51 protein-coding genes (2 of these 51 only partly in view) are annotated in these 56,167 nt (G+C 72.1%); 23 read left to right on the forward strand and 28 right to left on the reverse strand.

The window, feature by feature from the left end; all coding sequences use genetic code 11:
- Both ACFYWM_RS31860 and ACFYWM_RS31865 read right to left on the reverse strand, forming a co-directional pair.
- Nucleotides 1-1,105, reverse strand: partial view of a hypothetical protein gene (locus ACFYWM_RS31860; RefSeq protein ID WP_389921233.1) — the 5' portion only. The gene continues 104 nt to the left of window position 1, outside the view; 1,105 of the gene's 1,209 nt are visible here — the first part of the coding sequence; it begins with the start codon at nt 1,103-1,105; its stop codon lies beyond the left edge, outside the window.
- A gap of 209 nt (nt 1,106-1,314) precedes the next feature.
- A complete protein-coding gene (locus tag ACFYWM_RS31865) occupies nt 1,315-2,352 on the reverse strand; it encodes a methyltransferase domain-containing protein (RefSeq protein ID WP_389921235.1) in 1,038 nt (345 codons plus the stop codon).
- Nucleotides 2,353-2,763: 411 nt separating this feature from the next.
- Here ACFYWM_RS31865 and asnB point away from each other — a divergent pair, with 411 nt between their 5' ends.
- The 7 genes from asnB (at nt 2,764) to ACFYWM_RS31900 (ending at nt 11,841) form a co-directional block, all read left to right on the forward strand.
- Nucleotides 2,764-4,674, forward strand: coding sequence for an asparagine synthase (glutamine-hydrolyzing) (gene asnB / locus ACFYWM_RS31870; RefSeq protein ID WP_389921237.1), 1,911 nt, complete (start codon nt 2,764-2,766; stop codon nt 4,672-4,674).
- Nucleotides 4,659-6,059 (forward strand): lipopolysaccharide biosynthesis protein, encoded by a 1,401-nt coding sequence (locus tag ACFYWM_RS31875; protein WP_389921240.1) that lies wholly within the window; start codon nt 4,659-4,661, stop codon nt 6,057-6,059. Before asnB ends, ACFYWM_RS31875 begins: the two co-directional genes overlap by 16 nt.
- Before the next feature lie 140 nt (nt 6,060-6,199).
- Nucleotides 6,200-7,381, forward strand: a complete 1,182-nt coding sequence (locus tag ACFYWM_RS31880; RefSeq protein ID WP_389921242.1) for a glycosyltransferase — start codon at nt 6,200-6,202, stop codon at nt 7,379-7,381.
- A complete protein-coding gene (locus ACFYWM_RS31885) occupies nt 7,378-8,343 on the forward strand; it encodes an NAD-dependent epimerase/dehydratase family protein (protein WP_389921245.1) in 966 nt (321 codons plus the stop codon). The genes ACFYWM_RS31880 and ACFYWM_RS31885 overlap by 4 nt, the downstream gene beginning before the upstream one ends.
- Before the next feature lie 57 nt (nt 8,344-8,400).
- Nucleotides 8,401-9,390: an NAD-dependent epimerase/dehydratase family protein gene (locus tag ACFYWM_RS31890; RefSeq protein WP_389921247.1), complete on the forward strand. Its 990-nt coding sequence runs from the start codon at nt 8,401-8,403 to the stop codon at nt 9,388-9,390.
- On the forward strand, nt 9,387-10,430 hold the full coding sequence (locus tag ACFYWM_RS31895) for an MraY family glycosyltransferase (RefSeq protein ID WP_389921249.1): 1,044 nt from the start codon (nt 9,387-9,389) through the stop codon (nt 10,428-10,430). The genes ACFYWM_RS31890 and ACFYWM_RS31895 overlap by 4 nt, the downstream gene beginning before the upstream one ends.
- A 1-nt stretch (nt 10,431) precedes the next feature.
- Entirely contained in the window at nt 10,432-11,841 is a 1,410-nt protein-coding gene (locus ACFYWM_RS31900; RefSeq protein WP_389921252.1) for a polysaccharide biosynthesis tyrosine autokinase, read from the forward strand.
- Here the strand turns inward: ACFYWM_RS31900 and ACFYWM_RS31905 are convergent.
- The 4 genes from ACFYWM_RS31905 to ACFYWM_RS31920 form a co-directional block, all read right to left on the reverse strand.
- Complete coding sequence (locus ACFYWM_RS31905) at nt 11,819-12,409, reverse strand: hypothetical protein (RefSeq protein WP_389921255.1); 591 nt, start codon at nt 12,407-12,409, stop codon at nt 11,819-11,821. The genes ACFYWM_RS31900 and ACFYWM_RS31905 overlap by 23 nt on opposite strands.
- A gap of 234 nt (nt 12,410-12,643) precedes the next feature.
- Nucleotides 12,644-14,419 carry a DUF4012 domain-containing protein gene (locus tag ACFYWM_RS31910; RefSeq protein ID WP_389921257.1) on the reverse strand — a complete coding sequence of 592 codons (1,776 nt, stop codon included), beginning with the start codon at nt 14,417-14,419 and terminating at the stop codon, nt 12,644-12,646.
- Nucleotides 14,420-14,504: 85 nt separating this feature from the next.
- Nucleotides 14,505-15,554 (reverse strand): hypothetical protein, encoded by a 1,050-nt coding sequence (locus ACFYWM_RS31915; RefSeq protein ID WP_389921260.1) that lies wholly within the window; start codon nt 15,552-15,554, stop codon nt 14,505-14,507.
- A 269-nt stretch (nt 15,555-15,823) separates the two neighbouring features.
- Nucleotides 15,824-17,065 (reverse strand): PQQ-dependent sugar dehydrogenase, encoded by a 1,242-nt coding sequence (locus ACFYWM_RS31920; protein WP_389921262.1) that lies wholly within the window; start codon nt 17,063-17,065, stop codon nt 15,824-15,826.
- Between the two features lie 198 nt (nt 17,066-17,263).
- Here ACFYWM_RS31920 and ACFYWM_RS31925 point away from each other — a divergent pair, with 198 nt between their 5' ends.
- Nucleotides 17,264-18,016, forward strand: coding sequence for an SDR family NAD(P)-dependent oxidoreductase (locus tag ACFYWM_RS31925; protein ID WP_389921266.1), 753 nt, complete (start codon nt 17,264-17,266; stop codon nt 18,014-18,016).
- A 197-nt stretch (nt 18,017-18,213) separates the two neighbouring features.
- Here ACFYWM_RS31925 and ACFYWM_RS31930 read toward each other — a convergent pair whose 3' ends face one another.
- A complete protein-coding gene (locus ACFYWM_RS31930) occupies nt 18,214-19,434 on the reverse strand; it encodes an ABC transporter ATP-binding protein (protein WP_389921268.1) in 1,221 nt (406 codons plus the stop codon).
- A 177-nt stretch (nt 19,435-19,611) separates the two neighbouring features.
- Between ACFYWM_RS31930 and ACFYWM_RS31935 the strand changes: the two genes are divergently transcribed.
- Entirely contained in the window at nt 19,612-20,610 is a 999-nt protein-coding gene (locus ACFYWM_RS31935) for a LacI family DNA-binding transcriptional regulator (RefSeq protein WP_389921270.1), read from the forward strand.
- Here the strand turns inward: ACFYWM_RS31935 and ACFYWM_RS31940 are convergent.
- Nucleotides 20,582-21,067 carry a glutathione peroxidase gene (locus ACFYWM_RS31940; RefSeq protein ID WP_389921273.1) on the reverse strand — a complete coding sequence of 162 codons (486 nt, stop codon included), beginning with the start codon at nt 21,065-21,067 and terminating at the stop codon, nt 20,582-20,584. The genes ACFYWM_RS31935 and ACFYWM_RS31940 overlap by 29 nt on opposite strands.
- Nucleotides 21,068-21,288: 221 nt before the next feature.
- On the opposite strand from ACFYWM_RS31940, the gene ACFYWM_RS31945 reads away from it, so the two are divergent.
- Nucleotides 21,289-21,681 (forward strand): lytic transglycosylase domain-containing protein, encoded by a 393-nt coding sequence (locus tag ACFYWM_RS31945; protein ID WP_389921276.1) that lies wholly within the window; start codon nt 21,289-21,291, stop codon nt 21,679-21,681.
- Nucleotides 21,682-22,019: 338 nt separating this feature from the next.
- Nucleotides 22,020-22,514 (forward strand): transglycosylase SLT domain-containing protein, encoded by a 495-nt coding sequence (locus tag ACFYWM_RS31950; protein WP_389921278.1) that lies wholly within the window; start codon nt 22,020-22,022, stop codon nt 22,512-22,514.
- Between the two features lie 74 nt (nt 22,515-22,588).
- On the opposite strand, the gene ACFYWM_RS31955 is transcribed toward ACFYWM_RS31950, so the two are convergent.
- The 4 genes from ACFYWM_RS31955 to ACFYWM_RS31970 all read right to left on the reverse strand — a co-directional run bounded on the left by ACFYWM_RS31955 (nt 22,589) and on the right by ACFYWM_RS31970 (nt 24,559).
- Nucleotides 22,589-23,314 (reverse strand): hypothetical protein, encoded by a 726-nt coding sequence (locus tag ACFYWM_RS31955; protein ID WP_389921281.1) that lies wholly within the window; start codon nt 23,312-23,314, stop codon nt 22,589-22,591.
- A 23-nt stretch (nt 23,315-23,337) separates the two neighbouring features.
- Nucleotides 23,338-23,670 carry a DUF202 domain-containing protein gene (locus ACFYWM_RS31960; RefSeq protein ID WP_389921284.1) on the reverse strand — a complete coding sequence of 111 codons (333 nt, stop codon included), beginning with the start codon at nt 23,668-23,670 and terminating at the stop codon, nt 23,338-23,340.
- A 7-nt stretch (nt 23,671-23,677) separates the two neighbouring features.
- Nucleotides 23,678-24,019 (reverse strand): YidH family protein, encoded by a 342-nt coding sequence (locus ACFYWM_RS31965; RefSeq protein ID WP_389921285.1) that lies wholly within the window; start codon nt 24,017-24,019, stop codon nt 23,678-23,680.
- Between the two features lie 138 nt (nt 24,020-24,157).
- The gene (locus ACFYWM_RS31970; protein WP_389921288.1) at nt 24,158-24,559 is read right to left on the reverse strand and encodes a hypothetical protein; all 402 of its coding nucleotides are present in this window, start codon (nt 24,557-24,559) and stop codon (nt 24,158-24,160) included.
- Nucleotides 24,560-24,804: 245 nt separating this feature from the next.
- Here ACFYWM_RS31970 and ACFYWM_RS31975 point away from each other — a divergent pair, with 245 nt between their 5' ends.
- Nucleotides 24,805-25,062, forward strand: a complete 258-nt coding sequence (locus ACFYWM_RS31975; RefSeq protein ID WP_389921289.1) for a ubiquitin carboxyl-terminal hydrolase 14 — start codon at nt 24,805-24,807, stop codon at nt 25,060-25,062.
- On the opposite strand, the gene ACFYWM_RS31980 is transcribed toward ACFYWM_RS31975, so the two are convergent.
- Together ACFYWM_RS31980 and ACFYWM_RS31985 are read right to left on the reverse strand one after the other, a co-directional pair.
- Nucleotides 25,059-26,642: a Na+/H+ antiporter gene (locus tag ACFYWM_RS31980; protein ID WP_389921291.1), complete on the reverse strand. Its 1,584-nt coding sequence runs from the start codon at nt 26,640-26,642 to the stop codon at nt 25,059-25,061. The genes ACFYWM_RS31975 and ACFYWM_RS31980 overlap by 4 nt on opposite strands.
- Nucleotides 26,643-26,820: 178 nt before the next feature.
- Nucleotides 26,821-28,236 carry a hypothetical protein gene (locus ACFYWM_RS31985; protein WP_389921294.1) on the reverse strand — a complete coding sequence of 472 codons (1,416 nt, stop codon included), beginning with the start codon at nt 28,234-28,236 and terminating at the stop codon, nt 26,821-26,823.
- Nucleotides 28,237-28,502: 266 nt separating this feature from the next.
- Between ACFYWM_RS31985 and ACFYWM_RS31990 the strand changes: the two genes are divergently transcribed.
- Nucleotides 28,503-30,596: an ATP-dependent DNA helicase gene (locus tag ACFYWM_RS31990; protein ID WP_389921297.1), complete on the forward strand. Its 2,094-nt coding sequence runs from the start codon at nt 28,503-28,505 to the stop codon at nt 30,594-30,596.
- A gap of 9 nt (nt 30,597-30,605) precedes the next feature.
- Here ACFYWM_RS31990 and aroQ read toward each other — a convergent pair whose 3' ends face one another.
- The 5 genes from aroQ to ACFYWM_RS32015 all read right to left on the reverse strand — a co-directional run bounded on the left by aroQ (nt 30,606) and on the right by ACFYWM_RS32015 (nt 34,991).
- A complete protein-coding gene (gene aroQ, locus ACFYWM_RS31995; RefSeq protein WP_389921519.1) occupies nt 30,606-31,040 on the reverse strand; it encodes a type II 3-dehydroquinate dehydratase in 435 nt (144 codons plus the stop codon).
- 216 nt (nt 31,041-31,256) lie between these two features.
- Complete coding sequence (aroB, locus tag ACFYWM_RS32000) at nt 31,257-32,333, reverse strand: 3-dehydroquinate synthase (protein WP_389921300.1); 1,077 nt, start codon at nt 32,331-32,333, stop codon at nt 31,257-31,259.
- Nucleotides 32,330-32,833, reverse strand: a complete 504-nt coding sequence (locus ACFYWM_RS32005) for a shikimate kinase (RefSeq protein WP_389921302.1) — start codon at nt 32,831-32,833, stop codon at nt 32,330-32,332. The genes aroB and ACFYWM_RS32005 overlap by 4 nt, the downstream gene beginning before the upstream one ends.
- A 64-nt stretch (nt 32,834-32,897) precedes the next feature.
- Nucleotides 32,898-34,076, reverse strand: a complete 1,179-nt coding sequence (aroC, locus tag ACFYWM_RS32010; RefSeq protein ID WP_389921305.1) for a chorismate synthase — start codon at nt 34,074-34,076, stop codon at nt 32,898-32,900.
- A gap of 246 nt (nt 34,077-34,322) precedes the next feature.
- Nucleotides 34,323-34,991 carry a TetR/AcrR family transcriptional regulator gene (locus tag ACFYWM_RS32015; protein ID WP_389921308.1) on the reverse strand — a complete coding sequence of 223 codons (669 nt, stop codon included), beginning with the start codon at nt 34,989-34,991 and terminating at the stop codon, nt 34,323-34,325.
- 183 nt (nt 34,992-35,174) lie between these two features.
- On the opposite strand from ACFYWM_RS32015, the gene ACFYWM_RS32020 reads away from it, so the two are divergent.
- A complete protein-coding gene (locus tag ACFYWM_RS32020) occupies nt 35,175-36,059 on the forward strand; it encodes an SDR family oxidoreductase (protein WP_389921310.1) in 885 nt (294 codons plus the stop codon).
- Between the two features lie 56 nt (nt 36,060-36,115).
- On the opposite strand, the gene ACFYWM_RS32025 is transcribed toward ACFYWM_RS32020, so the two are convergent.
- A complete protein-coding gene (locus tag ACFYWM_RS32025; RefSeq protein ID WP_389921313.1) occupies nt 36,116-36,874 on the reverse strand; it encodes a prepilin peptidase in 759 nt (252 codons plus the stop codon).
- A 146-nt stretch (nt 36,875-37,020) separates the two neighbouring features.
- Here ACFYWM_RS32025 and ACFYWM_RS32030 point away from each other — a divergent pair, with 146 nt between their 5' ends.
- Together ACFYWM_RS32030 and ACFYWM_RS32035 are read left to right on the forward strand one after the other, a co-directional pair.
- Entirely contained in the window at nt 37,021-38,013 is a 993-nt protein-coding gene (locus ACFYWM_RS32030; protein WP_389921315.1) for a hypothetical protein, read from the forward strand.
- Nucleotides 37,992-39,011: a hypothetical protein gene (locus ACFYWM_RS32035; RefSeq protein ID WP_389921317.1), complete on the forward strand. Its 1,020-nt coding sequence runs from the start codon at nt 37,992-37,994 to the stop codon at nt 39,009-39,011. The genes ACFYWM_RS32030 and ACFYWM_RS32035 overlap by 22 nt, the downstream gene beginning before the upstream one ends.
- On the opposite strand, the gene ACFYWM_RS32040 is transcribed toward ACFYWM_RS32035, so the two are convergent.
- From ACFYWM_RS32040 to ACFYWM_RS32060, 5 genes are all read right to left on the reverse strand, one after another.
- Nucleotides 38,932-39,495 carry an SseB family protein gene (locus ACFYWM_RS32040; protein ID WP_389921320.1) on the reverse strand — a complete coding sequence of 188 codons (564 nt, stop codon included), beginning with the start codon at nt 39,493-39,495 and terminating at the stop codon, nt 38,932-38,934. The genes ACFYWM_RS32035 and ACFYWM_RS32040 overlap by 80 nt on opposite strands.
- A gap of 170 nt (nt 39,496-39,665) precedes the next feature.
- A complete protein-coding gene (locus ACFYWM_RS32045) occupies nt 39,666-40,757 on the reverse strand; it encodes a ring-opening amidohydrolase (protein WP_389921323.1) in 1,092 nt (363 codons plus the stop codon).
- A gap of 27 nt (nt 40,758-40,784) precedes the next feature.
- Nucleotides 40,785-41,693: a carbamate kinase gene (locus ACFYWM_RS32050; RefSeq protein WP_389921326.1), complete on the reverse strand. Its 909-nt coding sequence runs from the start codon at nt 41,691-41,693 to the stop codon at nt 40,785-40,787.
- Nucleotides 41,694-41,861: 168 nt separating this feature from the next.
- On the reverse strand, nt 41,862-42,590 hold the full coding sequence (locus ACFYWM_RS32055) for a thioesterase II family protein (protein WP_389921329.1): 729 nt from the start codon (nt 42,588-42,590) through the stop codon (nt 41,862-41,864).
- A gap of 256 nt (nt 42,591-42,846) precedes the next feature.
- Nucleotides 42,847-43,407 carry a TetR family transcriptional regulator gene (locus ACFYWM_RS32060; RefSeq protein WP_389921331.1) on the reverse strand — a complete coding sequence of 187 codons (561 nt, stop codon included), beginning with the start codon at nt 43,405-43,407 and terminating at the stop codon, nt 42,847-42,849.
- An 81-nt stretch (nt 43,408-43,488) separates the two neighbouring features.
- Here ACFYWM_RS32060 and ACFYWM_RS32065 point away from each other — a divergent pair, with 81 nt between their 5' ends.
- Nucleotides 43,489-45,264: an MDR family MFS transporter gene (locus tag ACFYWM_RS32065; RefSeq protein WP_389921334.1), complete on the forward strand. Its 1,776-nt coding sequence runs from the start codon at nt 43,489-43,491 to the stop codon at nt 45,262-45,264.
- 163 nt (nt 45,265-45,427) lie between these two features.
- Here the strand turns inward: ACFYWM_RS32065 and ACFYWM_RS32070 are convergent, their stop codons facing one another.
- From ACFYWM_RS32070 to ACFYWM_RS32080, 3 genes are all read right to left on the reverse strand, one after another.
- Entirely contained in the window at nt 45,428-45,931 is a 504-nt protein-coding gene (locus ACFYWM_RS32070; RefSeq protein ID WP_389921337.1) for an RICIN domain-containing protein, read from the reverse strand.
- Between the two features lie 213 nt (nt 45,932-46,144).
- Nucleotides 46,145-47,095, reverse strand: a complete 951-nt coding sequence (locus ACFYWM_RS32075; RefSeq protein ID WP_389921522.1) for a bifunctional 5,10-methylenetetrahydrofolate dehydrogenase/5,10-methenyltetrahydrofolate cyclohydrolase — start codon at nt 47,093-47,095, stop codon at nt 46,145-46,147.
- A 232-nt stretch (nt 47,096-47,327) separates the two neighbouring features.
- Nucleotides 47,328-48,518: a pyridoxal phosphate-dependent aminotransferase gene (locus ACFYWM_RS32080; RefSeq protein WP_389921342.1), complete on the reverse strand. Its 1,191-nt coding sequence runs from the start codon at nt 48,516-48,518 to the stop codon at nt 47,328-47,330.
- A 476-nt stretch (nt 48,519-48,994) separates the two neighbouring features.
- Between ACFYWM_RS32080 and ACFYWM_RS32085 the strand changes: the two genes are divergently transcribed.
- The 6 genes from ACFYWM_RS32085 to ACFYWM_RS32110 all read left to right on the forward strand — a co-directional run.
- Nucleotides 48,995-51,064, forward strand: a complete 2,070-nt coding sequence (locus ACFYWM_RS32085; protein WP_389921346.1) for a VWA domain-containing protein — start codon at nt 48,995-48,997, stop codon at nt 51,062-51,064.
- A gap of 48 nt (nt 51,065-51,112) precedes the next feature.
- Nucleotides 51,113-52,555, forward strand: a complete 1,443-nt coding sequence (locus ACFYWM_RS32090; protein WP_389921349.1) for an extracellular solute-binding protein — start codon at nt 51,113-51,115, stop codon at nt 52,553-52,555.
- A gap of 105 nt (nt 52,556-52,660) precedes the next feature.
- Nucleotides 52,661-53,896, forward strand: coding sequence for an MFS transporter (locus ACFYWM_RS32095; protein ID WP_389921354.1), 1,236 nt, complete (start codon nt 52,661-52,663; stop codon nt 53,894-53,896).
- Nucleotides 53,886-54,656 (forward strand): MerR family transcriptional regulator, encoded by a 771-nt coding sequence (locus ACFYWM_RS32100; protein ID WP_389921358.1) that lies wholly within the window; start codon nt 53,886-53,888, stop codon nt 54,654-54,656. The genes ACFYWM_RS32095 and ACFYWM_RS32100 overlap by 11 nt, the downstream gene beginning before the upstream one ends.
- Before the next feature lie 366 nt (nt 54,657-55,022).
- On the forward strand, nt 55,023-55,913 hold the full coding sequence (locus tag ACFYWM_RS32105) for a DUF418 domain-containing protein (RefSeq protein WP_389921360.1): 891 nt from the start codon (nt 55,023-55,025) through the stop codon (nt 55,911-55,913).
- Nucleotides 55,910-56,167 carry the start of a carbon-nitrogen hydrolase family protein gene (locus ACFYWM_RS32110; RefSeq protein ID WP_389921361.1) on the forward strand. The gene runs 537 nt beyond the window's last position, so 258 of the gene's 795 nt are visible here — the first part of the coding sequence; the start codon lies at nt 55,910-55,912; its stop codon lies beyond the right edge, outside the window. Before ACFYWM_RS32105 ends, ACFYWM_RS32110 begins: the two co-directional genes overlap by 4 nt.

A 56,167-nucleotide genomic window follows, 5' to 3' on the forward strand; every position in this document is an offset into this window, starting at 1 on the left:
TCCACGCGACCGCGGCCAGCACGCTGACGACCAGCATGATCGGCATCCGCTGGCGGAAGATCAGGCCGATGTTCGACATCGTCGTCGCGTAGGCGATCGTGCCCGGGACGACGAACAGCACGAGGGCGAACAGCAGCGCCCGGTTGTGCCTCCACAGTCGGTGAGCCCCGCGCAGCGCGCTGTAGAGCAGGTAGTACCACAGAAGCGTGTCCACCTTTCCCAGCTGCAGCGCCATGCTGCCCGGCGTCCAGGGGAACGGGGCCAGGAGCGTGTAGAACAGTTTCGGCACGAGCGCGCCCCACGCGTCGCCGCCGTCCTCGAACAGCACGCCGGAGCCGCCCTCCGCGCCTGACCTGCGGACCATCTCCGACTGGCCCTGGTCCAGCTGCTCCTGCAGCGCCGTGAAGGACGCCCCGCCGTCCGCCTGCGCGATGAGCACCAGGACGGGGATCAGCACCAGGGTCGACACGACCAGGGAGTGGACGGAGAGCTTGCGCCTCACCGGGGAGAGCCCGAACACCAGGGGCAGCGCGCACATGAGCACCATGTACGGCCTCACGTGCCAGAGCGCCCACAGCAGCGGGATCACGGCGACCAGCTTCCGCACGTCGAAGCGCCGCACGTTGGAGACCACGAGCCACAGGCAGGCCACGACGAGGAACGCGTTGATGCCGTCCTTGAACGTGTCGGACGTGTGGAGCAGGAGGGCGGGCAGGAAGGCGACCACGACCAGCAGCCGGAACGCCGCCCGCTCCTCGGCCCCCACGATCCGCGCGAACCTGTACATGACGATGCACAGCCCGCCGGTCAGGGTGGCCAGGACCGCCGTGCAGGCCAGCGTGGCCGGTCCGTCGCACAGATAGACGACGATTCCGAAGAGGTTGCACGGCACCTCCATGGAGTAGATGGAGGGGATCTGGTCGGAGGTGACGAACTGGAAACCCTCGTGCCTCCAGTACGCGGCGACCTCCAGCGCCCTGGCCAGATAGACGCGGTTGTCACCGCCGTACTCGATGAGGCGGGGCTGCATCACCAGGACGTGCACGACCAGGCGGGCGGTGAAGGCGAGGAGCAGCACCGGGATCACCCGGTTCGCCTGTTCCATCCCCAAACTGGCATAGGTAAGAAAAACCAGAAATATCGCCATCAAGAAGATGAGAAAATACTCCATGAATGAGATCACCTTAGAAACGCATCGAGGTCATGCGCCTTGGGCACGCCACCCGGCCGGCGTGCCGGCGAAACCCCCGGGAGGAATCCGCCGGACACACCCGCGTGGGCGCCGTGGGAGCCCGAGGCCTCCCGGCCGGCCGATCATTTGACGCCGCGGATCACGTACATCCCGCGCCGTCTCACGATCGAGACGTCGCTCAGGGCCAGCTCCTCCGTCCAGCGCCTGATCCGCCGCCGGGGCTGGGGTTTCTCGTACCGCGCCGCCAGCCAGTCGAACGTGTCCAGCACCGACCAGTTCCGCATCGTCTCCTCGTCCCCTAGGCCGAGATGCCGGTGGTTGGCCACCGGCACCAGCCGCGCGAGCCCCTGTCCCACGCCCGGGACGGCGCTGAGCGCCATGGACAGCGGCAGCAGGCGCGGCACCGCCCTCTCGACGAGGGTGTAGAGCCTCTCGGGAGGCATCCGCCTGGTGAAGGGGCGGATCAGCTGCCGCAGGTGGGGATAGGCGATCACCGCCGCGTAGACGTCGACGCAGAAACCGCCTCCCGGTCTCAGGTAGCGGAACAGGGTCTTGAACGTCCGTTCCACGTCCGGGGTGTGCTGGATGACCCCGAGGCAGAGCAGGAAGTCGAACGACTCCTCGGGGAACGGCAGCTCGTAGACGCTCGCCTGGACGAGTCTCAGATTGGGGAAACGGCCGTTCGAGGCGGCGTTGGCGTGGACCGCGCTGGAGATGTCGAAGGAGGTCACGAGGGCGCCCGTCTCGCACAGCACCTCGGTGAAGCGTCCCGCTCCGCTGCCGCATTCGAGCACGCTCCGGCCCCGCAGCCCGTCCGCGGACCAGCCGCTTCCCGTCATCAGCCGGTCGCGTGAGATCGGCATGCCGACGTACGAGTCGAGTTGCGTCAGCCGGTGCCGGTTCCACTGGAACCCGAATCCCCCGGCGTAGTTGTCCCGGGGGACGAACCGCGGGATCCCGTCGTCGACGGGATAACCCGCCCCGCACCCGGCACAGCGCAGCCCGCCCCCGTACGGCGGCTCGGCCTCCTCGCGGAGTGGACCACCGCCAAGCGGCTCGGCCTCCTCGCGGAGTGGACCACCGCACCGGGGACAGCACAAGGCGGGGTGCCGGAGGACACCGGCACCCGTGTCGGCCGTCGTGTCTTCCGTAAAGGTCATCCGACCACCCGTTCGACGAGAGGGAGTGAACGGCTCCCGGTGTCCCGCCGCGGGCGTCCGCCAGGCGGGCGAGCAGGAGCGCACCGGGCGCCCACGACGAGCGAGGAGTCATGCCGTTCGCGGCGTTCGTTCACAAGCTCGCACGTCATGACCACCGGGAGGCCTCCGGCGGCTCGCGCGCGAGCAATGATCTCCGTGATCCTTACCCGCGGTTGGAGTTCACCGCGACACGCCCCCGCGCCAACCGCCCGCGGGCGGCCGGGGTCGGTTACTCTCGGCGAGATCGCGGTTACGACGGGGCACCGGACGCCCCTGCCCGTCACGAAGGCACGAGGCAGGGTGTCAGGGGTCGCGGACACCGCGGGTCGCGGCACCGCGCGTCGCGGGCACCGGCAAGCAATGGAGGGCCCGATGTGCGGGATAGCCGGAATGGCGTCGATGTCGCATCCCGATCCCGAACTCGTCCGCCGCATGTGCGAGGTGATCGCGCACCGGGGTCCCGACGGCTCCGGCTTCCACGAGGACGAGCACGCGGCGCTCGGCATGCGCAGGCTGGCGATCATCGATGTGGCGACCGGCGACCAGCCCGTCTACGGCGAGGACGAGCGGGTCGTGTCGGTCTTCAACGGTGAGATCTACAACTTCGCCGAGCTGCGACGGGACCTGGCGGGCCGGGGCCACCGCCTGCGCTCCACGGGCGACTCCGAGTGCCTCGCCCATCTCTACGAGGAGTACGGCGTCGACATGGTCCACCGGCTGCGGGGGATGTTCGCCTTCGCCGTCTGGGACCGCGACCGGCGGCGGCTGGTCCTGGCCCGGGACCGGGCCGGGAAGAAGCCGCTGTACTGGAGGTCCGACCACACCTCGATCTGGTTCGGCTCGGAGCTTAAGTCCCTGGCCCGCGATCCCGGCATGCGCCGCGAGATCGACCCCGTGGCGCTGCACCACTACCTGACCTACCGCTACGTCCCCGCGCCGTGGTCGATCTACCAGGGCGTGCACAAGCTGCCCCCCGGCCACGTGCTGGTCTGGGAGCGGGGGCGGGTCACCACGCACCGCTACTGGGAGCTGGACCGCACCCCGCGGGTGGTGAGGGACGAGCGGGAGGAGGAGGAACGCCTGCGCGAGCTGATCCTGGAGGCGACCCGGATCCGCATGGTGAGCGAGCGTCCCATCGGGGCGTTCCTCTCGGGCGGGATCGACTCGTCGGCCGTGGTGGCGGCCATGGCAATGCAGAGCCGCGACCCGGTCAAGACGTTCTGCGTCGGCTTCGAGGACGACCGCTACGACGAGCGTTCCGAGGCCCGGCTGGTCGCCGAGCGCTACTCCACCGACCACCACGAACTCGTCATGACGGCCGACCTCCTCGGCGTCCTGCCCCTGCTCGCCTGGCACTTCGACGAGCCGTTCGCCGACTCCTCGGCCGTCCCCTGCTTCCACGTGGCGCGGCTGAGCCGCCGGCACGTCACCGTCGTGCTCAACGGCGACGGGGGCGACGAGAGTTTCGGCGGCTACCAGCGCTACGCCCTGATGAACCAGGCCGGCAGGATCCCGGCCATGCCCCGCGCCCTGGCTGCGGCGTCCGTCCGCGCCGGCACCCTCGTCACCGAGCGCAGCGGGTACGGATCGCCGCTCCGGACGCTCGGCCGCGTCATGCGGTTCGCCGGGGAGCACCCGTCACGACGCTACGCGGGCCTGATGTCCTGCTTCACGGCCGGGCAGAAGGCCGAGCTCTACACTCCCGCGCTCCGCGAGCGGCTGGCGGGGGTGGACAGCCACGGGCTGCTGGAGGAGACCTTCCGGGACTCGTCCGCGGTGACCGCCCTCGGCCGCGTCCTGGACGTCGACACGACCACCTACCTGCCCTACGACCTGCTGGTCAAGGTCGACGTCACCACGATGGCCAACTCGATGGAGGCCCGCTCGCCGTTCCTGGACCACCGCCTGATGGAGTGGGCGGCGGGGCTCCCCGACCCGCTGAAGGTCCGCGACCGGCGGACCAAGCTGCTGCTGCGGCGGGCGGTCGCCCCCTGGTTGCCGGGCCGGCTGCGGCACCGCCCCAAGCGGGGGTTCGGCGTGCCGCTCGCCACCTGGCTCAGGGGCGATCTGCGGGAACTCTCCCACGACGTGCTCACCGACGGCGCCGCCCGCGGCAGGGGGCTGTTCCGGCAGGAGACGGTCCAGGGTCTGCTCCGGCAGCACGCCGCCGGAGCAGACCACGGCGACCGGCTGTGGGCGCTGCTGCAGTTCGAGCTATGGCACCGGGCGCACGCCGTCCCGGGCGGCTCCGTCATGGCGGAGATCGGATGCCCAGGGCCCTGAAGATCCCCGGGGCCCCGAGGACGCCCGGGGCCCCGAACGGGAGCACCGCCCTCACCCAGGCCGTCCAGACGATGGCCAGCCACGTCCTGCGGCTCACGCTGGCGGCGATGACGGGCGTCCTGATAGCGCGCACCCTCCTGCCCGAGGGCCGGGGCGTCTACGCGATGCTCGCCACCACCGGCGGGATCGCGGTCGTCCTGGGCAACCTGTCGATCGGAAGGTCGCAGATCGCGCTGTGGCCGGACCCCGCGCGGCACCGCGCCCTGGCGGGCAACGGCCTGGTCCTCGGGCTGGTCCTCGGGCTCGTCTCCGCCGCGGTCACCCTGGCGGTCGTGACCGCGTTCCTCCCCCTCCCCTCCCCTCACCTGCTCGTCATCGTCCTGCTCGCGGTGCCCTTCGGCGTCGCGGCGGTCAACCTCAACGGGATCGCGTTGCTACGGTCGCGCACCGACCTCGTCAACCGGGGGGTCGTCACGTCCGCGCTCGTCCTGAACCTGCCGGTCCTGGTGCTCGCGGCGACGGGACACCTCACCGTCACCGCGGTGGTCGTCTGCTGGACGGCCGCCGTGAGCGCGCCCTTCTGGCTGCTCCTGCGGCCGCTCGGCCTGCGCGCCATGCGCGTGGAACCGGCACTCGCCCGCCGCCAGCTCACCCTGTCGTGCCGGTACCACGTCGGGCTGGCGGCGTTCCACCTCCTGCTGACCGCCGACATCTTCCTGCTGGGCGCCCTCGTCTCCCCCGCCGAGGTGGGCCTGTACACCGTCGGGACGGCGTTCCTGACCTTCTCGCGGATCCCCGCCGACGCGGTGACGCAGGTCGCGCTCCCCCGGCAGGCGGTCGAGGACGAGCGCGACGCCAGGGCCGTCAGCGTCCGCGTCCTGCGGCTTAACCTGCTGCTGTCCTCCGTCTTCGTGTGCGCGCTGTCGGCCGCCTCCCCCGTGCTCGTCCCCCTGCTCTACGGTCCCGCGTTCGCCGGCAGCGTGACGCCCATACTCCTCCTGGCCCCCGGCATCGTCGCCCTGTCGCTGCTCCGGCCGGTCGAGCAGTATCTGGTACGGCTGGACCGCCCGATGACCATGACCGCCGTCGCCTCCGGCGCCCTCGCCGCGAACCTGGCCCTGAACGCCCTGCTCATCCCCCGGTGGGGGGCCACGGGCGCCGCCCTGGCCGCGAGCGCCGCCTACACCGCCATGGCGGCGGCCGAGATCACCTGGTTCGCCAGGAGGACCGCGACCGGGGTGCTCGAACTGCTGCCGCGGCTCTCCGACCTGCGCTCCGTGGTCCCGGCGCTCTCCGGCGCGAGCCGCCCCGTTCCGGCCTCGTCCTTTCCCGATCCGCCCCGAGAATTTCAAGGTACCCGCAGGCAAAGGAGAAAGAGCTGGTAAGACCCAGGTGTCCGGGCTGGATCACGTTTAGGTAGGGAGTAGGGAAAACATCGCGCCACCACCGTGATGGTGTCGGCGGACGGATCTGGCGGAGAACTAGTTTCTCCGACGTGAGCCAGGCCTGTCCCCAAGGAGCCCCTATGAAGCCAGACGGCCGGATTCGTGTCATGGAGATCATCGCGCGGATGAACGTCGGCGGTCCAGCGACCCAGGTCTCGGGGCTGCACGAGCGGCTGAACCGCGAGGAGTTCGACCACCGCCTCTACACCGGCCACGTCGACGGCCACGAGGGCGACCACCTGCTGCTGCACGACATGCGGGAACCGGTGCACCGGGTGCCCGGTCTCGGCCGCGCCATCGATCCCGGCGACGACTACCGCGCCCTGTTCTGGCTGGTCAGCGCGATGCGAACCTTCCGCCCCCACATCGTCCACACCCGCACGGCCAAGGCCGGCGCCCTGGGACGGGTGGCCGCCCGGCTGTCGCGCGTCGGCTCGGCCCGGGTGCACGTCTTCCACGGCCACCTGCTGCACGGTTACTTCTCACCGGTCAGACGCGGCCTGTACGTGGGCTCGGAACGGATCCTCGCCTCCATGTCGGACCGGCTGGTGACGGTGGGGGCCAGGGTGAGGGACGAATTACTCCAGGCGGGGATCGGCCGTCCCGAGCAGTACGTCGTCATCCCGCCCGGGGTCCGGCCGGGCCCCGTCCCCGATCGCGGCGCGGCCCGCGCGGCACTGGGCCTGCCGCAGGACGCGCCCGTGGTGGCGTACGTGGGCCGCCTCACCCAGGTGAAGCGGCCCGACCGGTTCGTCGCCGTTGCCCACGCCGTGCTCGGCCGCATCCCCGGCTGCCACTTCCTCATGTGCGGCGGCGGCGAGCTCGGCCGCCAGGTCGAGCGGGACGCCGAGACCGTGCGCGACTCCTTCCACCTGCTCGGCTGGCGCGGGGACGTGCAGACGGTCTACGCCGCCGCCGACGTGGTCCTGCTCACCTCGGACAACGAGGGCACCCCGCTCACGCTCGTCGAGGCGGGCATGGCGGGCACCCCCGTGGTCTCCACCCGGGTGGGAAGCGTCTCCGAGGTCGTCAGGGACGGGCACACCGGCCTGCTGTCGGGCCCCGCCCCGGACGAGCTGGCGGCGCACACCGTCCGCCTGCTGTCCGATCCCGGCCTCGCCCGCCGGATGGGCGGCGCGGCCCGCGACTGGACGACGTACGCGTTCAACCTGGACCGCCTCGTCTCCGACACCGAGGACCTCTACCGGTCGCTGTGCGAGACGCGCGGCCGGCACCTTCTCGCGCGGGGGAACGGCCGATGAGGGTACTGGTGACGGGCGGCGCCGGCTTCATCGGCGCGCACACCTGCCGGGTGCTGGCGGCCAGGCCCGACGTCGGGAACATCACGGTGCTGGACGACCTGAGCAGCGGGAGTCTCGCCAACCTCGAGGGCGTCGAGGCCGACGTCGTGGTCGGCAGCATCCTGGACCGGGACCTGCTGACGGACCTGGTGGCCGGCGCCACGCACGTGGTCCACCTCGCCGCCAGGCCCTCGGTGCCCCGGTCGCTGGCCGACCCGCTCGCCTCGCACGCCGTCAACGCGACCGGCACCCTGTACGTGCTGGAGGCCTGCCGCGCGAGCAGGCCGCACGTGATCCTCGCCTCCTCCTCCTCGGTGTACGGCGACCGTCCCGAGCCCCGCAAGCACGAGGACCTGGCCACCAGGCCGCTCAGCCCGTACGGGGCCGGCAAGCTCGCCGCGGAGGCCTACGCGCTGGCCTACGCGCACAGCTACGGCCTGCCGGTCCTGCCGTTCCGCTTCTTCAACGTCTACGGGCCGCTGCAGAGCGCCGGGCACGCCTACGCGGCGGTGATCCCGGCGTTCGTCTCGGCGGCGCTGCGGGGCGAGCCGGTCCCGCTGTACGGCGACGGCGGCCAGGCGCGGGACTTCACCTATGTGGAGTCGGTGACCGGCGTCCTCGCCGACGCGGCCGCCCGCCGGGTGACGAGCGCGAAACCGGTGAACCTGGCCTTCGGCACCCGTGTCTCCCTGCGGCACCTGATGGACGTCCTCTCCGAGATCATCGGCCGGGTGGTGGAGCCGATCTCCCTGCCTCCGCGCAGGGGCGACGTCCGGGAGTCCCAGGCCTCCGCCCGCCTGCTGCGCGAGCTGTTCCCCGGCGCGCGGCCCGTCTCCCTGGAGGACGGGCTCCGCACGACGGTGGCCTGGTTCGAGAGGACGCGGGCCGACAACGTCGAGGCGGTGGCCGGCATGCAGGCGTGAGCGGCCGCCTCCCGCCGACGACAGAGATCTCTCCAAGCACATGATGAGGAGAAGCCCGTGAGCAAGACACCACCCACCAGATATCTGATAACGGGCGGCAGCGGATTCATCGGCTCGCACCTGGCCGACGCCCTGCTCGCCCGCGACGACTCGGTCGTCGTCCTGGACAACCTCTCGACGGGACGGCTGGAGAACCTCCGGCCGCACCCGAACCTTCGCTTCGTGCACGGTTCGGTCCTGGACGAGCTCATGGTCGACGAGCTGGTCCACCGGTGCGACGTCGTCGTCCACCTGGCGGCCGCGGTCGGCGTCAAGCTGATCGTCGAGCAGCCGCTGCGGTCCCTGACGACCAACATCCGGGGTTCGGAGATCGTCATCGAGGCCGCGCACCGGTACCGGAAGAAGATCCTGATCACCAGCACGAGCGAGATCTACGGCAAGAACTCCTCGGGCGCGCTGCGCGAGGACGCCGACCGCGTCCTGGGCAGTACCGCCGTGGTCCGCTGGGCCTACAGCACCGCGAAGGCCGTCGACGAGATCCTCGCCAACGCCTACCACAAGGAGCGCGGCCTGCCGACGATCATCGTCCGGCTGTTCAACACGGTGGGCCCGCGGCAGAGCCCGAGCTACGGCATGGTCATCCCGAGCCTCGTCCGGCAGGCGCTCTCGGCCGTCCCGCTGACCGTGTTCGGCGACGGGACCCAGACCCGCTGCTTCGCGCACGTCGCGGACGTCGTCGACGCGCTGCTCAAGCTGCTCGACGAGGACGCGGCGGTCGGGGAGACCTTCAACATCGGTTCCGGCGACGAGGTGAGCATCATGGAGCTGGCGAAGCTCATCATCGAGTTCACCGGGTCCACCTCCGGGATCGACCTCATCCCCTACTCCGAGGCCTACGAGCGGGGGTTCGAGGACATGACCCGCAGGGTTCCCGACACCGCGAAGCTCCGCGCGCTCACCGGCTGGGTCCCGCGGCGCAGCCTCGACGAGATCCTCACCGAGATCATCAGGGAGGCCTCCGGGGAACCGGCGGCGTCCACCCCGTGAGCGGGACCATCGCCCTCGCCTCGGGAGCGGCCTGCGCGCTCAGCGCCACGGCCGTCGTGCCGCTGAGGCGGCTCGCGGTCCGCTGGAACCTCACCGACGACCCCGGCGGGCACAAGGTGCACGCCCGCCCGACCCCGTACGTCGGCGGCATCGCGATCGTGACGGGCACCGTCGTGCCCACCCTGGTCGCCCTCGGTCTCGCCGACCTGCAGATCACCGCGATCCTCCTCGCCGCGGCCGCGGTGTCCGTCCTCGGCCTGATCGACGACATCGCCCCGCTGCGGGCGGTCACCAGGCTGGCCGTGGAGACCGTGGTGGCGATCGGGGTGGTGCTCTCCGGTGTCCAGGCGACCGTGACCGGGACGTGGCTGGACGGCGTCCTCACGGTGGTGTGGATCGTCGTGATGACGAATTCCTTCAACCTGCTGGACAACATGGACGGCGCGCTGGGGACCGTCACCGCCGTCACCGCCGCCCTCCTCGCGGCCACCGCCCTGGCGCAGGGCCACACCGCGCTCGCGCTGCTCCTGTGCGCGCTCACCTGCGCCTGCCTGGGGTTCCTGCCGTACAACTGGGAGCCCGCGAGAGTGTTCATGGGCGACTCCGGATCGCTGTTCATCGGATTCACGCTGGCCTGCTCGGCGGCCGTCCTGTCCGGCGGGCGCTCTCCGGACGCGACGGTCGCCGGGCTGTTCCTGCCGACCTTCCTGGCGACCCTCGACACCTGCGTGGTCTTCGTCTCCCGCATGCTGGCGGGCCGCTCGCCGCTGCAGGGCGGCACCGACCACGTGTCCCACCGGCTGCGCCGGGCCGGCCTGGGCGTCCGCGCGGTCGCGGCGGCGCTCGGCGCGATCGCGGCGATCTCCGGCGCCCTCTGCCTGGCGATGGTCCTGGACCGGGTCTCCCCGCTCGTCGCGACGGCCGCGGCCTGCGCGATCGCCGTCGTGCTCACCTGTCTGCTGCGGGACGGGCGCGGGCGCCCGCGCATACCGGCCCTCTCCTCCGAACCTCTCCCGAAGATCCGCGAAAGGCGGCACTGACATGGAACTCCTCTATTACACGCGGCTCGCGCGCAGGAACTGGGCGTTCATCCTGCTGGCGCTGGTCCTGGCGGTGGGCGCGTCGGCCGCCGTCACGGCCGGCACGCCGCCGAAGTACATCGCGACGATCTCCATGCTGGTCTCCGGCCACGACAGGGAGGGAAGCCTGTCCACCGCCTACCAGGCGGGGATGCTGTCGGCGCAGCGGGTGCAGTCGTACGCGACCCTTCTCTCCAGCCGGCGGGTGGTCGCCCAGATCACCGGGGAGGACGACGTGGAGCGCGTGCAGGCGAACATCACCGCGGAGGCCGTCCCCGGCACCGTGCTGCTGCGCGCCACGGTCGGCGATACCGACCCCTCGCGGGCCGCCGCCCTGGCCAACGACCTGGGCGAGCGCTTCGCCGAGCTCATCGACCAGATCGAACGGCCCACCCCCTCCAGCCGGCCCATCGTGAAGGTCACGCTGGTGGACCGGGCGGAGACGCCCACGACACCGGTCAGTCCCAGGCCGGTGGTCAACCTGGCGATGGCCCTGCTGATCGCGGCGATCCTCGCCATGGCCGTCGTCGTCGTCCGTGACCGCCTGGACACCACCGTCAAGTCGACGGAGGCCCTGCAGCAGGCGTCGGGCGGCTCGGCCCTGGGAGTCATCGGCTACGAGCGGGACGCGCGGCGCCATCCCCTGATCGTGCGCAACCAGGGCCGGTCGTCCCGGTCCGAGGCGTTCCGCACGCTCCGCACCAACCTGCAGTTCATCGGCGTCGACCGGCAGCCGAAGTCGCTCGTGGTCACCAGCTGCCTGCCGGGCGAGGGGAAGTCCTCGGTCTCCGCCAACCTGGCGATCACCCTCGCCCAGGCCGGATGGCGGGTCATGCTGGTGGACGGCGACCTGCGCCGCCCGAGCATCCCCAACTACCTCGGCATCGAGGGGACGACGGGCCTGACGGACGTGCTCATCAGCAGGGCGCAGCTGAAGGAGGTCATCCAGGTCTGGGGCGAGCCGGGCATGTCGGTCCTGCCGAGCGGGCAGATCCCGCCGAACCCGAGCGAGCTGCTCGGCTCCGGCGGGATGCGCGAGGTGCTGGCCCAGCTGACCGAGACGTACGACATGGTGATCATCGACGCGCCGCCGCTGCTGCCGGTGACCGACGCCGCGACGCTCGGCGCGCTCTGCGACGGCGTTCTCCTCGTCAGCCGTCACGGCAAGACCCGGCGGGAGCACATGGCGCGCGCCACCGAGCTGCTGGCGTCGGTCAACGCCCGCGTGGTGGGGACCGTCCTGAACTTCGTCCCGCTCAGGGACAGCACGTACTTCGGTTACGGATACGGCTACGGGTACGGCTACGAGTCCAAGGAGCCCAAGCGGCCCAAGAAGTCCGAGCCGGCCGTCAAGCATCCCGTGGGTGTGTGAGCAGCCGGAACGCGACGTCGAGCGCCCCGGCGATGCTCCGCCCGGCCGCCCGGTAGGCCCGCCGGGACCCCCGGTAGGGGTCGGCGATGTCGGGCTCGTCCACCCGCACCAGCCCGCGCAGGGCCCGCGCCTCGTCGACCAGGGCGCGGGCCCTGCACACGGGGTCGCGGTGCCGGATCACCCTCTCCGGCGGCACGGCCCGCGCCAGCGTGCCGAACTCGGCGATGGTGAAGGTCCGGGTGGCCGCCGCGAGATGCAGGGCCACCGAATGCGCCCGGTGCCGGCTCGCGGCCGTCAGCACCAGGTCCGCCTCGGCCACCAGCGCGGGGACGAGGAGGCGGGAGCCGAAGCCCTCGGGGTCCCCGCCGAGCCGTACCAGCGTCCGCACGGCGTGCCGGTCCATCTCCAGACCCGGCCGGGCGTGGGTGCCCGCGCTGGTCACCTGGAGCGCCGGGCACGGCCCGAGCGCCGAGCGGGTCAGCCGCTCGGCGAGCGGGGAACGGCAGATGTTGCCCGTGCACACGAACAGGATGCGGAAGCGGACGCCCTCCCGGGGCACCTTCCCCATGTCCCTCCAGCAGCGTGAACCGCAGCCCTCGTGTCCGGGCGGGGCGTCCCCCCCGTTTCCGGGATCCGCGCCGTCTTCACCGGTCACGAGGCTGTGTGCGCTCCGAGCGGTCCACGGCGAAGCCCTCATGACGGGAGACTAGATCGCCTCCGGTCCGTCAACGTCCCCGGCGCACCGCTCTTTGCCCTTTTATACCGATGCACGCGACAAACCGTACGGTGAGATCCGTCCCCGTCAAGGGGCGCACCCCCGGGAGTCCTCGACGACGTGGGTCCGCTGCGGCCGGACGAGCGGCTGCACGGGAACCAGCGGCCGGCCGCCCGAGGCGACCTCGGTGAGGTCGAACCGCAGGGACCTCGACTGCCCGGGGGCGAGTTCCAGCATGGTCGAGTAGACGGGGTGGGACCGCTCGGTCTCGCGCACGACCGCCACCCGGTCGCCGTCGAGCCTGGCGGCGGTCACCTTCGCGCCGAGCCCGCCGTACAGCGACACCCACAGCAGGTTGGAACCGGGGGTGTGGTGGCTCCTGGCGGAGTCGAGCCTGCCGGTGACGTAGGAGGGCAGCGTCCCTCTCGGGACGTCGTTGGTGAGCCGGACCCGTACGGTCGAGGAGCGCAGGCCGTCCCGGCAGGGGCCCAGCTCGTAGTCGAGGGAGCGTGCCAGGTAGTAGTCGAGTTTGCCGCCGGCGGAGTTGTTGACCACCAGCCCGGCGAACGGTCCCGGCCCCGACGGCAGCACGCCGCCGACCGGGGTTCGCGCCAGGAGTCGCTGCTCGGCCTCGTGACGGCTCCAGACCTGGAGCCGCCGGTCGCCCACCATGGCGGTCAGCACGGGCAGCGCCGCGGCGGGATCGGCGAGGAACGCGGGCAGCGCCTCGCTCACGGCGCGGGCGACCTCGATGAGGAACCGCTTGCGCGCCACGGGGTCGGTGTAGCGGGCGTAGGCCACCCGCTCGGTGAGGTCGACCACGTTGCCCGGGGTCACCTTCTCCCCGCCGGGCAGGGTGACCGGGCCGGTCAGCCGCAGCAGGTGGGAGAGCCCGACCGGGTCGACGGCGATGGCGCCGTCGAGCCGGGTGCGGGCCTGCCGCTCCCACAGCCCGGTCCAGATGGCCGCGGCGTACGGGAAGTGCGGGGAGAGGTTGGAGATCGACAGCATCCTGGCCGCACTCGGCCCGTAGCGCCCGCGGAAGTCCCGGCCGTGGTCGGCGACGGGTACGGGGCTGGCGGCGAGACCGTCGTTGGGAGCCAGCCGCTCGACGACGACCCGGCCGTGGTCGGTCCTCAGGATGCCGAAGGCTCCCACCAGGCCCCCGGTGCCCCGCGCCTCGGCGTTGGTCTGGAAGGCCAGGAAGTAGCGGCGCGGGCCGTCGCCGCCCAGCATCGCGGGGAGCAGCGCGGCGGCGGTCGCCGCGTCGCCCAGCGCGGCGCGCAGCCGGTCGACCTCGCGCAGCGCCGTGTCGCGCGCCCGGTCCAGCCGGTCCACGCCGGTGTGCGCGGGAGCGGCCGCCAGCCGGGCACTCACCCGTGCGAGCCGGGCGATACCGTCGTCGAGGATCGGCGCCGCCGTCTCCGCGACGGCGAGCAGCCGTCTCGGGCCGCCCGGCGGGGGCGTGCCCGGAGAGTGCGTGCCGGCCGCGATGAACGCCGCGCCGGCCCGCTGGACGCCGTCCAGCACGTCGGTCAGCTCCGCGGCCCCCTCGGCCAGCGCCCGGACGGTCGTCGCGGCGTCTCCCAGCACCGGGGCGTGGGCGAGCACCGACCAGTCCGCGCCGGCGGTCAGCCGCCGCGCCTCGGCCGCGTGCCTCCGCGCCTCGGCGAGCGGTCCGGCCACGAGGTCCGGTTCACCGGCGCTCACCGCGGCGCGCAGCCGGAGCAGCGCGTTCTCGGTCGCCTCCAGGTGATCCCGCACGCTCAGGCCGAGATGGGCGGACCAGCCGCCGGCCGGTACGGCGACGGCGGCGGCCAGCAGGCAGACCATGACGACGCGGCGGCGCGCGCCAGGCGGCACCGAGGTTCGCCCTCCCGGCCGCACCGAAGGGTCACCTTCCGGTGCCGCCGAAGGGTGACCCCCCGGCGGCACCGGAAGATCGCCCCTAGGCGGCACCGGAGGATCGACGGCGCCGCGAGATCAGGATGCCCGCGGCCCCGGCGGCCAGCAGGCCACCGCCCACCGCGGCCACGACCGTCAGGGGCGATCCGGTGAAGGGCAGCCTGCCGGCGTCGCTCGCCTCCGCCGACGCTCCGCGGACGCACCCCTCGGCGCCGTCCTCGCAGCCGTCGCCGCAGTCGCCGTCGTCGCCGCACCCTCTGAAGCCGACGCCGTCACCGTCGCCGAAGCCGTCGCCGCCGTCCCTGTCGGACTCGGCGTCGGCGATGAGGCGCGCGAGGCTCGCGACCGCGAGGGCGAGGGACTCCGCGGCGGAGGCGAGGCGCGCGGCGGCCTTGGCGATCTCCTCGGCCTCGGCGGCCGTCCGCGCGGCACCGGTGGCCACCACCGCGGCGGCGGGGTCGGCCGACGCCGCGAGAACCGCGAGGCCACCGGCCTCGCTGGCGATGTCCCCGGCCCTGGAAGCGATCTCCCTGGCCCTCTTGACGATCTCCCTGGCCCTGGCCGCGATCTTCTCGGCCCTGGCGGCGAGCGACGCGGCGTAGGAGCCGTTCCCCTCGGGGGCGGTGCGGACCTCCACGCCGGAGGCGACCAGCCGGGCCGCGGAGACGAGCCTCGCGGCGGCGGGGGCGACCCCCAGGGCGGCGGGCGCGACCCGCGCCGCGCCGGCCGCGCTGGCTTCGCCGTCCTGTGCGGCGCGCAGCTCGGCCCTCGCCGAGGCGATGGAGGACAGCTGAGGACCGAAGTCGGCTCCTCCCACGACACCGGCGATGGCCTCCACGGCGGTGGCGACGGCCTCCGCGTCTCCGGCGACGGCACCGGCCTCGGCGGCGACGCCCTCCGCGTCGTCGAGGACGTCCTGCGCATCGGCGGAGAGGCGCGAGGCGGCGAAAGCGAAGTTGACGTTCGGCGGATACGGGGTGATCGCCGATACGCGGGAACCGGTCTCAGCGGCTGCCACACCGCTGATCCCCATCCCCGCCCCGCTCCCGGCCATCACCGCGAGAAGGATCGGCATAATGAACTTTCTAGCCATTTCGGGCTCCTCATGGCGAATACGTCAAACCAGGAACAGGCGCTTGGCACACAAACGACATGCCTCCGGAACCCGTTATATTTTCCCGCCGAAAGGCTCGATCGCCCGACGCACCCTCCTTGCCAAAAGATCACCGGGTATTCTCTGATCGTTTATGGTGGCGGGACGGCGCACCCCCGCCGGAGGGCCGGCATCACGGGGCGGCCTCAGCCCGGTAGACGGACCTCGGCCGACCGCCTCTCACCCCGCCGATCCCACACGGGGCGAACTCACGGGGCCGCCTCGACCCGGTAGACGGGGCCCGACAGGCTGAGCGCGTACAACTCGCCGTCGTGGTCCTGGCCGAAGGACGACAGCTGCTCCACCGTGCCCAGGTCGTCACCCCGTCCCTTTCCACCGGGAGGCGCGGCCTTGACCCAGCCCGCGCAGAAGTCGCCGTAGACGAACCGTCCCTCCAGCCCGGGGATCTTCTTGCCCCGGTAGACGTATCCGGCGATGACCGAGCAGTTGCCGCCCTCGCCCAGCGGATACTCGATGACCGGGTCCACCGTGCCGTCACCGTCGCCGCCCCTGAACGGGTGGGCGCCCTCCCTGCGGTTCCAGCCGTAGTTGCGGCCTCCCTCGCCCTTCGGCTCGAAGTCGACCTCCTCCCAGGCGTTCTGGCCGACGTCGCCGATCCACATGTCGCCGGTCCTCGCGTCGAAGGTGAACCGCCAGGGGTTGCGCAGGCCGTACGACCAGATCTCCGGCTTGGCGCCCTGCCTGCCGACGAACGGGTTGTCGCGGGGGACCTCGTACGGGGTGCCGCGCGGGTCGATCCTGAGGATCTTGCCGAGCCAGGTGTCCAGCTTCTGGCCGTTGCCCTGCGGGTCTCCCCCGCTGCCGCCGTCGCCGAGCGCGATGTAGAGGTGGCCGTCGGGCCCGAAGGCGAGCTGCCCGCCGTTGTGGTTGGCGTACGGCTGCCGCTGGGTCAGCACGTCCCTGCGGCCGGTCGCCCTGCCGCCGGAGAAGGCCCATTCGGTGACGTGCGTGTGCCCCTCGCGGTCGGTCCAATCGAGGTAGAGGAAGTCCCCGTCGGGGTGGAAGGCCACCCCGAGCAACCCCTGCTCGTTGCCCGTGCTGATCTCCCGGGAGAGGTCGACGACGGGCGCCTCGGCGACCTTCCCGTCCTTCACCGCGCGCAGCCGTCCCGTCTGCTCGGCGATGTAGAGCGTCGGGTCGTCCTTGCGCAGGGCCATCGCCACCGGCATGTCGAGCTGGGCGAACTCGGTGAAGCGGACCTTCGGGGCGGCGTCCGTCGTCCCCTCCCCCGCGGGTTCGCGCGAGGCCGTGGGCGAGGCGGATCCGGGGCTTTCCGTGGTCCCGGTGCTCCCGGTGGCTCCTGCGGTCTCGGTGGTCCCGGTCGAGGAGCAGGCGACCAGCGCCGCGCTCAGCAGGGCCAGGCCCCATCCTGTCCGGAATCCTGCCCGGCGGGAGTTCGGCACGGTTCTCAGCCTCCTGTTGTTCGTCACCTGCGTCAGATGATCACCTGTACGCCCCCGGCACCCCGAAGGTTCCGGCCGCGCCGGGTGGTTCCCGTACGCCCCTGCCCTCCCCGAGCCGCCCGCCCCCATTCTCCCCGGTCGCATCTCCCGTCGCTCGTCGCATACACCTGCCCCGCCCCGCCGTGCCCGTCACCGTCCCCTCCGCGCCGTCCCTAGACTGCAGGTATGCCAACCGCACTGATCACGGGGGCGACGGCCGGCATCGGTGCCGCCTTCGCCCGCCGCCTGGCCGCCGACGGGTTCTCGCTCGTCCTGGTCGCCCGCGACGAGAAGCGCCTCGTCTCCGTCGCAGAGGAACTGCGCCTGCGGTACGGGGTGAGCAGCGAGGTGCTCGCCGCCGACCTGGTGACCGACGAGGGCCTGGAGGCGGTGGAGCGGCGGCTCGGCGAGGGGGTCGACCTGCTGGTCAACAACGCGGGGTTCGGCCACCAGGGTCACTTCCTCGACGTGCCCGCCGAGGAGGAGCTGCGGATGCTCAAGCTGCACTGCGAGGCGGTGCTGCGGCTCACGATGGCCGCGTTGCCGGGGATGCGGGAGCGCGACCGGGGCGCGGTGATCAATGTCGCGTCGGTGGCGGCGTTCTTCCCCCGGGGCTCCTACAGCGCGTCCAAGGCGTGGGTGGTCAGCTTCAGCGAGTCCACGGCCGTCGAGATGGCCGGCAGCCGCGTGCGGGTCATGGCCCTGTGCCCGGGGTTCGTGCACACCGAGTTCCACCAGCGCGCCTCGATGGACAAGTCGGGCATCCCCGAGTTCTTCTGGCTGTCGGCGGACAACGTCGCCCGCGAGGCCATGCGCGACCTGGCCCGGGGCGTGCGGGTGAGCGTCCCCGACCTGCGTTACAAGGTCATCGTGAGGGTCGGCAAGTTGCTCCCCATCAGCCTGATCGGCCGGTTCTCGCGCCGCCTCGCCCGCCGCTGAGGGAGAGCCGCCTGAGGGATCCCGGCCGCCCCCTGCCGACGAAGACGACAAAGAAAGACGGAAGGGCCCGCGCCACGGGAGGGGGTCGTGGCGCGGGCCCTTCCAGCCTGCGGTGTCGGTCGGGACGGGCCTCGCGGCCCGCTCGGTGAAGCGGCCCGCTCGACGAACCGGACGCGGGCGACGGCCCGCGCGGCGGATCAGACGCGGGCGTTGGCCTCGTGGCCGATCGCCAGGCCCGAGACCGGGTCGAAGAAGTGCAGGTTGTGGGTGTCGACGATCAGCTCGATGTTCTGGCCGGGACGGACGTGGCTGCGGGAGTTGACGCGGGCGGTCCACAGCGACTTGTCGCCCACCAGCGGCAGCGTCGCGTCCTCCTCGCCGTCGTCGGCGGCGGCGGCCACGGTGTCCTGGTGCTGGACCGGCGGGGCGTCGATCAGGAACAGCACGTTGATCTCGGAGCCCAGCTCCTCGGTGACCTCGGCCTTGACCGGCAGGCGGACCCAGCCGGAGGAGGAGCCGTTGGCGGCGACCGAGTCGTCGAAGTCGGAGGGGCGGATGCCCAGGATGATCTTCTTGCCGAAGTACTGGTCGAGGCCGCGCTTCTCGGCGAGGGTCTCGGCCGGGACCGGCAGCTTGAAGCCCGCGAACGCGACGGCGGCGCCGCCCTCGCCGCGCACCAGCTCGGCGTTGACGAAGTTCATCGACGGGGAGCCCATGAAGCCCGCGACGAACAGGTTGACCGGCTTGTCGAAGAGGTTCTGCGGGGTGTCGACCTGCTGGAGCAGGCCGTCGCGCAGCACGCAGACGCGGTCGCCAAGGGTCATGGCCTCGACCTGGTCGTGGGTGACGTAGACCGTCGTCACGCCCAGGCGCTCGTGCAGGGTGTTGAGGGAGGCGCGCATGGAGACGCGGAGCTTGGCGTCCAGGTTGGACAGCGGCTCGTCCATGAGGAAGGCCTGCGGCTCGCGCACGATCGCGCGGCCCATCGCGACACGCTGGCGCTGGCCACCGGAGAGGGCGGCGGGCTTGCGCTTGAGGTACTGGTCCAGGCCGAGCATCTTGGCGGCCTCGCCGACGCGCTTGGCGATCTCCGCCTTGGGCATCTTGCGGAGCTTCAGACCGAAGGCGAGGTTCTCCTCGACGGTCATGTGCGGGTAGAGCGCGTAGTTCTGGAAGACCATGGCGATGTCGCGGTCCTTCGGGGGCAGGTGGTTGACCACCCGGTCGCCGATGGAGATCTCGCCGCCGCTGATGTCCTCGAGCCCGGCGATCATCCGCAGGGCGGTGGACTTGCCACATCCGGACGGCCCGACCAGCACCATGAACTCCCCGTCCTTGATCTCAAGGTCGAGGCCGTTCACGGCTTTGACGCCGCCCGCGTAGATCTTGTCGACTTTGCTGAGAACAATGGATGCCATGGAAGTCCTTGTCGCCTCGGGCCAACCCCGCGTTCACCCGATATTGGATACGTTTTCATGCATCTCATCGGAAACGGACATCCATGTCAAGAGTCTTCCTGATTCCGGCCTGTCAGCAGGACAGTTGCCGTCGGCCGACACTGGATTGAGCACGGAAATCATGATGGAATCGTTTCCATGAATACGCGTCGTACGACGATCAAGGATGTCGCCGGGGCGGCCGGGGTGGGGGTCGCGACGGTGTCCCGGGTCCTGTCGGGCGGGTCGGCCAGCCCGGAGACCAGGGAGCGGGTGCTGACCGTCGCCGCCCAGCTCGACTACCGGCCCAGCGCGCTCGGGCGCAACCTGCGCCAGCGGCGCTCGGGCGGGATCGGGCTGCTGCTGCCCGACATCACCGACACCTTCTACGGCCGGGTGGCCGACGGCGTGCTCGCCTGCGCGCGCTCGGCGGGCGAGCCGGTGATCGTGGGCGCGACCGGCGACGACCCCGAGAGCGAGGCCGAGCTGATCGGCACGCTGCTGGAGCAGGGCGTCGACCGGGTGATCGCGGTCCCCTCGGGCGACGGCGACAGCTGGGCGCCGACGCTGCGGGCCGGGGTGGTCACGGTGTTCGCGCACCGGGTCGCGGCCGGGCGCGACGACATCCCGGCGGTGGTGGCCGACGACCGCGCGGGGGTGAGGACCGCGGTCGACTACCTGACGGGGCTGGGACACCGGCGCATCGCCTATCTGGGCGGCCCGGGGCAGGAACAGCGCCTGTCGGTCTTCAGGCAGGCGCTGGGGCCCCTCGTCGACGAGGAGCTGATCGTCGTCGCCCGGGGCAGCCGCGACTCCGCGTACGCCGCCGCGGCCGGGCTCTTCCAGCACCGGCCCGACCTGACGGCCGTGCTGGCCGGGGGCAACCTGCTGGGCGAGGCGGCCGTGCTGGCGGCGCGGGAGCTGGACCTGCGCATCCCCAGGGACCTGTCCATGATCATGTTTGACGACGTGCCCTGGGCCGAGCTGTGCTCGCCGCCGCTGACGGTGATCGCCCAGCCGGCCAGGGACATCGGCTACCGCGCCGCCGAGCTGGTGTTGCGCGGCGGCGCCAGGAGGCCCCGGGGCGTGCTGCTGCCCACCGAGCTGATCGTCAGGGGCAGCTGCGCGGCTAGAGGGACTTCTCGATCGCCGCGATGAGGGCGGGGTCGTCGGGCTGGACGGTCGGCCGGAACCTGGCCAGCACCTCCCCGTCCTTCGAGACGAGGAACTTCTCGAAGTTCCACTTGACGTCACCGGCCTCGCCCTCGGCGTCGGGCGCGGCGGTCAGCGCGTCGTACAGGGGGTGCCTGCCGTCGCCGTTGACCTCGGTCTTGGCCAGCAGCGGGAAGTCGACGCCATAGGTGGTGGAGCAGAACTCCTGGATCTCCTCGGCACTGCCCGGCTCCTGGCCGTAGAACTGGTTGCACGGCACGCCGACGACGGTGAAACCCCGGTCGCCGTAGGTCCGCTGGAGGTCGACGAGCCCCGCGTACTGGGGGGTGAGGCCGCACTTGGAGGCGACGTTCACGACGAGGACGGCCCGGTCCCCGGCAAGCTCGGCCAGGGTGGTGGGCGCGTCGGAAAGAGTGTGAATGGCGATATCACGGATTCCCATGAGCCGCACCCTATTCCCCTTGTCACATTTGGGAGTTATGCCGTCCAAAAAGTGAAATGTGACTGAGGCCACAGGTGAGACGACGCTCCCCTCACCAATGCTTTGATCATCCTCTTACCGATCTTTGACAGGACTCCTGACAGACGCTGTCGACTCGCCCGGCGCCGCGTCGCCCGGCATCGTGTCGGCCGTCCCCCGTCACCGAAGCACAAGGGAGTCCCATGTCGACGCTCCGCCGTACCGGTGTGCTGGCGATCACCTCGATGCTCGCCCTCGGCACCACCACCACGGTCGCCCAGGCGTCCTCGGCAAGACCGGGCAACCAGGCCGTCGCCAGGCCGATGGTGTCCGCGCACGGCTGGAACAGCGCCCAGTTCAACTGCCTCAGCAGGCTCTGGACCAGGGAGAGCAACTGGAACCACCGCGCCCACAACCGCTCGTCGGGCGCGTACGGCATCCCGCAGGCGCTGCCCGGCGGCAAGATGGCCAGCGCCGGGCGCGACTGGCGCACCAACCCCAGGACGCAGATCCGGTGGGGGCTCGGCTACATCAAGAGCCGCTACGGCTCACCGTGCCGGGCGTGGACGCACTTCACGACGCGGGGCTGGTACTGATCAGGAGACGGTGCGCTGAAACCCCATGGCAGGGTGATTTTCACACCGTCTCCCGGCATGGGTGATTCGCCGGTCGTAACCGCCCCTTCGCCGAACCACCCGTAGATCCCGAAGATCGGGCAAACTCCTTTCCTTCGCGTGTCCGATCCACCGTCCGGCGCGCTCTCGCGTACTAGAAAGCCGCCTAGAGAGATCGCCGCGGCGTCTCATGCCGGAAACAGGCCGGAGAGACCACGCGGACGTTCCCCGTCCGAGCCACGGGCGCCGGATCGTCGGACGCCGGGGGCACCACGTGCCCTCCCGCGCCTTCCGCACGCGGCCCGAGGACAAGGATCCATGTGAACAGCTACCGCGTTCTGCGCAACACCGTCATGACCGTGCTCACCGCCTCGGCGATGGTCGGTCCACCGACGGTGGGACAGGCTGAAAGCGCCTCCGAGACGTCCAGGAAAGGGACGTCGAGGACGGTGTACCGCCTCACCTGGGCCACCCAGGTGAAGCCGAGGGTGAAAGCGGTCGCGAGGACCGCCAAGGGCAGGAACAAGACGATCGCCTATCGTCTCGTGTCCCGCCGAGCGTGGCCGCACAGCCAGTTCCGCTGCCTGGACAGTCTCTGGACCAGGGAGAGCAACTGGAACCACCGTGCGTACAACCGCTCATCGGGTGCGTACGGCATCCCGCAGGCGCTGCCCGGCTCGAAGATGGGCGGCAGCGGCAGGGACTGGCGTTACAACCCGAGCACGCAGATCCACTGGGGTCTGCGTTACATCAAGAGCCGCTACGGGTCACCGTGCGGCGCGTGGGGTCATTTCCAGGCGAGCAACTGGTACTGACCCGCGGAGAGTGTCCAGGGGAAGGGAGCACTCTCCCGGCGCCCGGGGCTTCAGGCCCCGGGCGCCGACCCCCCTCAGGGCAGGTCGAGGGCGCTCAGGCCCAGCAGGAGGGCCTGCCGGTCACGGGTGGTCAGACTCTCGTACGGCCGCGCGGCGCGACGGTTCGTCTCCACCTCGATCCGGTCGCGGGCGGGCCCCGGGGGCAGGGCGATGATCTGCGCCGCGGTGAGGCCCTCCCCCCTCCAGGCGTCGGCGTGCGCGTCTGCGCGGTGGTAGCGCAGCACGGCCAGCCGGTTGAACAGCAGCACGCCCGGCGGGGTCCCCGCCGGCTCGTGGGGCGGCGAGGCCTGGGCGAAGGCCGCGCCACCGCCGTCGGCACCGGCCTCCAGGAGCCTGCCCGCGAGATCCGCCAGCTCGGGCAGCCGGTCGGCCTGGGCCGCCCACAGCTCGCCGGTCACCGCCGCGTGCGCCTCGTACAGGGAGGCGATGAAGGACAGCGCGGTCGCGGTGGCGCGCAGCGTGCCGTCGCCGCCGGCGACGAGGGTGCCCTGGGTGATCTGTACGTCGATCTCCGACCGGTTGAAAGGGTTGTAGCGGTAGAGGGCGGCCAGCCCCTCGGCGGTGAGCGGCCTGGCGGGGAGCACGAATCGGAGATCGACCAGCAGGTCCGTCTGGAGGCCGGACCGCTCGGTGAGCTCCCGGCTGAGTGGCCTGCTCGCGATGTGAACGCCGAGGTTGACCGCGTCGATCAGTGAGGCGATCGACGCCGCGTAGCCGGGCAGATCATCGAAGCGTGACATGCTGCGATATCTTGCCGCATTTTTTACCTTCCGAACCTTCCCAGAACGAAGGCGATGGCTCCGGTCACGGCGGCGAGGGTACCGAGCCAGGCGATGAGGGCGTCGACCCGGTTGTCGAGGGGACGCTCCCCGTGCAGGGCCTCCTGGGCGCGCCGGTAGCGGATGCCCGTGTGCGTCAGCAGCAGGACGGCGCAGAACACGGCCGGGACGAAGGGGATGATCGCCACCGCGGGCGTTCCGGCGCGCAGGGCCACCCCCGCGCCGGCCAGGCTGGTCACGGCCAGCATGGCGGTGGTACGGACCCAGGCCAGGCGGGTCCGCTCGCTCTGCAGGCCCGCGTCCCACAGCCGGTTCACCGCGGGCTCACCGGGACAGCAGGATGAGGACGAGGGCGAGCACGGCGACCGCCGCCACGCCGTACCCGAACAGGGGCGCGAGAGCGGGGGGCGGGAGCGGGGCGGAGCTGCGCAGGGCGCGCTGGACCCGGCGCCAGCGGGGGTAGGCCATCGCGGCCGCCAGGGCGGACAGCGACACCAGGACCACCGCGAGCACGGTGCGCATCCACGGGACGAAGACGTCGGCGGAGACGGCGGCCATGGCCACGCCGCCCGCGCTCAGCGCGAGCGACGTGCTCAACCAGGTCAGGTAGGTGCGTTCGTTGGCAAGGGTGAACCGGGGGTCGGGCTCGTTGTCCGGAGAGTTCATGAACTGTCCTGGGTCTTCATGGAAATAACGGTATTTCAACCACATTTCCCCTAGAGAACCCGGGATTTCCGGAGGTGCCGACGGGCACCCCCGGACGGTCCCGTGCGGCGGCGCGACGGCCGCCGCCGGGGGGCCGGACTAGCCGCAGGCGTTGGTCAGCTGCTGGACCCACTGCACCGAGTCGGTGGCCACCTTCTGGGCGGCGTCGACCGCGCTGTTGGCGTCGGTGACGTTGAAGCCCTGCAGGGTGCCCGAGACGCCCTCGGCGGCCTCCTTCAACGAGGTGTTGGCCGCCTTGTCGGCCAGGTCGCCCAGCTTGGCGCCGCCGTCCTGCAGTGCCTTCTCCATCGCGGCGGGGTCGTCGAGCAGCCCGGAGACCTTGGCGGCGGTCTCGGTGACGATGCCCGCGGCCTGCACGCACTGCTGCGCCTTGTCGATGCCCTGGCTCACCTCCTGGATCTCGGAGCAGCCGGTGGTGATGAGCGCGGCGGCCAGCACAGAGGCGGCGAGGACGGGAATTCGTCGCTGAAGGGGTCGCATGCCCAGACCCTACCCAACGGGCAGCCGCCACAGGCGCCGCCGTACCGGCTCGTTACCCGCCGTTCCGCTCGCGGGCCGGAACGGCGGGAGAGCCGGGAGAGCCGGTGCAGCCGGGACGCGGGCGCGGCGCGGGACGGCCCGGAAACCGGGGGACGGACGGGCGGCGGAACCCGAACGCGGGGAGGGGGCGAAACCGGGACTCCCCACTGGTCGTACGATCTCTGTAGTCACACGAGGGGGAAACCATGACGACCTGTGAGCACATCCTTGAGGCCCAGGATCCGAAGCCGCGCACGCCCGAGGGGTGCGAGGAGTGCCTGGCCGACGGCGGCCGCTGGGTCCACCTGCGCAGGTGCCTGGCCTGCGGGCACATCGGCTGCTGCGACTCCTCACCCGGCAAGCACGCCACCGCCCACTTCCACCAGACCTCCGACCCGGTCGTCGCCTCGTTCGAGCCGGGCGAGGACTGGCGCTGGTGCTACGTGGACAACGTCATCGGCTAGTCGCGCTCCAGGGTGGCCTCCTCGAAGTCGATCTCGTGGAGGACCCTGCGGAGCACCTCGTCGTCGATGCGCCGCTCGTCGCGGAGGCGTACGAACACGTCGCGCTCCACCGTCAGCATCTCCCGGCGCAGCCGCCGGTAGACGTTGCTGGGCGTCTCCTCCCCCTCCTGCCCCGTGCCGCCGCCCAGGCGCTCCCAGGCGGTGAGCGTACGGCGCTCGGAGCGGGTCCTGAGCTGGTCGACGACCTCCCGGTGGACCTCGTCGACGCCCTCGGCCACCAGCTCGTCCAGCCGGGCCAGCGAGGCCGTGGCGGCCGCCTGCTGCGCGGCCGCCTCCGCCAGGTTGTCGGTGTAGATCTCCTGCTCGTTGGAGACCTTCAGCCTGCGGATCAGCGCCGGGAACGTGAGGCCCTGGACCAGGAGGGTGCCGATCACCACCGAGAAGGTGAGGAAGAGGAGCAGGTCACGGCCGGGGAAGGTCTCCGGGATGGCGAAGGCCGCGGCCAGGGAGACCACGCCGCGCATGCCCGCCCAGCTCACGATGGTCACGTTCTGCCAGGTCGGCGCGTGGGTCTCGGTCCTGCGGACCTTCTTCGACAGCATCCGGGGCAGGTAGATGCTGGGCACGACCCAGACCACCCTGGCGACCACCGCGGCGGCGAAGACCGCCAGCGCCATCCCGGCGAGCTTCCACCCGTCGCCCCACTCCAGCCCGCGCATGATCGGCCACATCTGCAGGCCGATCAGCGCGAAGACGATCGTCTCCAGGAAGAAGTCGAGGACCTTCCACACCGCGTCGGACAGCAGCCGGGTGCCGAAGGCCGCCTTGGGCATGCGGTGGCCGATGTAGAGGCCGACGATCACCACGACGATCACGCCGGAGACGTGCACGCTCTCGGCCGCCAGGTAGACGGCGAACGGGATGAGCAGCATGACGGTGTTCTCGACGAGCGCGTCACGCAGCCGCACCAGCACCCAGGCCAGGACCCAGGCGAGCGCGAGGCCCATCACCACGCCGCCCGCCGCGGAGCGGACGAAGTCGAGGGCGGCGGCCTGCCAGGTGATGCCCTGCCCGACCGCGGCCGCGATGGCCACCCGGTAGGCGGTGAGCGCGGTGGCGTCGTTGAACAGGCTCTCCCCCACCAGGATGGTGACCACCTTGCGGGGCAGCCCGAGCCTGCGGGCCACGGCGACGGCGGCGACCGCGTCGGGCGGGGCCACGATCGCGCCCAGCGCGAACGCGGCGGCCAGCGGCAGCTGAGGCAGGAGCAGGTGGGTCACCCACCCGATGACCAGCGTGGTGAACAGCACCAGGCCGACCGAGAGCAGCGCCACCGGCCTGCGGAAGTCCTTGAGCCTCAGGTAGGAGCTGTCGATCGCCGCCGAGTAGAGCAGCGGGGGCAGGAAGACCAGCAGGACCAGCTGGGGGTCGAGCTCGTAGGTGGGGACGAACGGCGACAGCACCACCCCGGCGAGCACCAGCAGCAGCGGCGCGGGCCACCCCTTGTGCCTGGCGACCGCGGCCACCGCGATCGCGACGACCGAAACGGCCAGCATCTGCAGCACCGTCGACTCGTCCACGCCACCCCGCCCGATAGGGATCGATCAACTTACCCGCCCCGGCGCGCCCCGCGAACCGCCCGGGGCGGCCGACACCGTCCCCCGGCGCCGGACCCGTGGTCCGGCGGACGCCACACGTTATCCCCTCGGAGGTCGAGCTCGCGACCGGGACGCGGCGGCGCCGGGTCCCGGGGGGAGATCACCAGTCGCGGCGCTCGTCCCGGTCGTCGCGGCGCCGCCCCTCGCGGCGGCGGTCGTCGTAGCGCTCGTCGTAGCGCTGCTCCTCGTAGTGCTGCTCGGGGCGGAGCCTCTCGCCGGTGGAGTGCGGCGGCGGATCCTGGACGTAGGGGCGGGGCAGCCTCTGGTCGGGCGCCGCGGACGCCGCCTGGCCGCGCAGGCCCAGCGGGTCGGAGGGGTCGACGTCCTGCTGCGGGTACGCGGGCGGCGAGCCGTACAGGTCGCGCAGGTCGGCCGGGTGACCGGCCTGGTGGGGCTGCCTGCCGCCGAACGCGTACGGGTCGGGCTGCGCGGGGGGCGGGTAGCCGCCGTACTGGTCGGCCTGCGCGCCCCCGTAGGAGGCCTGCTGCTGGGCGGCGAATCCGAAGGGGTCGGTCGAGTTCTGCTGGCCCTGCGCGTAGGGATCGGGCTCGGGCCGCTGCTGGACGGGCGGCGCGGGCTGGGCGGGCGGAGCGGACTCGGCGAACTGGCCGAAGAACTGGTCGGGACGCGGCGTGAACGAGGCGGACGGCTTCTGCCGGCCCTCCGGGGGCGCGAACGGGTCGACGGGCCGGGGCTGGGGCGGCACGCCGTAGGAGTCGGGGCGCTGGCCGCCGAACCGGTCGGCGGGCCCGGCGTAGGCGTCGGGCCGCTGCTGGACGGGCGGCGCGGCGTACGGGTCGGGCTGCTGGACGGGCGCGGCGTAGGGGTCGGGCTGCTGGGTGCCGTACGGGGGCTGCGCGGGCGGGTAGCGGTCGCCGGGCAGCTGGTAGGGCGGCTCGCCGGGGACGGGACCCGCGCCGAGCGGCTCGACGGGCTGCGGCTGCCCGTAGGGCAGGGCGTCGTTCACGATCATGTTCTCGCGGGGCACGGCGTCGGAGGAGCCGTACCCGGCGGGCATCCGGTCCTGGGGCCGGTCGGAGCGGTCGGATCGGTCCAGCGGGGGCACCACGCCGCGCGCGACGAGCACGTCGTTCGGGCCGAGGGCGGCGACCTGGCGGGGCTCGTCGAGCGGCGAGGGGACATGACCGGCCGGGCCCGCCGGGTCGGGGTACTGCTGCGGCTGGGCGTAGTCCTCGGGCCGGGGCCGGGCGTACTGGCCGGTGCCCGGATACTCGCCGTAGGCCTGCGGCTCGTCCTGTGGTGGCTGCTCGGTGTGGACGGGCTCGCCCACCTCGTCGGGGTACTGCCCACCGGCCTCGACGAAGCCCTCGTCAAGGGTGTCGACCAGGCGCCCCACGTCGCTCATGGGCATGCGGAAACTCGCGGTGCACATCTCACCGCGCCACAGACTCAGCACCAGCGTGCCTTCGTGCCAGGTGACCCGGAGCACCCGCTCCTGGCCACGCTCGTCAAAGAACACCTCGCCGAACGACGGCAACGGGACAACTTCCGACATGGAGGACATAGTGCGATAACCAGCCTTTATTCGTCCACTCGACCTCGGGAAACCCTACCGAACCGGTCTTTCCGTCCCCATCTTCCGCCTCAGCGACACCAGAACGGTAGCCCTTCCCTTGACCTTACGAGGATTGATGAGCCGGGTGATCCAGCCAGTTTGCCACGTGACGTGAACCTCGGGTTCCGGAATACGGGTATGCGTCCACGCCGCGACTCGCCGGAGCCAGCCGCGACTGTCGGGCCGAGCGGGTACGGTTGGCTGTCGTGCCGACCGACTCCATCGCCCCATCCGAAGACGTCTCCTCAAAGGTGGATATTCCCCCGGTTGAGGATTTGCTGAGCACCGCCGTCGAGGCGGTGGGCGGGGTCGAGCGCCCCGGCCAGGTCACCATGGTGAGGGCGGTGCAGCGCGCGATCGAGTCGGGCGACCATCTGGCCGTGCAGGCGGGCACCGGCACCGGCAAGTCGCTCGCCTACCTGATCCCCTCGATCAGGCACGCGATGACCTCCAAGGGCGCCGTGGTCGTCTCCACCGCCACCATCGCGCTCCAGCGCCAGCTCGTCGACCGCGACCTGCCCCGCCTCGCCAAGGCGCTCGCCCCGCAGCTGCCGCACGAGCCGTCGTTCGCGATCCTCAAGGGCCGCCGCAACTACCTGTGCCGCTACAAGGCGAGCGCGGGCTGGCCCGACGAGGAGCAGGACCAGCTCTTCGACCCCCGTGAGGTCAACGCGACGGGCCGGATGGTCCAGCGCATCCAGGAGTGGGCGAACGAGACCGAGACCGGCGACCGCGACGAGCTCGTCCCCGGCGTCAACGAGCAGGCCTGGCGGCAGTTCTCGGTCAGCGCCAGGGAGTGCCTGGGCGCCACCCGCTGCCCGAGCGGCATGGAGTGCTTCGCCGAGCTGGCCCGCGCCCGCGCCGGCGAGTCCGACGTGGTCGTGACCAACCACGCGCTGCTCGCCATCGACGCGATGGAGGACTTCCCGCTCCTGCCCGAGCACGAGGTGGTCGTGGTCGACGAGGCCCACGAGCTGGTCGACCGCGTCACCTCCGTGGTGAGCGGTGAGCTGTCGGAGACCATGGTCGCGGTGGCCGCGCGGCGGGTCGGCAAGCTCATCGAGCAGCACCTCGCCGACCGGCTCATGGAGGCCGGCGAGGACCTCAAGGCCCTGCTGACCGTCGCTCCCGCCGGGCGCCTCGACGAGCTCCCCCAGGTGCTCGGCATGACGCTCGCCCTGGTCCGCGACGCGGCGTGGGCGTGCATCACCGCCCTGGGCCCGCGCAACGGCGACAAGGACGACCCGGAGGGCGCGGGGCTGCGCAGGGCGGCCTTCACCTCGCTGGACGAGGTCCACGACACCGCGCAGCGCATGCTCGACGCCTTCGGCCACGCCGAGGAGGTCGACCGCGCCGAGGTGGTCTGGCTGGAGGCGGCCACCGACCGGCGCCCGCCCCTGCTGCGGGTCGCGCCGCTGACTGTGGCGGGCATGCTCCGCGACAAGCTCTTCGGCGACCGTACGGTCATCCTGACCTCGGCCACGCTCGCCCTGGGCGGCGCCTTCGAGGGCCTGGCCCGCCAGTGGGGCCTGGGCAACGGCACGGGCGCCGCGGCGGACGCCGAGCCTTCCGAGGACACGCCGGAGAAGGGCAAGAAGGAGAACAAGGGCGGCAAGGGCGGCAAGAGCCGGGCCGGATGGGCCGGCATCGACGTGGGCTCCCCCTTCGACCACCCGCGCAGCGGCATCCTCTACGTCGCCAAGCACCTGCCCCAGCCGGGCCGCGACGGCCTGCCCGAGGCCTATCTTGAGGAGATCACCGAGCTGATCGAGGCCGCCGGGGGCCGCACGCTCGGCCTGTTCTCCTCGATGCGCGCCGCCAAGGCCGCCACCGAGGCGTTGCGCGACCGGCTGAGCGTGCCGCTGCTCTGCCAGGGTGACGACTCCACGATGCTGCTGGTCAAGCAGTTCGCCGAGGACGAGCCGACCTGCCTGTTCGGCACGCTGTCGCTCTGGCAGGGCGTCGACGTCCCCGGCCCCTCGCTGCGGCTGGTCATCATCGACCGCATCCCCTTCCCCCGCCCGGACGACCCGCTCAGCTCCGCCCGGCAGCGCCACGTCGCCGCCAAGGGCGGCAACGGGTTCATGGCGGTCGCCGCCACCCACGCCGCGCTGCTCCTCGCCCAGGGCGCGGGCCGCCTGTTGCGCAGCCAGCACGACAAGGGCGTGGTCGCGGTGCTCGACCCCCGGCTCGCGACGGCCCGCTACGCCGGGTTCCTGCGCGACTCGCTGCCGCCCTTCTGGCCCACCAACGACCCGGCGAAGGTCCGCAGCGCCCTCAAGCGCCTCGGCGACTCCTGACGGCGCGGGTCAGGAGGTGGTCTCGGCGATGGCCTGCAGGGCCAGCACGTACGACCTCAGCCCGAAGCCCGCGATGGTGCCGGTCGCCACGGCGGCGACCACCGAGGTGTGCCGGAACTCCTCGCGGGCGGCCGGGTTGCTGATGTGCACCTCGACCAGGGGCGCGGTGCGCTGGGCGATGGCGTCGCGCAGCGCGTAGGAGTAATGGGTGAACGCCGCCGGGTTCAGCACCACGGGGATCCGGCCGTCGGCCGCCTCGTGCAGCCAGCCCAGCATCTCGGCCTCGTCGTCGGTCTGCCGGACCTCGACCGACAGGCCGAGCTCCCTGCCGGTGTCCCGGCAGAGCGCGGCCAGGTCGGCGAAGGTCTCCGCGCCGTAGACATCCGGCTCGCGGGTGCCGAGCCGCCCCAGGTTGGGGCCGTTGAGCACGTAGACGGGTCTCATCGGGTCACTCACCGCTCCTCGATGGCCGCGCCTGCCGCGCGGCCGACATTCCGCACCGGACTCCCGCCGGACGCCCCACACCACCGGTCATGCCCGCCGCGCGCCCGGCTTCCCTCACCGAACTCCCGCCGGACGGCCCCGCGCTCACCGGGCTCGCATGGCCTGCCGGGCCCGTACGGCTCGTACGGCTCATCGGGCCCGCACGGCGGACCGTGCTCACCGGGCGACCTCCTGGTAGGCGGCCTCGAGGAGCTCCTCCGGCGGGTCGACCAGCGGGGACACCTTCGCCAGGTCGTCCAGGAGGACGAAGCGCAGCGTGGCGCCGCGGCTCTTCTTGTCGAGGCGCATGTGGTCGCGCAGCTCGGGCCAGGCCTCGCGGCGGTAGGCGGTGGGCAGCCCGACGGAGGTCAGGATGGCCCTGGTCCGCTCCACGACGTCGGCGCCGATCCTGCCGTCCAGGCGGGACAGCTCGGCCGCGTAGACCATGCCGATCGCGACGGCCTCGCCGTGGCGCATGCGGTACTCCTCGACGCGCTCGATGGCGTGCGCCAGGGTGTGGCCGTAGTTGAGGATCTCCCGCAGGCCGCCCTCGCGCAGGTCGGCGCCGACGACGGCGGCCTTGATCCGGATCTTCCGCTCGATCAGCTCCCGGGTGTGCCGCCCCTCGGGGCGCCTGGCGCCCTCGGGGTCGTCCTCGATGAGCGTGAGGATCTCGGGGTCGGCGATGAAGCCGCCCTTGATGATCTCCGCGAGGCCGCCCACGTAGTCGTCGCGGGGCACCGAGACCAGCGTCGCCAGGTCGCAGAGCACCCCGGCCGGGGGGTGGAAGGACCCGACCAGGTTCTTGCCCTCGGGGGTGTTGATGCCGGTCTTGCCGCCCACCGCCGCGTCGACCATGCCCAGCAGGGTCGTCGGCACCTGCACGACCTTGACGCCGCGCAGCCAGGTGGCGGCGGCGAACCCGGCCAGGTCGGTGGTGGCCCCGCCGCCGACACCGACCACGGCGTCGGAGCGGGTGAGGCCCGCGCGGCCGAGCGCGGACCACAGCCCCGCGAGCACCTCGACCGTCTTGGCGCGCTCGGCGTCGGGCACCGGCAGCGCGACGACCTCGTACCCGGCCGCCTCGACCGCGCCGCAGACGGGGCGGGCGATCTCCGGCAGGCTCTCCGGGTGGATCACGGCGACCGTGCGGACCCCCGCGCCGAGCAGGCCCGGCAGCTCGCCGAGCACCCCGGTGCCGACCACCACGTCGTACGGGCTCTCGCCGGGGACCTCGATCCTGGAGATCGTCACGGCTTCAGGCTCCCGACGATCTCGTCGACGAGCTGGCCGGGGTCACGGTCGTCGGTCGCCACGACGATCGTGGCCAGCCCCTCGTAGACGGGGCGCCGGGCGTCCATCAGCTTCTTCAGCTGGCTGCGCGGGTTCAGCACGAGCAGCGGTCGCGCCGAGGCCAGGCCCACCCGCTGGACGGCGTTGGAGAGGCCGACCTCCAGGTAGACCACCGGGTGGCCGGCCAGCAGCTCGCGGGTGGCCTCGGCGAGGATCGCGCCGCCGCCCAGGGAGAGGACGCCGTCGTGCTCGGCCAGGGCCCGCCGTACGGCGTCGGCCTCCAGCTCGCGGAAGGTCTCCTCGCCGTCCTCGATGAAGACGTCGCTCACCGGCTTGCCCGCCGCGCGCTCCACGTCGGCGTCGGTGTCGCGGAAGGCGACCTTGAGCCGCTCGGCCAGGAGCTGCCCGACGGTCGACTTGCCCGATCCCGGAGGACCGATCAGCACTGCTCGGGGACTCATGTGATCTCCTTCGACGTCGGCCCGCTCAACGGGGAGGCGGGAGCGCCCTCGCCCGGACGCCCGCTCACTTGATCACCAGCGAGGAGAGGTAGCCGGACAGGTTGCGGGCGACCTCCTCGACGGAGTCGCCACCGAACTTCTCGATCGCCGCGTCGGCCAGGATCAGCGCGACCATCGCCTCGGCGACGATCGCGGCCGCCGGGACCGCGCACACGTCGGAGCGCTCGTGGTGGGCCTTGGCGGCCTCGCCGGTCAGCACGTCGATGGTGGCGAGCGCCCGGGGGACGGTGGAGATCGGCTTCATCGCCGCGCTGACGCGCAGCGGCTCGCCGTTGGTCATGCCGCCCTCGACGCCACCGGCCCGGTTGGTCATCCGGCGTACGCCGTCGGCGGTGTTCTCGATCTCGTCGTGGGCCAGGGAGCCGGGGCGGCGGGCCGTCTCGAACCCGTCGCCGACGCCGACGCCCTTGATCGCCTGGATGCCCATCAGGCCGGCCGCGAGGCGGGCGTCGAGGCGGCGGTCCCAGTGGGTGTAGCTGCCCAGGCCCGGCGGCAGGCCGTAGGCGACCACCTCGACGACGCCGCCCAGGGTGTCGCCGTCCTTGTGCGCCCTGTCGATCTCGGCGACCATGGCCGCGCTGCCCTCGGGATCGGCGCAGCGCACCGGGTCGGCGTCGATCGTCTCCAGGTCGCCGGGACCGGGGAGGACGCCCCGGGTGGCGGCGGCCCCGCCGATCGAGACGACGTGGCTGACGATGTCGACGCCGAGGGCCTGCTTGAGGAAGCTCCGCGCCACCTGGCCGAGCGCGACGCGGGCGGCGGTCTCGCGGGCGCTGGCCCGGTCGAGCACCGGGCGGGCGTCGTCGAAGCCGTACTTCTGCATCCCGGCGAGGTCGGCGTGGCCGGGGCGGGGGCGGGAGCGCGGCGCGTTGCGCGCCTGGCCCTCCAGCACGGCCGGGTCGACGGGGTCGGCGGCCATGACCGTCTCCCACTTGGGCCACTCGGTGTTGCCCACCCGGATGGCCACGGGGCTGCCGAGCGTCCGGCCGTGGCGGACGCCGCCCGCGATGGTCACGACGTCCTGCTCGAACTTCATCCGCGCCCCGCGCCCGTAGCCGAGGCGGCGACGGCGCAGCGCCTCGTCCAGCTGTGCCGTGGTCACCTCCACCCCGGCGGGCAGGCCTTCCAGGATCGCGACGAGCTCGGGGCCGTGGGACTCTCCGGCGGTCAACCAGCGCAACATGGTGACAAGTCTTCCACGTGTCGCCCACTGGAATGGCATTCGTTCACTGGATGAGACATCCGGCGGTGATCGTCACCGCGGGGGCGGCCCGGCCGGACGGTCAAGACCCCTGACCACCGGCGAGGGCACGGTCCGCTCCGCGGGGACGACTCGCGGGGCCCGATCCGGGCGCACCGTCCCGGCGATCACCCGTCACCGCATGTCCGTATGAGGACGTACGACCGGAGGATCACCCGGTCGATCGCCTCAGCCGCGAGGGCGCTCGGCCTGAAGGACCTCGAGAGCCTCGCGCAGGGCGGGGGTCGGCGCGATGTCGAAGGCGGCCCGGATCGCGCCCGCCAGGAAGGCGACGAAGACGTCGACCAGCGCCTCGATCTCGTAGGGACGGCCGCTTCTCAGCCAGACCATGGCCGTCTCGTCGCAGGCGGCGGTGAACCCGCGCATGGTCAGCCGGAGCGCCGGGGTGTCCGCGTCGAGGCCGAGCAGCCCGCAGACCGCGCGGTTCCCCTCCCGGCGCATCGCCTCGAAGGCCTCCCACACCGGGTCGGCGGCCTCCCCTCGCCGCAGGACGAGGTTCAGGGCGACGTCCTCGTTCTCGGCGAGAAACCTCAGGTAAGCGGCCAGGTGGCGGTGGAGTCGCTCGACGACGGGCCCGTCGGAGCCGATCTTCGCGGCCGCGCGGAGCCGGCGGTCGATCACGCTCACGACCTCCGCGTAGAGGTTCTCCTTGCCGTTGAAGTGGTGGGACAGCAGTCCGTGCGCGACCCCTGCCGAACGGGCGATGTCCGCGACGGTGACGTCGGCGTAGGGGCGCCTGGAGAAGTTCTCCAGCGCGGCGTCCAGCAGTTTCCGGCGCGTCTCCTGGGCGGCCAGTTGCCGCCGGGTGGGCGGCCTGCCCGCGACCGACTGGGGCACGTCCGCTCCCTCCCCATGACGCCGACCCGACTTTTCACCAGCGTATTCCACGATCACCCCCGCCCGGTCGCGAGGGGCGTTCGCGAGCTTTTGGTTGATTGGCATTCAATGAAGTATGTTCAACGAACGCACCACCCACGGCGGCCGGACGGCGAAGTGGGACAGCAGATCGCTGGAGGAAGAATGACGACCAAGGTCCTTGTAGTCGGGAGCACGGGCACCGTGGGCAGCCTGGTGCTCGAAGAGGTGCTCAGGCGCGGCGTCGACGCGCGGGTGCTGGTGCGCAGCGAGCAGCGTGCCGCGCACCTTCCCGCGAACGTCGAGCGCCACGTGGGCGACCTCGGCGACCCCGACGCGGTGCGCAGGGCCATGAAGGGTGTCCAGGCGGCGTTCTACGTCCCTCCGCACGAGCCGGACGAGGTGCGGCTGGGCACGTCGTTCGTACGGGCCGGCGAGGAGGCCGGCGCCCGGCTCGTCTTCGCCGGCACGCACGTCAGCGACCCCGAGGTGAGGGCCGCGTTCGCGGAGAACATGCCCGCCTACGGCGACAAGCTCGCGATCGGCACCGCCTTCGCGGCGTCGACGGCGAGCCCCGTGGTGATCTCCCTCGCCAACTTCAACCAGAACGACGAAGTGTTCAAGGAGGACATCCTGAACGGCGTCTACCCGACGCCGATCAAGAGGTCGAACCGCGTCGACCTGCGGGACATGGCGGAGCTGGCCACGACCGCGCTCGTCGATCCCGCTTTCCCGAGTGGCGAGTACGCCCTGTGCGGGCCCGAGTCGTTCACCGGGGCGGAGGCCGCCGAGATCTGGGCGGCCGAACTCGGGCGTCCGGTGACATACGTGGACGGCGACGGAGAGTGGCAGGCGATCTTCGGCAAGCGGCTTGACGGGACGAAGCTCGATGACTGGATCGCGAGCTTCGACCTGCTGAAGAACGCGGAGTTCCCGACCGATCCGGCGCAGGTCGAGGAGGTGACCCGGCTGCTGGGCCACCCGCCGCGCGACTACCGCGGCTACGTGCGCGAGACCGCGCGGCTGTGGAAGAGCCCGGCGCGCTCCTAGACCGGGCGCCCGTACGAAGTCCGGAGCCTCACCTCGGTCGTCCCGGAGAAGACCGGTCAGCGGGCCAGGAGGACGGCGGCCAGGGTGCCGACGGCCATGAAGGGGCCGAAGGGGATCTCGCTCTTGCGGCCCGCGCGGCGCAGCACCATCAGGGCGGCCCCGTAGAACCCCCCGGCCAGGAGGCCGAGGAAGGCCCCGGCGACCAGGGTGTCCCAGCCCAGCCAGCCGAGGGCGGTACCCAGGCTCGCCGCGAACTTGACGTCGCCCAGCCCCATGCCCGCCGGGTTGACCAGGAACAGCACCAGGTAGAAGCCCGCGAGGGCGAGGCCGCCCAGCCCGGCGCCGAGCAGGTCCCCGAGGCGGCCGTCGGCGAGGGCGGGCACGGCCAGCGGGGCGGCGGTTCCCAGGTAGGCGGCGAGGGTGAGCCGGTCGGGCAGCCGGTGGACGGCGGCGTCGACGAAGGACAGGGCGACGGCGACCACCGCCAGCCAGCCGAAGGCGAGCAGCTCCCCCGCCCTGCCGACCGGCGTGGGCTCCGTCCCCGGCACGTCCGGCCACACCTCTGCGTCCGGCCACACCTGTGCGTCCGGCCACAGCGCCCGCAGCGCGAGAGCGGCCAGCACCGCCGCGGTGACCCCCTCCACCGCCCCGGCCGGAGGCCGGCGGCCGTGCCGCTCCACCTCGACTCCCTCGCCCCCCTCGCCCCCTTCGGCCCTCGTATGACGGGCCACCACGCGCCGCGTCCAGAGCCCGATCACCAGACCCGCCAGGGCCGCCAGCGCGGGGAGGGCCAGAAGGGGCACCGGGGGGCTCATGGAGCCGACCATAATCCGCGAACCCCCGCCGCGCCGGGGATCCGGTCACTCCGGCTCGCGGACCGAAGTGACCCCGGAGGTCATTGACGGGGGCCGCGATGATCACGGAGGCTGGAGGCATTCCTACCCCCGGAGGGCCGGACCGCGTGGACACGGATCGCTTCAGCAAGCTGCCCGCTGTCATCGCGTCCCTCATCCTCCTGCCGGTGCTGCTCGAACTCCTCGCGTGGTACATCGAGGGCGAGGAGTACGACGTGGCCCGCGCGGTCACCGTGATCGCGGTGATCGTGACGCTCGCCCTCATCGCCACCGTGCTCGGCCGGATCAGGGCGCGGCTGCCGGTGCTGCTGGTGGTCGCGCTCACGGTCACCGCGGCGGGCGAGGCGGCGCTGGGGTTCGTGGCGGCGTTCGGCCCCGTGCTCTGGCGGGGCGGGGTGCCCGGCGAGCTGCACGGGCTGATCACCGCGGGGGTGAGCGCGTTCGCCGTCGCCACCGGCGTCTACCTGCTCGTCCAGTACCGCCGGGGCCTCTACCTCCCGTACCTGGAGGCCGGGATGGGCCCGCTGCCCACCGCCACCAAGCGCAGGGTGATCGGCGAGTCGGAGATCCTGATCCGCACCATGCCGAACATCGGCCCCTCGGTGGAGAAGGCGCTGGCCAGTTGCGTGGCCATGGTCGACCAGGACGACCTGCACTTCGTGGCCTACTTCGCCGACCAAAAGTGCTGCTTCTACACCGACGTGCTGGAGGACGCCGACCTGGCCCACTTCTTCCACGAGACCGACCAGGAGGAACGCAGGAAGATCTACCTCAAGGCCGGGAACCAGCTCAACTGGCTCACCCAGCGGCTCAACCGGCAGCTGCGCAGGCTGGAGGGCGGCGTCCTCATCCGCACGGTCCTCGACGTGGAGCGCGGGGCCATGTTCTTCTACTGGATCGACGAGACCCGCTACCTCATCGGGGTGACGCTGGACCAGCGCAAGGTCGACGTCTCCGACGACAAGATGGCCCGGCTCGTGGACACGATCCGCGGCCACTTCACCCTGCCCCCGATCAACCAGCGGGAACGCGCCCCGAAACCCCAGGGGCACCTGCGATCCGTCCCGAGGAGTGAGCGGTGGCCCGAATCGGGCTCTTGATCGTCGTCGTCGGCCTCGGCTGGCTCTCCGCCGACCTGGGCGGCCTGCGCGATCTGGAACATTCGAGCGCGTACGTGCTGTTCAGCAGCCTCCTGCTCGCGATCGGCCTGTACGGCAGCACCCACGGGATCGACCGCGCCGAGGCCAGGGAGCACTCCCGGCTGATCGTGCTCGCGGTCACCGTCGGGGTGCTGCTCAAGACCGCGTTCATCGCCGGGGTCGTCTACCTCGTCTCCGGCGACCCCCGAGCGCTGATCATGGCGGTGGTGGTCGCCCAGATCGACCCGCTGTCGGTCGCCGGGGTGATGCGGGACGGCCGCCTGTCGAACCGGGCGAAGACGATCCTCGGGGCGTGGTCGTCCTTCGACGACCCGGTGACGATCATCCTGGCCGTCTACGCGGCGGCGCTGGTGAGCGGGTCGGGGGGCGGCGGGCTGTCGGCCTCGTACTTCGCCGACCTGGGGTTGAACGTGCTGTTCGCGGGCGCGGTCTACCTGCTGTGGCGGCTGGTCAGGAACGCCCCTCCGGTGCTGACCTACGTGACGGCGGCCGGGGCGGTCGCGTCGGCCGCGTGGACCTCCCTCATGCTCGGCCTGGCGACCGCCGGGCTCTACCTGCGCCTGCCCGACGCGCGCTGGCTGGGCCGGGCGGTGAGCGTGGCGTTCGCGCTGTCGGCGTTCCTGATGGGCCTGCTGCTCGTCGGCGGGACGAACATGGGCATGGGCGTGCTGCTCGGGCTGGCCGCGTACGCCGCGCAGATGGTCGCCGCGCTGGTGCTCACCCACGGCCTGCCGATGATCGACCGGGTGCACCTGGGGCTGGCCCAGCAGAACGGGGTGACGGCGGTGATCCTCGCCCTGGTCTTCGAGCGCGACTTCGGCGGGTTCGTCGCCGTGATCGCCCCGGCGATCCTGACGGTCAACCTCGTCCACGCGGCGGCCAACCGAACCGCCGACGCCTGGGAGGCTCGGCGATCTCTTCCATCCTCGCCACGGTGACGTCGGGGGCCTCGGCCCCCAGCCGGTCGAGGGTGCCCGACTCGACTGCGGCGAGCGCCCGCAGGAGACCGCCCTCGATCACGAAGGGCACCGGGCCCGCGACGTCCACCACCACGGCCGAGGTGTCCTCGTGCACCGCCGCCTGGCAGACCTGGAGGATCGTGGCCTGGATGGGCCTGGCGTCGGGACGCCAGCGCCGCAGCGCCTCCACCCCGGTGAAGGCGAGCACCGCCTCGCGGCCGTCCGCGCCGACGAGCTTCGGGAGAGCCATCTCGCTCTCCTTCTCCTGCCGCAGCCCGTGCTCGCCTATCTCCGACTCCTTCAGCAGGGCGACCACCGGCACGAGCAGCCGGGCCCCGCTCAGCGCGGCGACGACCTCACCGGCCTGCGCCTTCCCCGCGGCGAAGGCCGCGAGCGCGGATGTCACGGCGACGTCGGCGCCACCGTCGTCGCCGGGGACCAGGGGCTGCGGAATGCTCGGCACGAACCGGGAGCCTACCCGCGGCGGGGCGGGGGGACGACCGCCCCACCCCGGTGACCGGGGCATGACGCGTACATCCGGAGCGCCACGTCCTGTACGTCACGTCCGGTACATCCTGTACGTCCCCCCGGCGGCGCGGCGTACCGGGTGAGGAGGAGGGCGAGGACCGCCTGTCAGCCGAGGTCGGCGATGGCGGCCACCGGGCCGCCGCCGCTCGGTCCCTGGTGGACCGCCGCGACCGAGACGAACACCGCCGGATCGCCGGTGACGCTGGCCGCGACACCGCCGACGGTGGCCTTGATCTGACGGTGCCAGTGCACGTCGGAGTCGTCGAGCATGATGTTGCGGCGGCCCCGCACGCTGCCCGACGGGTCGGCCTCGCACTTCATGAAGACGTTGACGAGCCGGTCGCCCAGGTCGGACGGGTGCGGGCGCTCGGGCAGCTCGATGCCGCTGGAGCGGATCGCCTCCCAGATGCCGTCGGCGTCCAGCGCGTCCTTCATGACCGAGTGGCCGATGCGGTACCGGCCGCCGATCCCCCGTACGTTGCCGACGACCACGATCTGGGCCCGGTCCAGCTCGACGCCCGAGGAGCACGACGCGACGGAGGAGTAGAGCGACAGGTCGCGGTGGATCTGCTCGGCGGTGGGCATCTCGATCTCGCCGAGGGCGACGGCGACGCCGAGCGCGGTGGTGGAGTTGGAGATGTCCATCGACGGGCCGGTGTCCTCGATGACCACGTCCTTGCCTCGCGACTTGGCGTCGTTGATCGTGGACAGGGTGAGCAACGGGGTCTTGGTCTGGACGTAGTGGACGTCGGCCGGGTCGTCGATCCCGGCGAGCTTCATGGCCTCGCGGACCCCGGCGGCGACCTTCTCCACCATCGCGGGGCGGCCGATGTCCTCGGGCAGGATCACCTCGCTCATCGCGATGCCGACGCTCACCCTGGGCTCGTCGCCCGGCTCGGCGTTCGCGGTGGTGGCGAAGATCGTGGCGTGCGGGCTGAGCACGCCGTCGGTCCCGCCCGACCACACCAGCGGCACGCTCTCGGGGGACGGATGTCCCTTGGCCGCGAGCACCCCGCGGAAGGCCGTGTCGGCCAGGATGCGGGTGTAGTCGTTCACCCCGCCGTTGCCCTCGGTCTTGCCGATCACCGCGAGCACCCGGTGCGCCTCGATCACCCCGTCGTCGATGAGCCGGGCCAGCCCGGAGGCGTCGGTCACGCTCTCGATGGGCACCTTGCGCACTTCAATGGGTTCGGGCATCCCTGCCACCTTTCGATCGCCTCATGTTCACTTTCGCACCACGGTGCCGGTCTCCCCGGTGAGCGCCGCTCCCATGTCCCCGAGAGAGGTGATCACCGACCGGTCTCCGCCCTGCTCGACGAAGCGCAGCGCGGCCTCGACCTTCGGCCCCATGCTGCCCCCGGCGAAGTGCCCGGCGGCGTGCAACACGCGCAGCTCCGACGTGGTGACGTGGCCCAGGGGCCGGGCGCGGGACGTGCCGAACCCGACGACGGCCCCGGGGACGTCGGTCGCGATGACCAGGACCGTGGCTCGTACGGCACGGGCGAGGACGGCGGCGGCGAGGTCCTTGTCGATCACGGCCTCGACCCCGGCCAGCCGTCCCTCGCCGTCGCGGGTCACGGGCACGCCGCCGCCGCCCGCGGCCACGACGGTGAATCCCGCGCCCACCAGCGCGGCCACCGCGGGCGCGTCGAGGATCTCCAGCGGCTCGGGGGAGGCCACCACGCGGCGCCAGCCGCGCTCGAAGCGGCGCCAGGTCTGGCCGAGGTCCTCGAAACGGCGCGCCTCCGCCTCGCCGAAGTAGCGGCCGATCGGCTTGACCGGGTCTCCGAAGGCCGGGTCTGCGAGGTCGACGAGCGTACGGGTGACCACGACCGCGGCACGGCCGCCGAGCGCGTTGAGGATGAGGGTGCCGACGGTGGCCTGGGTCTGCGCCCCGCACCAGTCGAGCGGCACCGGGGGGACGACGTGGGCGGCGAGCTGGTTCTTCAGGATCAGGTTGCCCACCTGGGGGCCGTTGCCGTGGGTGAGGGTGACCTGGTGGCCGTCCTCGATGAGCGCGACGACGTGGCGCATGGCCTGCTCGATCGCGCGGTGCTGGTCGCCCGGCGAGGCGCCGCCGTCGGGCCCGGTCATCGCGTTGCCGCCGAGCGCGATCAGTACTCGTTCACCCACCAGGCCGACGCTAACGGCCTGCCCGTCCCGGCTCATGGGCACTCATTGCCCAAGGAGCACCCGCCCTTCGACATATTCGGCCAACCGGCGGGCTTTCCGCGAGCCTCAGGAGACCGGTTCGGAGCGGACCGGTGGGCGGGCCGGTGGGTGGCTCGGTGGGTGGCTCGTCTAGCCGGCGAGTGTCCGGGTGATCTCCTTCACCACCCGTACGCGCTGCGGCTGCAGGTAGAAGTGGTCGCCGGGGAAAATCGTCAGGGAGAAGCCGGAGCTCGTGCGGGCCTCCCAGGACTTGGCCTGGGCCGGGGTGACCACCGGGTCGGCGTCGCTGACGAAGGCGGAGATCGGGGTGTGCAGTGGAGGCCCGGGGCGGTGGCGGTAGGCCTCGACCAGGCGGAAGTCCGCGCGGACGTAGGGCAGGATGATCTCGCGCATCGCCCGGTGGGACAGGATCTCCACCTCGGTGCCGCCGAGTTTCGCTATCTCGGCCACGAAGCGGTCGTCGTCGTACTCCGAGATCGGGGGCCTGTCGCGGGGGTCGTGCGGCGCCCTCGCGCCGGACGCGAACAGCCGCGCCGGGGCGATTCCCCTGGCCTCCAGGCGGCGCGTGACCTCGTAGGCGAGCGTCGCCCCCATGCTGTGCCCGAACAGCGCGAAACGCCTGTCCAGCAGCGGCAGCATCGAGCCGGTCACCTCGTCGGCCAGCGTGTCCATGTCCTCCGGCAGCGGCTCGTTGAACCGGTCGGCCCTGCCCGGCAGCTGCGTCGCGTGCAGCTCCACGGAGGCGGGCAGCGGCTCGGACCACGCGCGGTAGGCGGTGGCCGACCCTCCCGCGTGCGTGAAGCAGAACAGCCTCGTGGTCGCCCCCGGACGGGGAAAGGCGCAGCGCAGCCAGGTCATGCGACCATGTTCCCACGCTGCGGGCGACCGGGTGATCGCGGATGGCACCGGAGCCTCGCGAGGCAGGCGGGTCCCAAGCGCCGACGCGGACGGGCCTCGGGCGCCGAGACAGACGGGTCTCAGACATCGACGCAGACGGGCCTTAGCTCCGACGCAAGCGGACCTCGGACTCCGACGCGGACGGGCCTCAAGCTCCAGCGCAGACAGACCTCAGACGTCGACGCAGGCGGGCCTTGAGCTCCGACGCGGACGGCCCTCAGACACCGAGGCAGGCCTCGAAGACGGCGGTGAGCCGGGCGACCACGGCCTCGCGGCCGGGGCCGTCGGCGGCGTCGGGGCCGTAGAGCTGGCGCATCGTGCCGGTGCCGGTGACGAGCGCGGTGGCGACCGTCGCCCGGAAGGCCGCGTCGGGGCCGGAGAGCCGCGCCGACAGGGGTTCCAGGATCGCCGAGCTGACCCGGTCGCGGATGATCTCGTGGATCTCCGGGGAGCCGGACGACCGGATGAGCGCGGCCAGTATCACGCTCCCCTGGTCGGAGCGGAGCCGGTCGGCGACGTACTCGGCCAGGCGGCGGGGCAGCTCCTCCTCCGGCCCCTCCAGGACGCCGGGGAAGCGCCCCTGCATCGCGAGCACCTCGGCGAACAGCTCCCGCTTGCTCCCGAAGTAGCGGTTGATCAGCGCGATGTTGGCGTCCGCCTCCGCGGCGATCATCCGCATCGTCACCTGGTCGTACCCGAGGTCGGCGAACAGCAGGCGGGCGGCTTCGATGATGCGCCGCCTGGTGCCCTCCCTGTCACGCTGCCGTGTCTCATCCACCTACGGGATCCTTCCAGATTTGACGAGTAAACAAGCGTCTACTAATTTAATGTGTACTGTACATGCATTGGGGGACGGTTCATGCTGACCGAACAACAGGCCCAGGCCGAGGCCGCACCGAGTTTCACGCACAGGCAGGTGCTGGAGATCCTGGCCGGGCTGATGCTCGCCATGCTCACGTCGATGATCTCGACGTCCGTGGTGGGGACCGCGCTGCCGACGATCGTCGGCACGCTCGGCGGTCAGGACCAGCTCGCCTGGGTGGCCAGCGCGACCCTGCTCACCATGACCGCCTCCACCCCGATCTGGGGCAAGCTCTCCGACCTCTACGGCCGCAAGCTCATGTTCCAGGTCGCACTGGTCGTCTTCCTGCTCTCCTCCGTCGCCGCCGGGTTCTCCCAGGACATGGGCCAGCTCATCGCGGCCAGGGCGGTGCAGGGCATCGGCGCCGGCGGCCTCGCCGCGCTGCCGCAGATCATCCTCGGCGACGTGGTCGAGCCCCGCGAGCGCGGGCGCTACTCCGGCTACATCGGCGCCGTCTTCGGCGTCTCGACGGTGACCGGCCCGCTGCTCGGCGGGTTCATCGTGGACAACATGTCCTGGCGCTGGACCTTCTGGATCTGCGTGCCGCTGGCCGTGGTCGCGTTCGTCGTCATCCAGAAGGTGCTGAAGCTGCCGCTCGTCCGCCGCGACACGAAGATCGACTGGTGGGGCGCGACCTTCATCACCGGCGGCACCACCGCGCTGATGCTGCTGCTCTCCCTCGGCGGCAAGGAGTTCGACTGGAACTCCGCGTGGACCTACGGCCTGGGCGCGCTCAGCCTGGTGATGTTCGGGCTCGCCGTCGTCGCCGAGCGCAGGGCGGCCGACCCGATCCTGCCGCCGCACCTGTTCCGCAACCGCACCTTCGTGCTCACCTCCACCGCCTCCCTGCTGGTCGGCGCGGCGATGTTCGGCGCGCTGATGTTCCTGCCGCAGTATCTGCAGATCGTCAAGGGCATGAGCCCCACCGGCTCGGGCCTGATGACCCTGCCCCTGGTGCTCGGCCTGCTCACCTCCTCGATCCTGACCGGCCGGTTCGTCAGCCGTACGGGCCGCTGGAAGATCTTCCCCGTCGTGGGCATGCTGCTGGTCGCGGTCGGCCTGTTCCTGCTCTCCCGCCTGCACGTCGACAGCTCGCTGGTGGTCGTCGGCCTCGACAACGCGGTGCTCGGCATCGGGCTCGGCGCCTCCATGCAGATCCTGATCCTGGCCGCCCAGAACGCGGTGACCCGCGCGAACCTCGCCTCGGCGACCTCCGGGGTGTCGTTCTTCCGCTCCCTCGGCGGCGCGGTGGGCGTCGCGGCCTTCGGCGCGATCCTGTCCAACCGGCTCACCGCGGAGCTGGTCTCCCTGGCGAAGGCGGCGCACCTGCCGCTGAACGGTGGCGCGGTCCCCAGCCTCGGCTCCCCCAAGGCGATCCACAGCCTCCCCGCGCCGATCCTGGAGATCATCCTGGAGGCCTTCACCCGGGCGATGAGCGCGGTCTTCGTGGTCGGCGTCCCGATCGCCCTGCTGGCCTCGGTGGCCGCGCTGATGCTCAAGGAGATCCCCCTGCGCTCGGCACGGAGCGCCACCCCGGAGGCCCCCGCCGACCCGGCCACCCCCGCCGCGGTCGCCGCGACCGCCTCTGCCACCCCGCCGACCGTCACGACCGGCGCGACCTTCCCGGCCGCCCCGCCGACCGCCACGAACAACCCGGTCAGCCCGGTCAGCCCGGTCAGCCCCGTCAGCCCGGACAACCAGGTCAGCCCGGTCGGCCCGCCGTTCGCCACGACCGATCCGGCCACCCCGCCGGTCGGTGCGGGAAGGCCGTAACCCCCCGCGCCGCCCGGGGCCGGCCCGCTCTCCGGCCGGCCCCGGGCCCTCTCACAGCCGCCTCACGCGAGGCGTCCGCCCCGGACGGGACCCTCCCGGCCGCGCCGAGAGGGTCCCGTCCGTGGTCGGCCCCTGGCGCACGGCCGCTCGCGAGCGGCGGCCGTCAGAGGGTCCACTTCTGGTTGGCCCACCCGTTGCAGTTCCACAGCTGCACCTTGGTCCCGTTCGCGTTGATGGTCCCCAGGTCCGCGTCCAGGCAGCGCCCGTTGTACATGCTGTAGATCGTGCGGCTCGTCGCGTCGTAGATCCATTTCTGGTTGGCCCAGCCGTTGCAGTCCCAGAGCTGCACCTTGGTCCCGTTCGCGTTGATCGTCCCGAGATCGGCGTCCAGACAGCGGCCGTTCTCCCTGCTGTGGATCGTGTGGCTGGACACGTCGTAGCTCCACGACTGGTTGTCCCAGCCGTTGCAGCCCCACAGTTGCACCTTCGTCCCGTTCGGGCCGATGGTGCCGAGGTCGGCGTCCAGACAGCGCCAGTTCTGGTGGCTGCGAATGGGGCCCCAGGCCGCCGACTCCGAGCCCGTGGCGGTCGCCGCGCCCGGGACGAATCCCGCGCAACCGAGCGCGACCGCCGCCGCCGACGCCAGCACCCTGAATCTCCGTCGCATCGTCGATGCTCTCCTTCCCGCGAGAAACGGCAGTGGAGAGCGGCGCACGCCACCGGTCACCCCGTACCGCGCGTACCGCTCCCGCGAGCACGCCCGGCCATCACTCTCCGCAGCAGAAGGTACACGCAGCGAGATCGATCCCGGGTCGGCGACACGACGGGGCGTCGACACGACGAGACGGCGACCGGTGTTTCGCGGGGCGCGGGCGTCCTCCTACCGGAGCTTCTCCCCCGCCGCGGAACCGGCGGCGCCCGCGGAGTCCGCGGAGCCCACGGCGCGCTCGGCCGCCGTGATCGCGTTGCGGAACAGCATCGCGACCGTGGTGGGACCGACCCCGCCGACCCTGGGGGTGATGGCCCCGGCCACCCGGGCGCAGGACTCGTCGACGTCGGGCAGCAGGCGCCTGCCCTCGTACCGCACCCCGCCGCCGATGACGACGGCGCCGGGCTTGACGTGCTCGGGCTGGACGATCCCCGGCACGCCCGCCGCGGCCACGAGGACGTCGGCGCGGCGCGTGTAGCGGGGCCAGTCGCCCACCCCGGTGTGGACCACGGTGACGGCCGCGTTCGCCGTCGGGCGCTTCTGCGCGAGGAGGATCGACAGGGGACGGCCGAGGGTGGCCCCGCGCCCCAGGACGACCACCTCACGCCCGGCGACCGGGATCTCGTAGTGCGCGAGCAGCGCCTCGATCCCGGCGGGCGTGCACGGCAGCGGGCCGGGGAGCTCCAGCGCCAGCCGCCCGATGTTGAGCGGGTGCATGCCGTCGACGTCCTTGTCCGGGTCCATGACCTGCAGGGCCCGGTCGTAGTCGAGGTGCCTGGGGACGGGGTGCTGCACCAGCAGCCCGTGCACCGCCGGGTCGTCGTTGAAGGCGGTGATGACCGCGTGCAGGTCCGCCTGGGTGGCGCTCGCGGGCAGGTGCTCGTGCGGCGAGGCGAAGCCGAGCTCGGCGGCCTGCCGCTGCTTGATGCGGATGTATCCGGCGCTGGCGTCGTCGTCGCCGACCAGGACCGTCGCCAGGCTCGGGGTGACACCCTCGCGGGTCAGCGCGGCCACCCGCGTGGCCACGTCGGCGAGGATCCTCTCGGCCACCGGGCCGCCGGGGAGAAGCCGGGCGGACGGCGTGCTCTCGGGCTCCGGGCCGTTCGATGCGGGCTGGGACATGCGTGTCCTCTCGTCGGCGTGGGCGCCCAGGCGGTCGACTCCCACGGCGAGCTCCCCGATGGTTGATGCCATCCCCTAGCCGCCAGTCGCGTCACTCCCAGGATGCCCGATCGCCCCCTCCTGGTCGAACCGCCCACGCCGTCACACCCCTCGGCGCCCCTGTTCCGTAAGCCTTCTCGGGGACCTCTTCTCAGGTTCTCGGGGACGTACGGCTTCGCGGGCGTCCGGCTCGTCAGGCCGGGCCGGTGGTGCCCCCGGCCGCGCCGAGACCGGCCAGGCGGCTCACGGCCTCGTCGATGATCTCGTCCTTCTTGCAGAAGGCGAAGCGGACGAAGTGGCTCCCGCGCTCGGGGCGGGCGTAGAAGACCTGGGTCGGGATGGCGACCACGCCCGCCAGCGAGGGCAGCTCGCGGGTCAGGGCGAGGCCGTCGGTGAAGCCCAGGGGGCGGATGTCGGTCTGCACGAAGTAGGTGCCCGCGGGACGGTAGACCTCGAAGCCCGCCGCGGACAGCCCCGCCGTCAGGCGGTCGCGCTTGGACTCCAGGTCCGCCCGCAGGGAGGAGACCCAGCCGAGCTCGTGGCGCAGGCCGTGGGCGACGGCGAGCTGCCAGGGCGCGGCGGCGGTGAAGGTGAGGAACTGCTTGACCGTCTGCGCGGCCCTGACCAGCTCGGGCGGCGCGCAGATCCAGCCCGTCTTCCAGCCGGTGACCGAGAAGGTCTTGCCCGCGGAGGAGATCATCACGGTGCGCTCGCGCATGCCCGGCAGGGTGGCCATCGGCACGTGCTCGACGCCGTCGAAGGTGAGGTGCTCGTAGACCTCGTCGGTGACGGCCACCAGGTCGCGCTCCAGGCACAGACGGGCGATCTCCTCCAGCTCGGCGCGGTTGAGGACCGTACCGGTGGGATTGTGCGGGGAGTTGACCAGCACGGCCCGGGTGCGCGGTCCGGCGGCGGCGCGCAGCTCGGCGGGGTCGAAGGTGAAGCGGCCCTCGACCGGGCGCAGGGTGACCGGGCGGAGCACGGCCCCGGCCAGGGCGACGGCGGCGGCGTAGGAGTCGTAGTACGGCTCGAAGGCGATCACCTCGTCGCCGGGCTCGCACAGCGCGAGGATCGTCGCGGCGACGGCCTCGGTGGCGCCGACGGTGACGAGGACCTCACCGTCGGGGTCGTAGTCGAGCCCGTAGTGGTCCTTGCGGTGCTCGGAGACGGCCTGGCGCAGCTCGGGCACGCCCGGCCCCGGCGGGTACTGGTTGGAGCCCTCGCGGATCGCCGACACCGCGCGCTCCAGCATCGCGGCGGGCCCGTCGGTGTCGGGGAAGCCCTGCCCGAGGTTGATCGAGCCGGTCCGCAGGGCAAGCGCCGACATCTCGGCGAAGATGGTCGTGCCGAACTCGCGCATCCGCGCCACCAGAGGATCGCTCACGCGCTCCAGCGTAGTCCGCTCCCCCGCGGCGCCCACGGGAACGTCCTTCCCGGGTACGTCACGGACGCGGCGGCGGGGCGGTCCATGACCGTGAGAAGGCGCGATCCGCCGCCGTTCACCTGAGACGATCGGGAAACCCACGGGACCGCTACCGGGAAATCGGTAAGGGCGCGACCGGAATTCGCGGAACCCGGGCGGGGAAGGCGTACGGAAAACGGCCGAGAACGCGTTCCGTGAACCGTGAACCGGGGACCGGCGAGAAACCGCCGATTGCGGAACCGCCCAGCGGTCGGCGCGGCATTCTCCGACAGCCGGACTCCCATTTCGCGGAGTCCGCGACGCGGACGTGACACGACACCCCGAATGCCCTGGTCACCACGGCCCCGTGAATGCGGCCGGCCGTAAACACTTCGGCGACACGTCCCCGTCCCGTAGATCACAGAAAGCCTCTCTCGGTGGTGAGGGTCGGACGTAGGGTGAACGCGAAGTCTCGGGAGACCACCGGCGGAGACGACTGGCAGATGGTGAACAGCGAGAAGACCACGGAGAGCTCAGGGAGAACAGAGACCGCGAAGACCTCGGCGGACGCCACCGGCTCGGCGGAACGCGCGTGGCAGATGGTGACCGCTTTCTCCAACGCCCTCGTCCAGACGCTGCTGGTGCTTCTCGCCCTCTCCATTTCCACGGTCTCGAAAGTGGCCCTGGTCCTCGGGATTCTCGCCCTGACGGCACTCACCATCTTCCCCGGCCACCTGCTGAGAAGCACCGCCTGGCTGCGCCGCGTGATTCCGGAACGGCTGTACGGCGCTCTCGGGGTGTTCTCCCAGTGGGTGCGCCAGGACGTCTGGTGGCTGCTCTCGGCCGGTGTCCTGGTCACCGTCGTCGTCACCCTGGCCGTCGTTCCCAAGGAGGAGCCATGGGTCACCTGCCGGATCCCCGACGAGATCACGTTCCTGGCGTCCGACGAGACCTCCCCCGCCATCCAGCGGGCGGCCGGGGAGTTCACGGCCGGGAAGGTCGACTGGTTGGGCTGCCGGCAGGTGAACATCAACGTCAGCGGGCTGCGCGCCGACGAGGTGCGGGACCGGCTGGGTGACTGGACGTTCCCCGTCCAGCCGGCGACCGGGCGAACCGCCGGGCTGACGGCACGCAAGCCCCCGGGCGCCCGGCCCGACGGGTGGGTCGCCGACTCCCTCCAGGAGATCGACTACCTCGACAGGGGCACCGACGGCATGCCGGCGTTCGGCGAGCGGACGGTCGTCGCGACCTCGCCGCTCGTCATCGCCGCGCGGGAGGAGCTCGCCGAGGAGCTCACCGAGGCCAACAGGAACCCCGGGGACCGCGACTGGGCCGACCTGCTGCGAGAGCGGCCGGGCGCCCGGCAGCGGGTCGTGCGCACCCATCCGCTCGCCTCCAACGTCGGCCTGATGGCCACGGCCGCCGCCCCCGGCCACGTGGAGGGGCTGTCCACGAGGGTGCGGCCGGGCGACAACGTCCGCGACGTGATGTGCCGGTACGCGGGCTCCCTCGACACGTCCCCGATGGTCCTGACCGAGCAGCAGTTCCACGAGCTCAACGTCTCCCTGTCGGGCGCCGACCCCGCGCTCCCGGCGTCGGGCGGCTGCGCCGTCCCCGGCGCGGGCGGCGGGTGGCCGTCGCCCGCGCCGGGAAGCGCCGGGGAGAGGCCGCCGCGGCTGACCGCCGTCTACCCGAAGGGCGGCCACGCCATGCGGTACGCCTGCGTCTCCAAGCGGTGGCCCGACCTCAGGCGGCCCCCCGCCGTCGAGCGTACGGTCAGGGAGTTCTGCGACTTCCTGCGGGAGGCCCTGCCCCGGTACGGGTTCCGCGACGCCGACGGCCGCCTGAACGCCGGGAGGCTGCCGGCGAAGGCGCCCTGGCTGCGGGCCGCCGCGCCGGTGGCGGCGAGCTGGAAGCCGGACATCCCCAAGCTGCTCTACAAGCTGGCGACCCCGCTCGCCGACCACGTCCTCGTCGTGGTCGACGTCTCGGGCTCGATGGCGCGCAACAGGGTGAACGACGGCAGGTCACGGCTGGAGGCGGCGATCCAGGTGGCCCAGCTCGCCGTCACGTCCAAGCGCGGTGAGCGGACCACGGGCATCATGACGTTCTTCCCCGACGACGATCGCGGTGCCGCCCTCGCGCCCGTCGGCGACGAGGGGAAGGCCCTCGCCGACAGGCTCACCGCCATCCGGAACGCCTACCGGACCGGCTCGCGCCCCGATCCCCCGATGCGCCCCGTCATCCGGAGGGCGCTCGACCAGGTGAGGGGGATCGGTGCCCCGGAGGAGCGGAAGGCCGTGCTCGTGCTCACCGACGGAGGCGATCCTCGCGGGCTGACCGGCGAGGACATCGGGGAACACGAGGGAGTCCGCCTGCTGATGCTCTCCTTCGACCTGCACGGCTGCGGCACGTCCCCGCTGCCGGAGCTCCGGGACAGGGGCCTGATGTCCTGCTACGACGCGAGCACCGACCCCGACCAGAAGCTGGACGACGCGTTCACCGAGCTCCGGGCGGTCACCGATTGACGCCCTCCCCGGGGCCGAAGCCCGGGGTCCCCACGCTGGAGGTATCCGATGAGCCGCCCCTCCCCGCCCTCGGTGGTCTTACCGTCCACGCCGGGCGGGACCGGCGGGCCGGGTGCGCCCTCCGGGGCGGAGCCGGTCGGCCGCGGGGTGATCCTTCTCCTCCTGCTGCTGGTCTGCCTCCCCTCCCTCGCGGCGAGCGCCGCGCCCACCCCGCCCCCCGGACCGCCGAGGGACGACTGCGTCCTGCGCATCGCCAGCGGCGCCGACGTCTCGGGAGGGGCACGTGAGCGGGCGCTCGAAGCCGTCTGGAACGGGATCGAGGGCAGGCCCCGGGCGTGCTTCGTGGCGATCTCCTCGGTCGCGGACGAGCAGCGCAGCGCGATGATCTCGGCCGCCCAGTCGAAGGCCGGGCACTACGACGTGTACAACCTCGACATCCAGTGGATCCCCGAGTTCGCCGAGGGCGGCTACCTGCGTCCGGTCGACACCGCCGCGCACGGCGGGACCAACGACTTCCTCTCCCAGATCTGGTCCGCAGGCGCCTGGAACGGCGTCCAGTACGCGGTGCCGTTCAACACCGACGTGGGCCTCCTCTACCACCGCGGTGACCTGCGGACGCCGGAGGACTGGCAGGACATGACCGGCATCGCGAAGGCGCGCCGGGCCGGGCCCGACCCCACCGCCCTCGGGCTCGCCGGGCAGTTCGCCTCCTACGAGGGGCTCACGGTCAACGCGCTGGAGGCGATCTGGGCCAACGGCGGGGACGTGGTCGACGCGAACGGCGAGGTGGTGATCACCCAGAGGCGCGCGGTGGAGGCCGTCGGGCGGCTCATCGAGACGGTGAAGGCCGGCGTGATCTCCGGGGAGACCCTCGGCAGCACGGAGGCGGAGTCGCTGACCGCCTTCCGCGAGAGGCACGCCCTTTTCCTGCGGCACTGGCCCTCCGCCCACGAGGTGCTCTCCGGGGAACGGAAGTCGGGCGGGGTCGCCTTCCGCGCGGTGGCGCTGCCCTGGCAGGGGGTCCTCGGCGGCCAGTATCTCGCCGTCTCCCGGCACACCGTCCGGCGCGACGTCGCGCAGCGGCTGGTGGCCGCGCTGACCGGCGGGGAGGCGGCCAGGCTGCTCTACCGGTGCGGCGGGTTCGCCCCGGCCAGGGTCTCCGCCCTCTACGCGGAGGCGGAGCCCGACTGTGGCGGCCCCTCGCCCGCGGCCACCCCGTCCACACCCGCCTCCGAGCCCGGGTCCGCCTCCGAGCCCGGGGCGGCCGAGCCCGAGTCCGAGGCCGTGCGGCCCGACACGCTGCTGCGCGCGCTGACGCAGGCCAGGGCCCGCCCGTCCTCCCCGTACTACAGCAAGTTCAGCCGGGTCTTCCGCACGGAGGTCCACGAGCTGCTCGGCTGCTGGTCGCTCGGGCGGAAGGGGTGCGAGGACGCGAGGACGTTCACGGCAGGTCTCGCCCCCAAGCTGAGGAAGGCGCTGGCCGGCGGCTGACCCCCGTCACCTTTCTCGTCTCCCCACCGTGAGGTGGGGAGCCAGGTCACCCGCCCCGGCTCCGGCATTTGCCCCCGACGTAAGGTCATGGTTTCCACTGGGGACATGAAGCCCGTTCCCCTGATCTATCTGACCTCGTACGCCCTGTCGCTGCTGGGAAACTCGATTGCCGCGGTGGCTCTCCCCCTGATCGTGTTACAGACGACGGGAAGCGTCCTCTCCGCGGGGATCCTCTCCGCCGCGACCGCGGTGCCGGCATTCGTCTCGGGTCTGGTCATGGGTGTCGTGATCGACCGGATCAACAGGCGCACGTCGTCGGTGATCACCGATCTGATCTCCGCCGCGTCGCTGGCCGCCCTGCCCGTCGTCGATCTCGTGACCGGGTTGAACCTGGGGTGGTTCATCCTCTTCGGCATCGTCGGCGCGGTCGGTGACGTGCCGGGGATGACGGCCCGCGAGGCGATCCTGCCCGCGATCGTGCGGACCGGCGGCCTCCCCGCGCACCGGCTCATGGGCATCAGGGAGGGCCTCGGCGCGTTGACCATGGTGATCGGGCCGGCCGCGGCCGGGAGCCTGCTGGTCCTGTTCGACGGGTCCATGGTGCTGTGGATCACAGCCGGTACCTCGTCCGCCGCGGCGATGCTCACACTCCTGATCCCGAGGGACGTCGGCGTGATCCCCGCCGGGACCGGTCCCGTGTCTCCGCCCGCTTCGGGATGGGGGCTGCTGAAGGAGGGCTGGCGGGTGCTGTTCCGGCGCGACCGGTTCCTGCTCGCGGTCACGATGCTCAACCTGGTACTGGTCACCGTGATCGTCTCCCTGCAGGGAATCGTGCTGCCCGCGCACTTCACGCTGATCGGCCGCCCGGAGACGCTCGGTTTCGTGCTCACCGCGATCGCCGCGGGAACCCTCGTGGGCGGCGGCCTCTACGCCGCTCTGGGGACACGCGGGTCGCGCCGGGTCTGGTTCGTGACCGGGCTGCTGGGCAGCGCCGTGGGCATCGGTGTCATCTCGGCCCTTCCTCCGATGTGGGCCGTCTTCGCCGGCGCGTTCGTGCTGGGGCTCTCCTCGGGACTGCTCGGCAGCCTGCTCGGGGTGCTCATGATCGAACGAATCCCCGAGGATCTGCGCGGGCGCGTCATGGGCACGCAGAACTCCCTCATGATGATCGCCGGCCCGGCGGGGATCCTCGCCGCCGCGCTCATCGGCCATCTCGGCGGCCTGGCCGCCGCGGGAATCACCATGGGCGTCGTCTGGGTCGTCGCCGTGCTGGCGGCGCTCCGCGCGCCCGCGCTGCGTAGCCTTGAGGCGGAGGGGGAGGTGACCGCGCGTGCGGAGTAGCGAGCTGGCGTCACTCGCGGACGTGACGGTCCGCACGCTGCGCCACTACCACCGGATCGGCATCCTGCCCGAGCCCGTGCGCGACCCGAGCGGATACCGGCGCTACACGATCCGGGACCTGGTCAGGTTGCTGCGCATCAAACGACTCGCCGCGCTCGGGATCCCCCTCGACAAGGTGGCGGGCCTCCTCGACTCGGAGGAGGAGGACCACCACGATCTGCTGAGCGACCTCGAACACGAGCTCGACGCCCAGATCGTCCGCCTCACCCGGCAGAAGACGATGCTGGGACTCATCCGCCGGCACCGCACCCTCCCCGACGTACCCCCGGAACTCGCGCGGTTCTTCGAGGCCTTCGCCCTGTCGGGCGTCTCACCGGCGATGAACAGGATCGACCGGGAGCAGTCCGTCCTTCTCGCGCATCTCGTCGGCGAAACCGGCATCGAACACCTTGCCGGGTTCTACGAGCACATCGCCGCGCCCGGCACCGTCGAGGTGGTGGCGGAACTCGCCCGGCGCTTCGACCGGCTGGACGCGGACGCGGATCCGGCGGTCGCCGACCGCCTCGTCGAGGACTTCACCGAGCGGCTGGGGACGATCGTCGTCGAGTTCACCGGGCGGAACGGGGACACCGAACTCATCGACAAGGAGCTGTACGGCCTCTTCGAACAGTACCTGCGCGACGCCCTGAACCCCGCGCAGAGGATGGTGGCCGCCCGGATCACGGAAAGGCTGGAAGCACTCACCGGCCCGTCGGCATGAGAGCCGGTCACCACCGAACGCCGTGCCCGCCCCCCGGACCGGACCTCTCTCTCGGTGGCCGGTCGCGCCGTCGGACCGGCCGCGCGATCCGGTCCGGGCGCCCGCGACCGGGTGGGTCGTCTATGCGTAGGTTGTTATGGGGTGGTACGTCTATTCGCTGTGACCCGACCGACCCAGCCGACCGACCCGACCGACCCGACCGATCCAACCGATCCGGCAGATCCGACCGATCCAGCAGATCCGACCGATCCGGCAGATCCGGCAGATCCGGCTGAAGCAGCCCGACCGGCCGGACCGGCGGGAGCGACCGGAGCGGCCCGGCTTCACGCGCTCGACGCGCTCCGCGGCTTCGCGGTGTGCGGGATCATGCTGGTCAACACCTGGCAGCACACGCGCGACCACCTGAAGCCGTCCGATCGCAACGCGGTGGACTGGGCGATCGACAACCTGCTGCAGAGCAGGTTCTATCCGATCTTCTCGTTCCTGTTCGGGCTGAGCTTCGTCCTCTTCCTGAGGTCGGCGGCCGGGCGGACCGATCGCCCCTGGGCCGTGCTGCTGCGCAGGCTGGCGGTGCTCGCGGCCCTCGGCGCGGTCCACCAGATCTTCAACTCGGGCGAGGTGCTCCTGCCGTACGCGATCTTCGGGGTGCTGGTCCTGCTGCCCGCCTCGTTCCTCCCCCGGCCCGCGGTGCTGGTGCTGGGCCTCGCCTTCACCGGGTGGGCGGTGTACCAGGGCGGCGGGATCATCCTCGTCCCCGGGCTGTTCCTGCTGGGCATGGTGCTGATGGAGCGCCCGCCGCCCGGATGGCTGCTGGCGCCGGCGTTCGTGGCGAGCGCGGTGCTGGGCGTGACGCTCACCTGGCTCTGGCTCCGCATCGCCAAGGACCCCCTCCTCTTCCACGCGTCCGTCCACGCGTCCGCCGGGCTCGCCGTCGCCACGGCCTACGGCACCGGGCTGCTGCTCCTGTTGCGGACCCGGCTGCGCGACCCGCTGCTGGCGGTGCTGGCTCCGCTCGGCCGGATGGCGCTGACGAACTACCTGGTGAGCACCCCGGTCATCCTGCTCTTCGTGCCGCTGCTCGTCGCGGACACGACCCGGCTCGCCGGGATCGCGCTCTCCGTCGCCGTCCTGGTGCTTCAGGTGCTGTTCAGCCGCGCGTGGCTGGCCAGGTTCAGGTACGGGCCGCTGGAATGGGCGTGGCGGAGCCTCACGTGGATGGAACGAGTGCCGAACAGACGGATAGGGTCACACCCGTGACTCGCATAGCCCTCTGCCAGATACCGGTGGCCGAAGACCCGTCCGCCAACCTGAGCCGTGCCCTCGACGCCCTCGCCGAGGCCGCCGCGGGCGGCGCCGAGCTGGCGATCTTCCCCGAGGCCGCCCTCACCCGGTACGGCAGACGCGTCACCGACCTCGCCCAGCCGCTCGACGGGCCGTTCGTCACCGGGCTGGCCGCCGCGGCGCGGGAGCACGGCCTGTCGGTGATCGCGGGAGTGTTCGAGCCCGGCGAG

It is taken from the genome of Streptosporangium sp. NPDC002721 (assembly GCF_042888905.1).
Lineage (GTDB): Bacteria > Actinomycetota > Actinomycetes > Streptosporangiales > Streptosporangiaceae > Streptosporangium.

Excerpts from the sequence above, each read along its gene's own strand:
- ACFYWM_RS31865 (WP_389921235.1), bottom strand. The coding sequence starts at position 2,352 with ATGACCTTTACGGAAGACACGACGGCCGACACGGGTGCCGGTGTCCTC.
- asnB (WP_389921237.1), top strand. The coding sequence starts at position 2,764 with ATGTGCGGGATAGCCGGAATGGCGTCGATGTCGCATCCCGATCCCGAA.
- ACFYWM_RS31875 (WP_389921240.1), top strand. The coding sequence starts at position 4,659 with ATGCCCAGGGCCCTGAAGATCCCCGGGGCCCCGAGGACGCCCGGGGCC.
- ACFYWM_RS31880 (WP_389921242.1), top strand. The coding sequence starts at position 6,200 with ATGAAGCCAGACGGCCGGATTCGTGTCATGGAGATCATCGCGCGGATG.
- ACFYWM_RS31885 (WP_389921245.1), top strand. The coding sequence starts at position 7,378 with ATGAGGGTACTGGTGACGGGCGGCGCCGGCTTCATCGGCGCGCACACC.
- ACFYWM_RS31900 (WP_389921252.1), top strand. The coding sequence starts at position 10,432 with ATGGAACTCCTCTATTACACGCGGCTCGCGCGCAGGAACTGGGCGTTC.
- ACFYWM_RS31905 (WP_389921255.1), bottom strand. The coding sequence starts at position 12,409 with ATGGGGAAGGTGCCCCGGGAGGGCGTCCGCTTCCGCATCCTGTTCGTG.
- ACFYWM_RS31915 (WP_389921260.1), bottom strand. The coding sequence starts at position 15,554 with ATGGCTAGAAAGTTCATTATGCCGATCCTTCTCGCGGTGATGGCCGGG.
- ACFYWM_RS31925 (WP_389921266.1), top strand. The coding sequence starts at position 17,264 with ATGCCAACCGCACTGATCACGGGGGCGACGGCCGGCATCGGTGCCGCC.
- ACFYWM_RS31930 (WP_389921268.1), bottom strand. The coding sequence starts at position 19,434 with ATGGCATCCATTGTTCTCAGCAAAGTCGACAAGATCTACGCGGGCGGC.
- ACFYWM_RS31935 (WP_389921270.1), top strand. The coding sequence starts at position 19,612 with ATGAATACGCGTCGTACGACGATCAAGGATGTCGCCGGGGCGGCCGGG.
- ACFYWM_RS31940 (WP_389921273.1), bottom strand. The coding sequence starts at position 21,067 with ATGGGAATCCGTGATATCGCCATTCACACTCTTTCCGACGCGCCCACC.
- ACFYWM_RS31945 (WP_389921276.1), top strand. The coding sequence starts at position 21,289 with ATGTCGACGCTCCGCCGTACCGGTGTGCTGGCGATCACCTCGATGCTC.
- ACFYWM_RS31955 (WP_389921281.1), bottom strand. The coding sequence starts at position 23,314 with ATGTCACGCTTCGATGATCTGCCCGGCTACGCGGCGTCGATCGCCTCA.
- ACFYWM_RS31965 (WP_389921285.1), bottom strand. The coding sequence starts at position 24,019 with ATGAACTCTCCGGACAACGAGCCCGACCCCCGGTTCACCCTTGCCAAC.
- ACFYWM_RS31970 (WP_389921288.1), bottom strand. The coding sequence starts at position 24,559 with ATGCGACCCCTTCAGCGACGAATTCCCGTCCTCGCCGCCTCTGTGCTG.
- ACFYWM_RS31975 (WP_389921289.1), top strand. The coding sequence starts at position 24,805 with ATGACGACCTGTGAGCACATCCTTGAGGCCCAGGATCCGAAGCCGCGC.
- ACFYWM_RS31985 (WP_389921294.1), bottom strand. The coding sequence starts at position 28,236 with ATGTCGGAAGTTGTCCCGTTGCCGTCGTTCGGCGAGGTGTTCTTTGAC.
- aroQ (WP_389921519.1), bottom strand. The coding sequence starts at position 31,040 with ATGAGACCCGTCTACGTGCTCAACGGCCCCAACCTGGGGCGGCTCGGC.
- ACFYWM_RS32005 (WP_389921302.1), bottom strand. The coding sequence starts at position 32,833 with ATGAGTCCCCGAGCAGTGCTGATCGGTCCTCCGGGATCGGGCAAGTCG.
- aroC (WP_389921305.1), bottom strand. The coding sequence starts at position 34,076 with ATGTTGCGCTGGTTGACCGCCGGAGAGTCCCACGGCCCCGAGCTCGTC.
- ACFYWM_RS32020 (WP_389921310.1), top strand. The coding sequence starts at position 35,175 with ATGACGACCAAGGTCCTTGTAGTCGGGAGCACGGGCACCGTGGGCAGC.
- ACFYWM_RS32025 (WP_389921313.1), bottom strand. The coding sequence starts at position 36,874 with ATGAGCCCCCCGGTGCCCCTTCTGGCCCTCCCCGCGCTGGCGGCCCTG.
- ACFYWM_RS32045 (WP_389921323.1), bottom strand. The coding sequence starts at position 40,757 with ATGCCCGAACCCATTGAAGTGCGCAAGGTGCCCATCGAGAGCGTGACC.
- ACFYWM_RS32055 (WP_389921329.1), bottom strand. The coding sequence starts at position 42,590 with ATGACCTGGCTGCGCTGCGCCTTTCCCCGTCCGGGGGCGACCACGAGG.
- ACFYWM_RS32065 (WP_389921334.1), top strand. The coding sequence starts at position 43,489 with ATGCTGACCGAACAACAGGCCCAGGCCGAGGCCGCACCGAGTTTCACG.
- ACFYWM_RS32070 (WP_389921337.1), bottom strand. The coding sequence starts at position 45,931 with ATGCGACGGAGATTCAGGGTGCTGGCGTCGGCGGCGGCGGTCGCGCTC.
- ACFYWM_RS32075 (WP_389921522.1), bottom strand. The coding sequence starts at position 47,095 with ATGTCCCAGCCCGCATCGAACGGCCCGGAGCCCGAGAGCACGCCGTCC.
- ACFYWM_RS32090 (WP_389921349.1), top strand. The coding sequence starts at position 51,113 with ATGAGCCGCCCCTCCCCGCCCTCGGTGGTCTTACCGTCCACGCCGGGC.
- ACFYWM_RS32095 (WP_389921354.1), top strand. The coding sequence starts at position 52,661 with ATGAAGCCCGTTCCCCTGATCTATCTGACCTCGTACGCCCTGTCGCTG.
- ACFYWM_RS32105 (WP_389921360.1), top strand. The coding sequence starts at position 55,023 with ATGCTGGTCAACACCTGGCAGCACACGCGCGACCACCTGAAGCCGTCC.